Genomic DNA, 56932 nt, shown 5'->3' on the forward strand with positions numbered 1-56932 from the left:
ACAGGCCGACGGTTCCCACCGTGGCGGGCAGGTGCAGCTCCGCGAGCGGTCTGGAGGTCGCCTGGACGAGGGCGCCGCCGGGCTTGAGGCCGGCGAAGATGTCGACCGAGTTGGCCACCGTGGGGTCGACGCAGATGATGCAGTCGGGGGTGTAGATGTTGGTGAGCTGGCGGATCTCGCGATCGCTGCAGCGCATGAAGGATACGACCGGCGCCCCCCGGCGCTCGAAACCGAACGAGGGAATGGATACCGCGTATTTGCCTTCGATCACCAGCGCCGTTGCGAGCAGTTCGGCCGCGAGTACGGCGCCTTGACCGCCACGGCCATGAATCCGGACTTCATACATGGGGACATCTCCTTGGGTGAGCGGTGAAACGCTCCCGATCGCCGGACCGGAAGCGGTCCGGCGGATGACATTGCAGGTCGAACCGGCTCAGTTCCAGCCGGGCTTCACCCCGGGCCGCGGGTGCCCCGGGGTGCGCGCCGGCACACGGGTGAGGGCGAAACCCTGGGTGTAGGCGATGCGGGTGATCAGGGCGAGCTTGAAGTGCCACCCTGTCGCCGCCATCGCCACCCCGGCCAGCGCCATCAAGGCCGTTGCCGCCCCGCCTTGCAGGACCAGCGCCAGTGCGAGCAGGACGGCGGGCAGGTAGTGGCCGAGCGGGACGAACAGCCGGCCTTCGGCGTCGAGCGCGCGGATCGCCTTGAGCGGCGCGGAGTCGGGCGCGGCGAGGCGGGCACGGTAGCGCCGCCATAGCGCCCAGCGCAGGGCGACGAGGATCAGCATCGGCAGGGCGAAGGCGGTTCCCGGGCCCTGCGGCAGCATTGCCGCGACGAGGGCGAACAGGCCCGCGCCTTCGGCCAGCCCGGTGGTGATCACCAGCGGCAGCAGGGCCGCTTCGCGCCACGCCGGAATGCCGCGTGCCGCCTGCAGGATGCGCGCCTGGCAGTACAGGAAGCCGAGGCCGACCAGGGCGGCGAGCCAGGCGGCGGCGAGCGAGCCGGTAACAACGGCGAGTGCGCCGGCGGCGAACAGCGGCATCGCCACGATCGCCTCGCGGGTCATCCACGAAGTGCGGGCGTGGAAGAACACGTTCAGTGCCCGCCAGGGCTTGCCGATTTCCAGCCATACGCAGAACAGGCCGCCGCCGATGCAGGCGAGCGCCAGGAGCAGGGGCGGGAGCAGTGCGGTGCCGTGGGCCGTGGCGGCGAGCACGGTCCACAGCAGCAGACCGGTGCCGGTGCCGCCACCGATGAAGTTGCCGGCGGCGCGGGCATCCCAGAAGGGCTGCAGTTCGGGTTGGACGCCTCTCATTATTTTTTCTCCCACAGGTAGAAAAATCCGGGACCCGTGCCGAGCTCCTCGTGCATGCGGAAATGTTCGTTTTCGCGCAGCAGCCGGGAAGCCTTGCTGTCGGGGTCGTCGATGTCGCCGAAGGTCAGCGCGCTGGCAATGCAGGCGTTGGCGCAGGCGGGGGTGGCATCGGGGTCGACGCCCGGGGTCAGGCCATGGGCGACGCCGTAGTCGATGCGATCGGAGCAGAAGGTGCACTTGGTCGCGACGCCGACGCGGGCGGGGTCGGCGCGCTGCTTTTCGTTCGCCATCGGACGGTCGCCATACGCCGGTTCGGCGAAGCTGACCTTGTAGCGGGCGTTGTAGGGGCAGGCGACCGAGCAGTAGGCGCAGCCGATGCACAGGTCGTAATCGATCGTGACCAGGCCGTCGGCGCGCTTCTTGGTGGCCGTGGTCGGGCACACCGTTTCGCACGGCGGTTCATCGCAGTGCTGGCAGCCGACCGGCACGAAGGTGCGCGACACGTCGGGAAACTCGCCAGCTTCGACATCGAGGACCCAGCGCCACTGGACGCCGGGAGGGGTGGCATTGGTGTGCTTGCAGGCGGCCGTACAGGTCTGGCAGCCGACGCAGCGCCGCAGGTCGGCCACCATGGCATAGCGCGTCATTGTGCACCTCCGACTCTCTTGATTGATACGGGAACGATATCGGCTGCCGAGCCGGTGGCATCGGTCAGGTCCATCAGCATCGGCACCAGGCTGTTCATGCTGGGGACATCGAAGTCCTTGGCGTAGGGCGTGATCCAGTGGTCGAACTGGCCCACCATCAGCAAGGTGTCGGGGCGGATGCCCTGGCGCAGCACCACGCGGCCGCGGGTTTCGCGCAGCGGCGAGCGCACTTCGACGAGGTCGCCGTCCTCGATGCCGAGCTTTGCCGCGGAGGCGGGGTTCATGATCACGCCACGGTGGCCGGCGACGTTGGCGGCGACTTCGCGCACCATCTGCAGGCTGACGTTGCCGCCCCAGGCGTACTGCATGCTGCGCGCGGTCAGCAGCCAGAACGGGAAGTCTTCCTCGCGCCCGCCCAGATTGGAGATCACCGCACTCTTGATCAGGTGCGAGAAATCGTGGAAATCGGGCAGCGGCCGGTACTCGGTGAGCTGGCGGTCCCACCAGTCGATGCCCGATTCGTGCAGGCGGTGGCCGAGCTCGGTGCCGATGCGGAAGATGCGCTCCTGGTAGGGCATCTCGAAGCGCAGGTTGTTGTCCTTCATGTGCGGGTAGAGATACCACTGCAGGCGCGGGTAATCGATGGTGCGGAAGCCGTGTTCGCGCCACCAGTCGAGGCCGTGGTCCTCGCCGCCGCCGGTGAGTTCGGCGCTGGCGGCGCGGCAGCTGGCGTCCCAGATTTCCTCGACGCCGTGGGTCTGCTCGAGATCAAGGGAGAAGTCGTAGTTCGCCCCTTTCAGCGGCACCCCGGCAGCGCCGCGGTTGATCGCCTTGTTGTAGGGCTCCTGTATGCCGGCACGGCGGGCGAGCTCGGACGCGATCCAGGTGAAGTCGCGCGCCTCGCCCTGCGGTGCAACGGCCGGCTGGCGCAGGGCGAAGCCCTGTTTGTCCCAGAACTGCTCGACGTACTTGGTGCCGCCGATGCGGATCAGCTGCAGACCTTCGAGGTCGGTGCAGTCGGGCAGCAGGACGTCGGCGAAGTGGTTGGTCTCGTCGCGGGTGTAGGTGAAGGCGACGACGAAGGGGAACTTCGCGACCACTTCGGCGACCTGCGGCGTATCCCAGAACGAGACGACCGGGTTGGTGCGGTAGAAGAACCAGACGTCGGGTTGGGTCGGCTCGGGGAAATTCTCGAAACCGTGACGCTGCTGCATCCAGGCGAGGTGGGTGGGGCCGAGCGCCGCGCTCCAGGCCGAGTTCGCCACCAGCGGCACCAGGGTGCGGTTGGCGTTGCGGATCTGCGGGCGGGAGACCCAGTTTTCCTTGTCGGTGGGGTTGAACGGGTAGTCCATGAAGCCGTCGGGGCCGGGCTTGGCGCTGCTCTGGCGGTCGCTCGCCGGGCGGTTCAGGCGCACCGTGGTGCCGATCGTGCCGCCGGGGACGTCGAGGGCGCCGACCAGGCAGGCCATCAGGGTGCGCGCCCAGCAGCAGTCGTAGCCGCCCCAGCCGTTGTTGACGGTTTTGCCCAGGGTGATCGCCACCGGGCGGAAGGGCAGGGTGCGGCCTTCGATCTCGATGGTGGCACCGATCTGGGCGTGGTCGAGGTATTCGTTGGCGACGCGGCGGATGGTGTCGGCGGGGACGTCGCAGACCTTCGCCGCCCACTCCGGGGTGAAGGTGCGCTCGTGCTCGGCGAGCTTGCCGAAGGCAGTGAGGACGCGCACCTGAGTGTGGTCGACGGTTTCATTGTCGGGCAGGACTTCGAGGCCGGATGCGGTGAACTCGCCGTCCAGCGCGGGATCGATGTCCGGTGTGTCGAAGGGGACCGCGGCGGCGCGCTTCAGGTCCCACACCAGCGGCTTGCGCGTGTCCGGGTCGCGCAGGTACAGCCCGTTGGGCGCGACCAGGTAGGGCGAAGCGGTCATGTGCTTGAGGAAGTCGATGTCCAGGCGTGTGCGCGCGTTCTCGAACAGCATCACGTGGATCATCGCGTGCATGAACGCGGCGTCGGTCTTGGGCTTGATCGGCACCCACTCGGCCGAGCAGGCGCCGGTGATCGACAGGTGGGGCTCGACCTGGACGCGCTTGATGCCCTGCTCGACGCGTGCCGCGGCGTGGCGCCAGACGCCGCACACGCCGCCGGAGGCCTCGACGTTCATGCCGAAGGAGACGATGTATTTTGTGCGCGGGGTGTCCGGGCAGACGATGAAGGCGCGGTGCCAGAGCTCACCGTAGAGGTGTTCGGAGTGATAGCACTTGACCCCCTGGCCGCTGCCGAAGCTCAGGTCGACCGGCCCCCAGGCGGCGAGGAAGGCGGGGAAGGTGCCCATGTACTGAGTGGGGGTGCCGCCGCCGCCAAAGCTCGCCGCCACGCGCGGGTAGCCGGACGTGTCGAGCAGCCCGTTCGCGCGCACCGTGTTGAGCTTGGCGGCGATCATGTCGAGCGCCTCGTCCCACGAGATCGGCACGAAGCCGGGGTCTTCGTCGCGCCCCTTCTTCGGGTTGGTGCGCTTCATCGGCGTCAGCACGCGGTTCGGGTTGTAGGTCTTCTGCACCAGGCCGAAAGCCTTGACGCAGACCCGGCCGTCGGCCGGGTGCACGCCTTCGGCGTCGAAGTTCGGTTCGATCGCGGTCGCGACCCCGTTCTCGACCTTGACCTTGAGCAGATCGGGGCCGGCCACGCACTGGTAACAGTAGGTGGCGACCTTGCTATCGCCCGTTGGGCAACTGGTGGTCGTCATGGTGAGTCTCCTTCGAAGCTGGTATGGCGACGGAGCAATTGGAGCGGGCGAGCGGTTCGGAAGCGTGTCCGGCAGGCGATCTGCACTAATTGCTTATGGGGCCATAATAGGAGCTATGACTGACCGGTCGGTTGACGAATGTCAAAGGTTGGAGGTGACGTTGACGTAACCGCCGGTTTTCCCGTGCGCAAAGCCGCCGATGCCGCTAAATGCCGCGTCCTGCCGGGGGTTTTCCGATACACTTTGCCGATGGTGGCCCGCTCGGCGTCCGGCCGGGTCATTGCTACGGGTTCCGCGCATGGTCGATCATGGTGTGTGCGGATTTGCTGCTGTCCATTCTGTCAGGAGTGTTTTCATGTTCGTCGAAAGGATCATGACCCGGGATGTCTTGCATGTCGCCCCGGACGCTACTTTTGCGCAGGTCTCCGAGATCATGCGCTTGAAGAAAGTGCGTCATTTGCCCGTGGTGGAAGCCGATGGCCGCCTGGTCGGCATCATTTCGCATCGGGACGTGCAGCGTGCGCAGCCGTCGACGATCACCACGCTCGACGTCGGCGAGGTGAAATACCTGCTGTCCAAGGTGAGCGCTGCAGACATCATGCACAAGAAGGTGATCACTTGCGCGCCCTCGACCCTGATCGAGGAAGCGGCGCGGCTGATGCGCCCGAACAAGCTCGGCTGCCTGCCGGTGGTGGAAAACGACCGCCTGGTGGGCATCGTCACCAGCGTCGATCTGCTCGACTTCTTCCTCGACATCACCGGCTGCTGGGTCGAGGGCTCGACCCGGATCACGGTGAGTCTGCCGGATCAGACCGGACAGCTGGCCGCCTTGCTGGCGACGGTCAGCGCGCACGGCGGTTACATCGTGTCGGTCGTGTCGCCGCGCACGCCGCAGAGCGAAGGCAAGCGCATCGCGATGATCCGCTTCGATGCCGACGATGCCGAGCGTGTGATCACGGGCTTGCGCGAAGCCGGCTACGAACTCAGCGTGGATATCACCGCGAGTGCTAAATAAGCAGGGCAGGGGAAGCTGCGCGGGCATCCCCGCGCGCGGATGCTGTCTGTGCGGGGAGGTCGGGGCTGAAGTGCCGGCCGGGAAACCCGCCTGAAGGCTCGGCCGGAAGGGGTTGAGCGGAAGGGTTGGCCGTCAGGGGCGCAAACGAACAGAGGGCGAGCCATCATGGCTCGCCCTCTGTTCGTCTACCCGGGGCGTGCGGCGACGGCTGCCGCCCCCGGGGGAAGGACTGCTTACTCCTGCGGCAGCGGGGGGTCGGCGTCCTCGCTCCAGCCTTTTGGGGGTGCCTGGAAGCGTCCCAGCCAGCCTTCGAGCAGGGTCACATGCTCACGCTCGGTCTCGCACAGTTCACGCGCGATCTTGCGCACGTCCTCCCGCCCGGCCTGGTCGGCAAGGCGCTCGTAGAACGCCACGCCCTTGCGCTCGGCTTCGAGCGCCATCGCGATCGCGTGGTAGGGATGCATCATGTAGTGCAGGCCATCCGCGCTCGCCGACGGGGCTTCGGGGCTTTCCGGGGTCTGCCAGGCATATTCCCAGGGCGCGATGTGCGGAAGAGTGTGGCCGTCGCTGAGACCATTGACGTTATCCACATGCAGCTTCTCGATCTCGGCGAGTTTGCGGAACAGCGCGGCGACTTCCGGATTGTTGTGGGTTTCCATCTGGTCGGCGAGCATTTCGTAGCGTTCGACCGCTTCGTTCTCCATCGCCAGGGCGTGGGCGAGGAGCTGCTCCACCGATTGGATGCTGTTGTCCTGCGGCTCGGTAGTGCTCATAGCACGAACTCCTTCTCGAGATCTGCAACGGAGTCGACGCTGGCCTTCAGCGCCGGCTGGAAGGGCTGACGGTTGCCACGATACAGCACGCCGATGTTGAAGCCGTCGTCGGTCATCAGGCGGCGGGCGGCGCGCGCCGGATCGTCGGTCGGATCGACCGCGGCCGGGTGCACGGCGTCCTTCCAGTCGCGCTGCTCGGGACGGAAGGTGACGCAGGGGCTGAGCAGCTGGACGAAGGAGAAGCCCGGGTGGCGGATCGCCTCGGTGATCAGCTGGGCGGTGCCGTTGGGGTCGCCGGAGAAGCCGCGGGCGATGAAGTTGGCGCCGGCGGCGAGCGCGATCACCAGCGGGTGGAAGGGGTTGATGCCGGTGCCCTGGGGGGTGAGCTTGCTCTTTTCCCAGTCCGGGGCGGTGGTCGGCGAGGCCTGGCCCTTGGTCATGCCGTAGACCTCGTTGTCCATGACGATGTAGGTCATGTCGACGTTGCGCCGGCAGGCGTGCATGAAGTGGTTGCCGCCGATCGAGAAGCCGTCGCCGTCACCGCCGGAGGCGATCACGGTGAGTTCGGGGCGGGAGACCTTGATCCCGGTGGCGATCGGCAGCGCGCGCCCGTGCACGCCGTGGAAGCCGAACACGTTGGTGTAGGCGGGCAGGCGCGAGGAGCAGCCGATGCCGGAGACGAGGGCGACGTTTTCGGGCGGGATCGACAGCTCGGCCAGGGCCTTGGTGAGCGCGCCGAGCACCGAGTAGTCGCCGCAGCCGGGGCACCAGACGGGCTTGACCTCGGACTTGTAGTCGCGCGCGGCGTAGCTCGGGCAAGTGGATGTAGCGTCCATGATCAGCTCCAGTCGGCCAGTTGGCGGAAGATTTCGTCGGGTCGGATCGGCAGCGGGCCGGGGCGGTGGAAGGCCCGCACGCTGCCGGGAAGGTCGTAGTGGGCGCGCAGGTAGCGGTGGAACTGGGCGCCATGGCTCTGTTCGACGACGAGCACGCGCGAGACGCCCTCAAGGGCGGCGGCGAGCTGCTCGGGGCGCACCGGCGAGAGCAGGCGGATCGACACCATGCGGCCCTGCTTGCCGGCGGCGCGCCAGCGCTCGAGCGCTTCCTGCACCGGTCCGGTGGTCGAGCCCCAGGTGATGACGGCGATGTCGCCCTCGCCCTCGCCGTCGATGTCGGCCCAGTACTTGCCGTAGTCGTGGGCGGTGAGCTTGCGCAGGCGCTTGTCGAGCTGGGTGCTGTGGTCCGAGGCCTGGCTCGAGGGGGTGCCGACTTCGGTGTGCTCGAGGCCGTCGGCGGTGTACTGGTAGCCCTTCATGCCGGGCACGGCCATCGGCGAGACGCCCGATGTGGTGTTGCGGTAGCGGCGGTAGCGCTCGTCGCCCAGCTCGCCTTCGGGGCGCAGGCGGTTGGCGCGCAGTCCGGGGTCGGCCGGCGGGGCGATGGTGGCGCGGCTCTGGCCCAGGGACTGGTCCGAGAGCACGACCGCGGCGGTCTGCAGGGTGTCGGCCAGATGCACCGCCCACTGCGTGGAGAAGGCACAGTCGGCGAGCGAGTTGGGCGCGACCACCAGGTGCGGGGCATCGCCGTGCAGGCCGTAGAGGGCGATGTTGAGGTCGCTCTGCTCGGACTTCACCGGGATGCCGGTGGACGGGCCGCCGCGCATCACGTTGACGATCGTGATCGGGGTCTCGGAGGCGACCGCGAGACCGATCGATTCGGTCATCAGCGCCAGGCCGGGGCCGGAGGTGGCGGTGAGCGAGGTGGTGCCGCCGTAGGAGGCGCCGATGATCTGGTTGACCGAGGCGAGCTCGTCTTCGGCCTGCACCAGCGCACCGCCGAGCTTGGCGAGGTTGGGGGCGAGCCATTCGAGCACTTCAGTGCCCGGGGTGATCGGGTAGGCGGCGACAAAGCGCACCCCGCCGCGCACCGCGCCCAGACCGGCGGCTTCGTTGCCGGTGATGCTCCACAGGCGCTGGCGCTCGCCGCCGGTGGCTGCGGCCAGGCGCTTGCTCGGCGGCAGCGAGGCGGCAAAGGCCGCGCCGGCACGCACCGAGGCTTCGCTGGCGGCGAGCGCGGCGGGGCCTTTCTTCGCCAGCGAGTCCTTGACCACCTTGAGCACCGCCTCTTCGGGCAGGCCGATCAGGGCCGCGACCGCGCCCAGCGCGATCATGTTCGGGCGCCCGCCGTCGATCTCCTTGGCAATCTTCTTGAACGGAATGTCGGCCCGGCGCGTACCCTTGGCGAGGATCTGCTCAGGGAACTCGCCCCCGTCCGGATCGCCCAGCACCAAGCCGTCGGCGGTCATCGGCACTTCGGCCGAGAAGCGGCCAACGTTCTGCCAGTCGATCGCCACCAGCAGGTCGTAGTGGTCGTCGTGCGACTGCACCGGCGCGGTGGACAGGCGCAGCATCGCCGCCGCCTCGCCGCCCCGGATCTGCGCTCCCGACGAGCGCGTCATGTAAGCGTACCAGCCGGCGTGGCCGGCGGCATCGAGCAGCATGCTGCCTGCCGTCATCACCCCGGCTCCGCCGCTGCCGGCGAAGGTTATCGAAACCGATCGGGCTGTCATCCTCATTCTCCAAGTTCAACTGCAGGCCGCTGAGGCCGGTTCGGGATCACCTTGTGTGCGCCCATGCGTATCAAATATGGATACGCACATGCGCGGCGAGTGCGGTGTGGCTGCATCCTTGCCGTCGGGGTGACCGATGTTTCCGAGGGGTTGCCGGGGCCGAGGCTCCCGAGGCGATGCTGCAGCCCTCTGGACGCTTCAAAGTTTACGTTGACGCAAACGTCAATCCGTTGACTTAGGTCAACTGGACGTCCGGGGGCCTCGTTTAAGGTTCGTCCATCACGACATGCAGTCTTCAGCTTCAAGAGGCGATGTGTCAGAATAATGTGACGTTAACGTCAACGTCATGGCGGCGAAGAGTTCAGTCAGTTCATGGAGGAGTGAGATGAGCAGCAATCCGCATCGTTGGATGATGACCTCGCCCGGCGCGCCGATGGTTCGCGCCGAGTTCGAGATCGGCGAGCTTTCTGCTGACCAGGTCGTCGTGGCCGTGGCGGGCTGTGGAGTCTGCCATACCGATCTCGGTTACTACTACGACGGCGTGCGCACCAATCATGCGCTGCCTCTGGCGCTGGGTCACGAGATCAGTGGGCGGGTGGTGCAGGCCGGTGCCAATGCGGCGCAGTGGCTCGGACGTGCCGTGATCGTGCCGGCCGTGATGCCCTGCGGTACCTGTGAGCTGTGCGTGTCCGGCCATGGCACGATTTGCCGTGACCAGGTGATGCCCGGTAACGACATCCAGGGTGGTTTCGCCTCCCATGTGGTGGTGCCGGCGCGTGGTCTGTGCGCGGTCGATGAGGCGCGACTCGCCGCCGCCGGTCTGCAGCTGGCCGACGTCTCGGTGGTTGCCGATGCGGTCACGACGCCTTATCAGGCGGTGCTGCAGGCCGGTGTCGAGCCGGGTGATGTGGCGGTGGTGATCGGTGTCGGCGGTGTCGGCGGCTACGCCGTGCAGATCGCCAGCGCCTTCGGCGCCAGCGTGGTGGCGATCGACGTCGATCCTGCTAAGCTGGAGATGATGTCCAGGCACGGCGCGGCGCTCACGCTCAATGCGCGTGAAATTTCCGGGCGCGATCTGAAGAAGGCGATCGAGGCGCATGCCAAGGCCAATGGCCTGCGACTGACGCGCTGGAAGATCTTCGAGTGTTCGGGTACCGGCGCAGGGCAGACCAGCGCCTATGGCCTGCTCACCCATGGCGCGACGTTGGCGGTGGTCGGCTTCACGATGGACAAGGTCGAGGTTCGCCTTTCCAACCTGATGGCCTTCCATGCCCGCGCGCTGGGCAACTGGGGCTGTCTGCCCGAGTACTACCCGGCAGCACTCGATCTTGTGCTCGACAAGAAGATCGATCTCGCCAGCTTCATCGAGCGTCACCCGCTCGACCAGATCGCTGAGGTGTTCGCCGCCGCACACGCCCACAAGCTCACCCGGCGCGCCATCCTCACGCCCTGAGCGCATCCTTTTTAAGCACGCAACGAAAAAAGACACAGGAGTTCGATGACATGAATCCGACTACGCAAAAACTGGTCGAGCAGAACGCGCCGACGAAATTGGTCGACCACAACCTGGTGCCCGAAACCGTTTGTCCGGGCGTGCTCTACGAGAAGCGTCCGGCGCGCAACCTGAAGGGCGAAGTGGTGCCGGGGCTGTACAACGTCTGGATCTCGCTCGACAACCCGAAGCAGTACAACTCCTACACCACCGACATGGTGAAGGGGCTGATCCTCGCCTTCCGTGCCGCTTCCTGCGCGCGCGACGTCGCCACGGTGGTGTTCACCGCGGTCGGCGACAAGGCCTTCTGCACCGGCGGCAACACCAAGGAATACGCCGAGTACTACGCCGGCAACCCGCAGGAATACCGCCAGTACATGCGCCTGTTCAACGACATGGTGTCGGCGATCCTCGGTTGCGACAAGCCGGTGATCTGCCGTGTCAACGGCATGCGCATCGGTGGCGGTCAGGAGATCGGCATGGCGGCCGACTTCACCGTGGCCCAGGATCTGGCCAACTTCGGCCAGGCCGGTCCGAAGCACGGTTCGGCGGCGATCGGCGGTGCGACCGACTTCCTGCCGATAATGATCGGCTGCGAGCAGGCGATGGTGTCGGGCACGCTGTGCGAGCCGTTCTCGGCGCACAAGGCCAACCGCCTCGGCATCTGCATGCAGATCGTGCCGGCGCTCAAGGTCGACGGCAAGTTCGTCGCCAACCCGCTGGTGATCACCGACCGCTACCTCGACGAGTTCGGCCGCATCATCCACGGCGAATTCAAGACCGGCGACGAGCTGGCGGCGGGCAAGGAGCTGATGAAGCGCGGCGAGATCGATCTGTCGCTGCTCGACGAAGCGGTCGAGAAGCTGTGCGCGAAGCTGATCTCCACCTTCCCCGAGTGCCTGACCAAGAGCTTCGAGGAGCTGCGCAAGCCCAAGCTCGACGCCTGGAACCGCAACAAGGAAAACAGCCGCGCCTGGCTCGCGCTGAACATGATGAACGAAGCGCGCACCGGCTTCCGTGCGTTCAACGAAGGCAACAAGGAAACCGGCCGCGAGATCGAATTCACCGATCTGCGCCAGGCGCTGGCCAAGGGCATGCCCTGGACTCCTGAGCTGATCGAAAGCCTGATGCCGGGTGCCAAGTGATGAGCGAGGCTAGCTCCCCGCTGAAGGTCTGGCTGGAGCGCGACGGCAGCCTGCTGCGTCTGCGCCTGGCCCGGCCCAAGGCCAACATCGTCGATGCCGCGATGATCGCCGCGCTGCGCCAGGCGCTGGGCGAGCACCTCCAGGCCCCGGCGCTGCGTGCGGTGCTGCTCGATGCCGAAGGTCCGCATTTCAGCTTCGGCGCCAGCGTCGATGAGCACATGCCGGACCAGTGTGCGCAGATGCTCAAGAGCCTGCATGGGCTGGTGCGCGAGATGCTCGACAGCCCGGTGCCGATCCTGGTCGCGCTGCGCGGCCAGTGCCTGGGCGGCGGACTGGAAGTGGCGGCGGCGGGCAACCTGCTGTTCGCCGCGCCGGACGCCAAGTTCGGTCAGCCCGAGATCCGTCTCGGGGTGTTCGCGCCCGCTGCGTCCTGCCTGCTGCCGCCGCGCGTGGGCCAGGCCTGCGCCGAAGACCTGTTGTGGTCGGGGCGCAGCATCGACGGTGCCGAAGGGCACCGGATCGGCCTCATCGACGTCCTCGCCGAGGATCCGGAGGCCGCGGCGCTGCAGTGGTTCGACGAACACATTGCGCGTCTGAGCGCGAGCTCGCTGCGTTTCGCGGTCCGTGCCGCACGCTGCGACATCGTGCCGGGCATCAAGCAAAAACTCGATACCGTGGAGGCCCTCTATCTTGAGGAACTGATGGCCAGCCACGATGCGGTGGAAGGGCTGAAAGCCTTTCTTGAGAAGCGTTCTGCAAACTGGGAGAACCGTTGACCATGAGTACGGCAGACATCATCGCGCGCTGTGAAGCGCTTTACGAGGACCTTGATTTCACTGCCGCCAGGCAATGGAAGGAGGCCGATCCCTCTCGCAAGGTTATCGCCTACATGCCGGTATATGTGCCGCGCGAGATCATTCATGCGGCTGGCATGTTGCCCCTGGGCATCATGGGCGGTGGCGATGGGCTGGAGGTGATCCACGGCGACGCCTTCTACCAGAGCTACATCTGCCGCATCCCACGCTCGACCATCGAACTCGGCCTGTCCAAGCGCATGGATTTCGTCGATGGCATGCTGTTCCCCAGCATCTGTGACGTCATCCGCAACCTGTCGGGCATGTGGAAGCTGATGTTCCCGGGCAAGTACGTGCGCTACTTCGACGTGCCGCAGAACTACCGCGACAACGTCGGTGGCAACTACTACACCAACGAGCTGAACGAACTGCGCGAAGGCCTCGAGCACCTGTCGGGCCGCAAGATCACCGACGAAGCGCTGCGTGCCTCGATCGCGGTCTACAACGAAAACCGCAAGCTCGTCCAGGATGTCTATGGCCTGCGTTCGCGCGAGCCCTGGAAGGTGCCGTCGGCCGATGTATACCTGCTGATGCGTGCCGGCCTGGTGCTGCCGGTCGAAGAGCACAACCAGATGCTGAAGGATTACCTGGCGGCCGCGGTCAAGGTCGAGGCGCAAAAACGCGACAACTGTCGCGTGATCATCAACGGCTCGTTCTGCGAACAGCCGCCGCTCAACCTGATCAAGTCGATCGAGCTCTCGGGCTGCTACATTGTCGATGACGACTACATGATCGTGCATCGCTTCCTGCGCAACGAAGTCTCGACCGCCGGCGATCCGATGCAGAACCTGTCGCTCGCCTTCCTGCACGAGTCGATCAGCACCGCGGCGAAGTACGACGACAAGGAAGAGGACAAGGGCAAGTACCTGCTCGAGCAGGTCCGCAGCAACGCCGCCGAAGGCGTGATCTTCGCCGCCCCCAGCTTCTGCGACCCGGCGCTGCTCGAGCGCCCGATGCTGGCCGACCGCTGCTCGGAGCACAAGGTCCCCTACATCTCCTTCAAGTACGCCGAGAACTCGGGCCAGATGCAGCCGATCCGTGAGCAGGCCGGTACCTTTGCCGACTCGATCAAACTCTGGAGCTAATCATGAGTGCAAAAACCAACCCTGAAGTCATCAAAGAATCTTCGATGGTGAAGCAGAAAGGGATGATCGCCGGTAACTACGATCGTCTCACGGGCACCAAGGAGTCGGGCGAGAAAGTCGTGTCGACCTTCGTGCCGGGCAACCTGAACGAGCTGATCATGTGTTTCGACATGGTCAACAACCTGCCCGAGACCAACGCCATCCAGAACGGCATGCGCAAGCAGAGCGGCGGCATGATCATGGATGCCGAGAAGGCCGGCCACTCGGAAGACGTGTGTACCTACGTCAAGGCCGACATCGGCATGATGGGCCGCGGCAACATCGCCCCCAACGGCAAGCCGATGCCCGCTCCGGACATGCTGCTGCTGTCCTACACCGGCTGCTTCACCTTCATGAAGTGGTTCGAGCTGCTGCGCCACGAGTACAAGTGTCCGACCGTGATGCTGCAGATCCCGTATCAGGGCGATGGAAAGATCACCAAGAACATGCGTGATTTCGTCGTCAAGCAGCTCAAGGAAGAAGTCATCCCGATGTTCGAGCAGGTCTCGGGGGTCAAGTTCGACATCGACCGCCTGCGCGAATACCTGAAGAACTCGGCCAAGGCCGAAGACAATCTGGTGTGGGTGCTCGAGAGCGCGAAGAACCGTCCGTCGCCGATCGATGCCTACTTCGGCGGCGTGTATTACATCGGCCCGATGTTCACCGCCTTCCGCGGCACCACCGATGCGGTCGAGTACTACGATCTGGTGCGCGGCGAAATCGAGCAGCGCATCCGCGAAGGCAAGGGGCCGATCACCCCCGAAGGCGACATGAAGGAAGAGAAGTACCGCCTGGTCGTCGAAGGTCCCCCGAACTGGACCAGCTTCCGCGAGTTCTGGAAGCTGTTCTACGACGAAGGCGCGGTGGTGGTGGCGAGCTCCTACACCAAGGTGGGCGGCCTCTACGACCAGGGCTTCCGTCACGACCCGAACGACCCGCTGGGCACGCTGGCCGACTACTGCCTGGGTTGCTACGCCAACAACAACCTGCCGCAGCGCGTCGAACTGCTCGAGAAGTACATGAACGAGTACCAGGCCGACGGCCTGCTGATCAACTCGATCAAGAGCTGCAACAGCTTCTCCGCTGGGCAGCTGCTGATGATGCGCGAAATCGAGAAGCGCACCGGCAAGCCGGCCGCGTTCATCGAAACCGACCTTGTCGATCCGCGCTATTTCTCGCACGCAAACGTCAAGAACCGTCTGGAGAGCTACTTCCAGATGGTCGATCAGAAACGCAGCGGCGCGTCGCTGGCAACCGCGTAAGGAGCGAACCATGGAATGTTTCGTCGGAATTGATCTGGGGTCCACCACGACCAAAGCGGTCGTCATGGACGACAAGGGGCAGGTGCTCGGCCGCGGCATCACCAACTCGCGCTCGAACTACGACACCGCGGCGCGCGTGTCCAAGCTCGAGGCCTTCATCGATGCGCGCCTGAGCCTGATTCGCCGCGAACTCGACAAGGAGCCGGCAGTGGCCGGGCGGGTCGATGAAATCATCGACGGTCTGACCCGCAACTTCCGCCGCGAGCAGTTCATCGAACAGCTCGGCGACCTGGAGCAGACCTGCGTGGCCAACGTCGAGGGCCCGCGCTTCGCCGGCAAGGAAAAGGCGATCGTCGGCGCGCTGACCGAAGTCTTCCGCCGCCTGCGCGAGGAAGAGGCGGACAAGCTTTTCGCACCGGACGCGCAGCGCAAGTCGGACTTCTTCCGCGACCTCGCCGGTTCGCGTTTCATGCAGATCGGTGAGGAAGTGGCCCGCGCCAACGGCGTCGAGTTCGATCACCTGCTGCACATGTACGACAAGTCGATCATCGAGGTCGAGAACCGTCCGCCGTCAGCCGACATGAACCGCAAGTTCCGCAGCGCGATGGAGCGGGTTCGTGGCGAGATGTCCAGTGCCCTCGATACCGCTGCGCTGGGTGCGCCGATCGATGCCGCGCTCGACATCGAGATGAGCGAGCGCTACGTCGTCGGCACCGGCTACGGCCGCGTCCGCCTGCCCTTCCCGAAGGAGCACATCCGTTCCGAGATCCTGTGCCACGGCCTGGGCGCGCACCTGATGTATCCGAAGACCCGCACCGTGCTCGACATCGGCGGCCAGGACACCAAGGGCATCCAGATCGACGACAAGGGCATCGTGGTGAACTTCCAGATGAACGACCGCTGCGCTGCTGGTACCGGCCGTTACCTGGGCTACGTCGCCGACGAGATGAACATGGGCCTGCACGAACTCGGCCCGCTCGCGATGAAGTCGACCAAGTCGATCCGCATCAACTCGACCTGCACCGTGTTCGCCGGCGCCGAACTGCGCGACCGTCTGGCGCTGGGCGACAAGCGCGAGGACATCCTCGCCGGTCTGCACCGCGCGATCATGCTGCGTGCGATGTCCATCATCTCCCGTTCGGGTGGCATCACCGACCAATTCACCTTCACCGGTGGCGTGGCCAAGAACGAGGCAGCGGTCAAGGAACTGCGCCAGCTCGTCAAGGAAAACTACGGCGAAGTGCAGATCAACATCGACCCGGATTCGATTTATACCGGTGCTCTGGGGGCTTCCGAGTTCGCCCGTCGCGCCGTCGTGGAGGCATGAAAATGACGATCACTGCAGGCATCGATATCGGCACTGGCGCGGTCAAGACCGTTCTTTTCCGCGTCGAAGGCGACAAGACCGAATGGCTCGCCAAGCGCAACGACCGCATCCGTCAGCGCGACCCGTTCAAGCTTGCCGAGGAGGCCTACAACGGCCTGCTCGAGGAAGCCGGCCTCAAGGCGTCCGACGTGGATTACGTGGCCACCACCGGCGAAGGTGAAAGCCTGGCCTTCCACACCGGCCACTTCTATTCGATGACCACGCATGCGCGCGGGGCGGTGTATCTGAACCCCGAAGCGCGTGCCGTCCTCGACATCGGCGCGCTGCACGGTCGTGCGATCCGCAACGACGAGCGCGGCAAGGTCGAAACCTACAAGATGACCAGCCAGTGCGCGTCGGGCTCCGGCCAGTTCCTCGAGAACATCGCACGCTACCTGGGCATCGCGCAGGACGAGATCGGCTCGCTGTCGACGCAGGCCGACAACCCGGAAGTGGTGTCGAGCATCTGCGCCGTGCTGGCCGAGACCGACGTCATCAACATGGTGTCGCGTGACATTTCGGCGCCGAACATCCTGAAGGGCATCCACATCTCGATGGCCGGCCGCCTGGCGAAGCTGCTGAAGTCGGTCGGTGCGCGCGAGGGCGTGGTGCTCTGCACCGGTGGCCTGGCGCTCGACGAAGGTCTGCTGAAGACGCTCAACGAGTCGATTCAAGAGCAGAAAATGGCGGTTGTGGCCTACAATCATCCCGACTCGCCCTATGCAGGGGCGATCGGTGCAGCACTGTGGGGCGCCTTCCGTCATGAAAAACTGGCCCGCCTCGGCCAGCAGCAAGTGGCTGAAGCAGCCTGAGCCAAAATTAGCGAGGAGGAAGCAGTATGGCCTTGTACATCAACGACGACTGCACGGCGTGTGACGCCTGTGTGGAAGAGTGCCCGAACGAGGCGATTACCCCGGGCGATCCGATCTACGTGATCGACCCGACCAAGTGTTCCGAGTGTGTGGGCGCTTTCGACGAGCCGCAATGCCGGCTGGTCTGTCCGGCGGATTGCATTCCGGATAATCCGGACTACCGCGAAACGCACGAAGAACTGCAGGAGAAATACGACCGCCTGCACGGTTGATTGACCTGCCGGGGCCACCAATAGGTGGCCCCTTTTCACATTCTTACGGGAGGCATGATGACTGCGAATACCGAAACCAGGCTGCGCCCGCTCGCTGCCGGCGATGTTGACCGTCTTACCCGTCTCGATGCCATGACCAGTGGCGGCGGCAGCCGTACCAGCTTCTTCGAGCGCCGCCTGAAGGCCGAGCAGGCGCGTGCGGAAGGCTTCTTTTCCTGCATCGCCGAACGCGGAGGCGACGTCGTCGGCTTCGCGCTCGGGCATGTGCTCGATGGCGAATTCGGCGTCAAGGGGCGGGTTGCCGTGCTCGACGCGATCGCGGTCGACCCGGGCGCACAGCGCCAGGGGGTGGCGCGTGCGCTGATGGCGGAATTCGATCGTGTCGCGCGCGCGCGCGGGGCCAACGAGATGCGCACGCAGGCGCAGTGGAACCAGCCGGCACTGGTCGAGTTCTTTGCCGCCGCGGGTTTTCGTCTGGCGCCGCGGGTGGTGCTCGAGCGCCCGACCGAGTACGTGAACTTCTGAGTTCCCGCTGCAACGGACCATTGACGGAGATCTACGATGACCAGCCATCCCCATCCCACAACGAAGCAGATGATCGACCAGTTTTCCGGGGAACCCAACTATAGCGACCCCAACCCGGACGATGCCGTAGCGCTGTCGCGCGACCGGATTCCGGTGCGCTCGCTGACGCCGGAAGACTTCGATGCCGTCGTTCGCATCGACCGCCACGACAGTGGCCACGACCGCAGCGCATATTACCGGCGCAAGTTCGAGGAAGCGCTCGGCGGTTCCGGCGTGCGCGTCTCGGTGGTTGCCGAGCAGGACGGTGTCGTCGTCGGCTTTCTGATGGCGCGCGTCGATTTCGGCGAATTCGGCCGTGCCGCCGCCGCCGCGGTGATCGACACGGTAGGCGTCGATCCGGCCATGAAGGGGCGTCATATCGGCAGTGCGCTGGTTTCCCAGCTGCTTGCCAACCTGACCACCCTGCGGGTCGAATCGGTCCGCTCCGAAGTCGAATGGAACCAGTTCGGCCTGCTGCACTTCCTCGACCGCTGCGGCTTCCGCCCAGGGCAGCAACTGGCGTTATCGCGTCCGCTGGACTGAGCGCGGCGCCCTGTCTGTAACCCACAGCCCGGGCACGCTGGTCGTGTCCGGGCTTACTTTTTTCAAGGTAGGAACGAAATGAGTTTTTCTGGCGAATTGTGCGGCCGTGTGGCCATCGTGACCGGTGGCGCACGCGGGATCGGTAGTGCGATCACCGACGCTCTGGTGGCGCGTGGCGCCGAAGTCCATGTCTTCGACCTCACCGACACCAACGAGTCGGCGGGGACGCTGCACCGGGTCAACATCGCCGACGCCGACAGTGTGGCGAAGGCGGTGGCCAGTCTGCCCGCTCCTCCCACGATGCTGGTCAATAATGCCGGCATCACCCGTGATCGCAGCCTGCTGAAAATGAGCGACGACGAGTGGCGCTCGGTGATCGACGTCAACCTGAGCGGTGCTTTCCACATGCTGCGCGCGTGCGCGCCGGGAATGGTCGCCGCCGGTTGTGGCAGCATCGTCAATATCACCTCGATCAACGGCATGCGCGGCAAGTTCGGCCAGGCCAACTACAGCTCGGCGAAGGCAGGAATGATCGGCCTCACCAAGACCGCCGCGCGCGAGCTGGGCCCGAAAGGGGTGACGGTGAACGCCGTCGCGCCGGGCATGGTGATGACCGAAATGGCCCGTGCCCTGCCGGCCGAGGTGCTCGACCGTGCGCTGCAGGAGTCCGCCCTGCGCAAGCTTGCCGCACCCGAGGACATCGCTGCTGCGGTCGTGTTCCTGCTCTCCGACATGGCCCGGATGATCACCGGCGAAGTCATCCGGGTGGACTCTGGCCAGTACATCTGAGCGCCTGCACCGAACGTGCCGGGGATTGCCCGGCCTCCGCTGCTCCGGCCCCGGCGATCAGCGGGCCGGCGCGACCGGTGCCCCCCGGTAGATGATCCCCGCCTGGCAGCTGTGCCCGGCGGGGATTGTTTTTTGCGGGGTATTCCGAGAGGCTGGCTGCGATGCGGGCTGGGCTTCCGCTCTGCATCTAATTAATCAAACAATTGTTTGACCGGGTAGTTTGTTCGGCGATAATGTACCCATTCGGCACATCGCGGCTGAAAGGCTTCCGGCTGTTGCCCACGGTGGGGCCGATGGTGTCTCTGACCGGGCGCCGGCAGGTGGGAGGCGAGGCATCCGACGTGTCGATCGCATGCAACAGAAGCCTGTGCTACGGTAGCAGTCCCGCACTTGGGGAGCGTGCGTACGGTTCTTGGAAAAGTGATTCGCGTCGATGCGGAACAATACATTTTGTTTTGTTCCATGGGGTGCAAATAGCGTCATCTTTGGAGTGTTTCGATTCGTCAGAATCGTCTAACATGTCGTCGGTGGCTGCGGAACGTTCGTTGACGAGCGTCATCGGGTCGCGTTGAAGGCGGCGGCGTGTCCGCAGAGCCGCCGCCGAAAAGCATATAAAGGCATCAAGCCGGAGGAGACACCATGAAATTGAAGAAAACCCTGTTGGTCGCGATGAGCCTCGCCTTTGTCGCAGGCTCGGCCCAGGCCCAGCTCAAGGTCGGTATCAGCGTTTCGGCGACCGGCCCGGCGGCTTCACTCGGGATCCCGGAGCGCCAGACCGTCGATCTGATGCCGAAGACGATCGGCGGCATGTCGGTGAGCTATGTCGTGCTCGACGACGCCTCGGACACCACCAGTGCGGTGAAGAACATCCGCAAGCTCGTTTCCGAAGACAAGGTCGATATCGTGCTCGGCTCGACCACTTCGCCGAACTCGCTGGCGATGATCGACGTCGCCGCAGAAACCAAGACGCCGATGATCTCGTGGGCGGCTTCGAGCCGCATCGTCGAGCCGGTGGACGAGAAGCGGCGCTGGGTGTTCAAGACGCCGCAGAACGACGCCCAGATGGCCACTGCGATCGTCCAGCACATGACCAGCAACAACGTCAAGAAAGTGTCCTTCGTCGGCTTTGCCGACGCCTACGGCGAGGGCTGGTACGAGCAGTTCAAGTCGATCGCCGAAGCGCGCGGGATCGAGATCGTCGCTAACGAACGCTTCAACCGCACCGACACCTCGGTCACCGGCCAGGTGCTGAAGATGATGTCCGCCCGCCCCGATGCGATGTTCATCGCCGGCTCCGGCACTCCCGCCGCACTGCCGCAGAAGACGCTGAAGGAGCGCGGCTGGTCGGGCAAGGTCTACCAGACCCACGGCGTCGCCAACAACGACTTCCTCCGGGTCTGCGGGCGTGACTGCGAAGGCACCTTGCTGCCTGCCGGACCGGTCCTGGTCGCCGAGCAGCTGCCTGCCGACAATCCGGTGAAGGCCAGCGCGGTGAAGTACATCACCGCGTACGAGGCTGCCCACGGCAAGGGCAGCGTGTCGACCTTCGGCGCCCACGCCTGGGATTCGGGCGTGCTGCTCGAAGCCGCCGTGCCGGCCGCGCTCAAGAGCGCCAAGCCGGGGACCGCCGAATTCCGTGCGGCCCTGCGTGACGCCCTCGAGAAAGTCTCTGAAGTGGTCGGCGCCCACGGCATCTTCAACATGAGCCCGACCGACCACCTCGGCCTCGACCAGCGTGCCCGGGTGATGGTGCAGATCCAGAACGGCGCCTGGAAACTCGCCAAGTAAGCAATTCGGTGACGACCGCCGGGCGTTCGATCCGGCGGTCTTTTCAATCAATCAATCCAAAGGATCCCGCTTCCGTTCCATGACGGAGGCGCAGGGGGGCTTGCGGTCATGGATTTTCAGATTGCATTGATCCTCGGGCAGGATGGCATCACCAACGGCGCCATCTACGCGCTGCTCGCGCTCGCGCTGGTACTGGTGTTCGCGGTTACCCGAGTGATCTTCATTCCCCAGGGGGAGTTCGTCGCCTATGGTGCGCTGACCCTGGCGATGATCGACAATGGTTTCTTTCCGGCGACCGCCTGGCTGCTGCTCGGTGCCGGCATCGCCGTCGCGCTGCTCGACGGGCGGGTGGCGTTGCAGTCCGGCCAGGGCCGGCGCCTGGGGTCGATCGCCGCGCTCAATATCGGCTATCCGCTGGTGATGCTGGCGGTGCTCGAGTCCCTGCCGCTGAGCGAGCTCGGGCTCGCCCTGCAGGTGCTGGTCACGCTGCTGGTGGTGGTTCCGCTGGGGCCGATGATGTATCGCATCGTCTATCAGCCGATCGCCGAAGCGCCGGTGCTGGTGCTGCTGATCGTGTCGGTCGCGGCGCACGTGGCAATGGTCGGGCTTGGCCTGCTGTTCTTCGGCGCGGAAGGTTATCGCACGCCGCCGTTCTCCGATGCGCGCTTCGAGCTCGGGCCGTTGACCGTGACCGGGCAGACGATCTGGGTGGTCGCCGCCTCGTTGGTGCTGATCATCGCCCTGGCGCTGTTTTTCGGCCGCACGCTGTACGGCAAGGCCTTGCGCGCCACGGCGATCAACCGCAACGGCGCGCGCCTGATGGGGATCCCGCCGGCCCTGGCAGGGAAGCTGACCTTCCTGCTGGCGACGCTGATCGGGGTGTTGTCCGGCGTCATGATTTCGCCGATCACCACCATCTACTATGACAGCGGATTCCTGATCGGGCTGAAGGGCTTCGTCGCCGCGATCATCGGTGGGCTGGGGAGCTACCCGATCGCAGCCTTCGGTGCGCTGCTGGTCGGCCTGCTCGAATCGTTCAGCTCGTTCTGGGCCAGCGCCTACAAGGAAGTACTGGTGTTCACCCTGATCATCCCGGTGCTGCTGTGGCGTTCGCTGACCAGCCACCACATGGAGGAAGAGGAATGAAATTCGCGCTCTCCCCCCGCGTCGTGCAGGGCGTGTTCGTGGCGTTGCTGCTATTTGCACCGCTGACCTTGTCGGCCTTCTACGTAACCTTGCTCAACTACATCGGCCTGTATGCGATGGTGGCGCTCGGCCTGGTGCTGCTGACCGGGGTCGGCGGCCTGACCAGCTTTGGCCAGGCGGCCTTTGTCGGCCTCGGTGCGTATACCACGGCGGCGATTTCGACCGCGGCCGATCTCCCCGCCTGGCTGGGCTGGGCCTCGGCATCGCCATGGCTGTCGCTGGTGGTGGGACTGGTGCTCACTGCCGTGGTGGCCTATTTCATCGGCAAGCTCACCTTGCGCCTGTCCGGCCACTACCTGCCGCTGGCCACGATCGCCTGGGGTCTGAGCCTGTATTTCCTGTTCGGCACCATGGAGATCCTGGGCGGCCACACCGGGCTGACCGGCATCGAGCCGATCGCCGTGTTCGGCTACGAGCTGCGCCAGGGGCACGAGATCTATTACCTGATCTGGTTCTTCGTCCTTGCCGGCGTATTTACCGCCAGCAATCTGCTCGATTCGCGCGAAGGGCGTGCGATCCGTGCGCTCAAGGGGGGCATGGTGATGGCCGAGGCGATGGGGGTCGATACCACGCGTTCGCGCACCGTGATCTTCGTCATCGCCGCCTTGCTCGCCTGTGCCTCGGGCTGGCTGTACGCCCACATGCAGCGTTTCGTGAACCCGACACCGTTCGGCCTGCACATCGGCATCGAGTACCTGTTCATGGCCGTCGTCGGCGGCGCGGCGCACGTCTGGGGCGCGCTCGTCGGTGCCGGGGTGATCACGGTGCTCAAGCAGTGGCTGCAGGATCTGCTGCCCAAGTTGTTCGGGCAGAGCGGCAACTTCGAAGTGATCTTCTTCGGCGCGCTGATGGTCCTGGTGCTGCACAAGGCACGCGGCGGCCTGTGGCCGATCCTGGTCGCAGGGCTCAAGCGCGTGGTGCCGGTCGCCGCGGTGCGCCGCACGATCGATCGCAATGCGGCGATGCTGCCGCGGCGCGAGCTGCCCGTGGTTGGCACCTTGCTGCTCGAAGCCAAGGGGGTCACCCGCCGTTTCGGCGGCCTGCTGGCGAACAACAACATGAGCCTGGATGTGCACGCCGGCGAGATCCTGGCGCTGATCGGGCCCAACGGCGCGGGCAAGAGCACGATGTTCAACCAGGTCTCGGGCGTCGATACGCCGACCTCGGGCGAAGTGCGTTTTCTCGGTGAATCGGTGGTGGGCAAGGGCTCGCGCACGATCGCGCGGATGGGCATGAGCCGCACCTTCCAGCATGTGCGCATCCTGCCGACGATGAGCGTGCTCGAGAACGTCGCCATCGGCGCCCATCTGCGCGGCAGCAAGGGCGTGCTGGCGGCGGCCTGGCGCCTCGACCGCGGTGAGGAGAAGCGCCTGCTGGCCGAGGCCGCGCGCCAGATCGAGCGTGTCGGCCTGGCCGAGCATATGCACGACGAGGCCGGCAGCCTCGCCCTGGGCCAGCAGCGCATCCTCGAAATCGCCCGTGCGCTGGCTTCCGATCCCTGCCTGCTGCTGCTCGACGAGCCGGCGGCCGGCTTGCGCTACAAGGAAAAGCAGGCCCTCGGCGATCTGCTGAAGAAGCTCAAGGCCGAGGGCATGGGGGTTCTGCTGGTGGAGCACGACATGGATTTCGTGATGGGCCTGGTCGATCGGGTCGTGGTCATGGAGTTCGGTGAAAAGATCGCCGAAGGCCTGCCCGAGGACGTACAGCGCGACCCGGCGGTGCTCGAGGCTTACCTCGGGGGAGGGGAATGATGGCTACGCAGAATCTGACCGGCAACCCGGTGCTCCAGGTGAGCGACCTGTGCGTTTCCTACGGCCTGGTCGAAGCCCTGACCAATGCCAGGCTGACGGTCGGCGAGGGACAGATCGTCACCGTCATCGGCCCCAATGGCGCAGGAAAGACGACCATGCTGTCGGCGATCATGGGGCTGTTGCCTTCGCGTGGCCGGATCGAGTTCGACGGGCTGGCCCTGACTTCGCCGGAAGTCGAGGAAATGGTCGCGCACGGCATGAACCTGGTGCCGGAAAAGCGCGAGCTGTTCGGCGAGATGAGTGTCGAGGACAACCTCGTGCTCGGCGCCTTCCAGCGTTACCGGATGGGGTTCCGCGACCAGGCGCAGACCATGGAAGAGGTCTACGCACTGTTTCCCCGGCTCAAGGAGCGGCGCAGCCAGCTTGCCGGGACCTTGTCGGGCGGCGAGCGCCAGATGCTCGCCGTGGGCCGGGCGCTGATGGCCAAACCCAAGCTGCTGATGCTCGACGAGCCCAGCCTGGGGCTGGCACCGCTGATCGTGCGCGAGATCTTCCGCATCATCACCCAGCTGCGCAGCCGTGGGGTGTCGATCCTGCTCGTCGAGCAGAACGCGCGTGCGGCGCTGCAGGTCGCCGACTACGCCTACGTGCTCGAAACCGGAGAGATCGCGATGGAAGGGCCGGCATCGGAGCTCGCCGACGATCCGCGAGTCATCGAGGCCTATCTCGGGCTAGGCGGCAAGCATCAGGAAATGCTCGCGACCTGAAGCGGCGGAGCCCGCCGGCCGGAGCCGGGTGGGGCGGGAACACGCCTCGCCCGCTGCGTCCGGCGGCGAACTGCGCTACGCTGCGGTCCTTTGCGATCAGGAGAGAGGCGATGTCGGGCTGGATTCGTGCGTGGATCGTGGCGCTACTGTTGTGCTCCGGATCCGGCGGCGCCCTGGCGCAGACCGCCCTGCCTGTGGCCGAGCTCGGGGCGGGGATGTACCGCATCGCGGCGGAGGTCGCGGACACTTTCCAGGCTCGCCAGCGCGGCCTGATGCAGCGCCGCTCGATGCCCCCGAATCACGGTATGGTGTTCGTGTTCCCGGAGGACGCGATCCACTGCATGTGGATGAAAAACACCTACTTGCCGCTGTCGGTCGCCTTCATCGATGGCGACGGCAGGCTGATCAACATCGCCGACATGCAGCCGCAGACCGAGGACAGCCATTGCGCGGCGGCACCGGCACGCTTCGCGCTGGAAATGAACCTCGGCTGGTTCGCCGAGCGCGGCATCGGTCCGGGGGCGCTCCTGCGCGGTTTCGAGCGCCTGCCGCCGGCGCGCTGAGGCAGCAGGGCACGGGGGCCGGGGGAGGCTCGGGTGGCGCTGCCGCCCATCGCCCCGCTTCCCGGCCTCATCGCATCCGTTCCGGCTTCACTCTCGGCGTCAGCGGCGCACCCTTGCGTGCCCGGCGGTGGCGTAGCGGCTCGCGCTGCGCCGGTTTCAGTTCGATGGTCACCGCCTTGCCGCCGCGCCCGGTGCCTTCCACGCTCAGCACCGCGTCATCGGCCGGCACCGCCACCGCGGCGAGCGCCTCGCCTTCGTCGAGCGCCATCACGATGACCCCGCGCCCGCCGCTCTGCGTCTTCATCTCCGGTCGCGGGAAGACCAGCAGGCGACCGTTTTCCGAGGCGGCGGCGATCCAGTTGCCGAAGGCTTTGGCCGGGGCCAGCGCCTTTTCGCCCTTTTCCAGGCTCATGAAAGCCTTGCCCGCGCGCTGGCGGCTGCTGGCGTCGGCGATGCTGCACAGGAAGCCGTAGCCGCCGCTATTGGAGAACAGGTACATCGCCGCCGGCTCGTCGCTGACCACCTGCGCGAGCTTGGCCCCGTCCTGGAACTCGACCAGCGTCGTGATCGGGGTGCCGTCACCGCGTCCGCCGGGCAGGTCGGCCACTTTCACCGTGTACGCGCGGCCGTTGCTGTCGACGACGATCAGCGGCCAGGTGGTGCGTGTCTCGATCACGGCGAAAGCGAAGTCGCCCGCCTTGTAGCCGATCGCCGCGGCATCGATGCCATGGCCCTGGCGGGCGCGCACCCAGCCGTTCTTCGACACGATCACGGTGAGCGGCTCGTCCGCCACGCTGATCTCGGCCGGCGCCACCGCAGCCACCGCTTCGACCAGGGTGCGGCGGTCGTCACCGTACTTTTTCGCGTCGTCGTTGATCTCCTTCAGGATCAGCTTCGTCATCGCCGCGCGGCTGTCGAGCAGGTGCTGCAGGCCGGTGCGCTCGTCGCGCAAATCAGCGAGTTCCTTCTCGATCCTGAAGCCTTCGAGGCGGGCGAGCTGGCGCAAGCGGATCTCGAGGATGTCCTCGGCCTGGATGTCGGAGAGCCCGAAAGCCGCGATCAGCGCCGGCTTGGGTTCGTCCGACTCGCGGATGACGCGGATCACGTCCTCGATGTGGAGGAAGGCGATCATGCGGCCTTCGAGGATGTGGATGCGGCGATCGACCTCGTCGAGGCGGTGGCGGGTGCGGCGCTCGACCGTCACGTAGCGGAAATCGATCCACTCGCGCAGGATCTGCACCAGGTTCTTCTGCTGCGGCCGGCCGTCGCGCCCGATCATGGTCATGTTGACCGAGGCCGAGGTCTCCAGGCTGGTGTGGGCGAGCAGCACCGCCATGAACTCGTCGCGGTTCTGGCGGCTCGACTTGGGCTCAAGCACGATTCGTACCGGCGCCTTGTCGCTGGATTCGTCGCGCACCGTGTCGAGCACGCCGAGCACGAGCTGCTTGAGGTTCTTCTGTTCCTGGCTGATTTCCTTCTTGCCTGCGCGCGGTTGCGGGTTGGTCAGGGTCTCGATCTCGGACAGCACGCCGGCGGCGGAGACGCCGTGCGGCAGTTCTTCCACGATCGCGCGCCACTGGCCGCGGGCGAGCTCCTCGATCTTCCAGCGCGCGCGCAGGCGCAGGCTGCCGCGCCCGCCGGCGTAGGCGTCGCGGATCGCCTCGGGGGCGGAGATGAGCTGGCCGCCGCCGGGGAAGTCCGGCCCGGGGATGATGCCGAGCACGTCCTCGAGGGTGGACTCGGGGTGGCGGATCAGGTAGCAGGTGGCTTCGGCCACCTCGCGCAGGTTGTGCGGTGGAATCTCGGTCGCCATGCCCACCGCGATGCCCGAGGCGCCGTTGAGCAGCACGAAGGGCAGGCGCGCGGGCAGCAGCTGCGGTTCCTCGAAGGCGCCGTCGTAGTTGGGGATGAAGTCCACCGTGCCGCGGTCGATCTCGGCCAGCAGCAGCTCGGCGATCGGGGTCAGGCGGCACTCGGTGTAGCGCATCGCCGCGGCCGAGTCGCCGTCGCGCGAACCGAAGTTGCCCTGGCCGTCGACCAGCGGGTAGCGCAGCGAGAAGTCCTGCGCGACCCGCACCATGGCGTCATAGACGCTGGTGTCGCCGTGCGGGTGGTACTTGCCGATGACGTCGCCGACCACGCGCGCGGACTTCACGTGCTTGGAGGTGGACGACAGCCGCATCTGGTTCATCGCGTACAGGATGCGACGCTGCACCGGCTTCATGCCGTCTTCCACCTGGGGCAGGGCGCGCGACTTGACCACGCTCATCGCATAGGCGAGGTAGGCGCGCTCGGCGTAGCGGTCGAGCGCCAGCGTGGCGTCATCCTCGGGCTCCGGCTCGGGCTCTGCGGGTGGGGCTGGGGGCGGGGGCAGGTCCTCGCCTGCCTGCGTCGGGGTGGTCGGGCTGGCAGTTGTCGCCGTGCCCGCAATGGAGGGGGCGGCCTGAGCGGGCTTGGGCAAGCCCGCGGCGGGTTCGGGCATGTCGAACAGGTCTGGGGTTTCGGTCGTCATTGCACTGCGTAATTGAATCCGGTGGGAAATCTCAGACGTCGGCCTCGACGCTGTCGCCCTTTTCTTCCATCCAGGCGCGGCGGCCGGAGGCCTCGCCCTTGCCCATCAGCAGGGTGAACATCTTCAGCGTGTCGTCCGCCGCGCCGCGCCGCACCTTGACCGGCAGCACGCGGCGGGTGGCGGGGTCCATGGTGGTTTCGCGCAGCTGGTCGGGGTTCATCTCGCCGAGGCCCTTGAAGCGGCCGACCTCGATCGCCTCGGGGCGGAAGCCTTCCTTCTCGAGGCGGTCGCGGATCGCGGTCAGCTCGCCGTCGTCGAGGGCGTAGAGGCGGCGCGGCGGGCGCTTCTTGCCCTGCGCCGGGACGTCGATGCGATACAGCGGCGGCTGCGCGACGTACACGTGGCCGCGTTCGATCAGCTTCGGGAAGTGGCGGAAGAACAGCGTCAGCAGCAGGGTCTGGATGTGGGCGCCGTCGACGTCGGCATCCGACATGATGACGACCTTGCCGTAGCGCAGGCCGGAGAGGTCGGGTTCGCTGTCGGCGCGGTGCGCATCGACGCCCAGGGCGACGGCGATGTCGTGGATCTCGGCGTTGGCGAACAGGCGGTCGGGGTCGATCTCCCAGGCATTCTGGACCTTGCCGCGCAGCGGCAGGATGGCCTGGGTCTCCTTGTCGCGCGCCATCTTCGCCGAGCCGCCGGCGGAGTCGCCTTCGACGAGGAAGAGCTCGTTGTCGGCGAGGTCCTCGGATTCGCAGTCCGACAGCTTGCCCGGCAGCACGGCGACGCCGGAGGTCTTCTTCTTCTCGACCTTCTGCGCGCTCTTCTGTCGCGCCAGCGCCTGCTTGATGGAGAGTTCGGCGATCGCACGGCCGGCGTCGACGTGGTTGTTGAGCCAGATCTCGAAGGGGTCGCGCAGCTGGCTGGAGACGAGCTTCACGGCCTCGCGCGAGTTGAGCTTTTCCTTCACCTGGCCCTGGAACTGCGGGTCGAGCAGGCGCGCCGAGAGGACGAAGCTCATCCGCCCGCAGACGTCTTCCTGCTGCAGCTTGACCCCGCGCGGCAGCAGGGTGTGGTGGTCGATGAAGGACTTCATCGCCTCGAACACGCCGGCGCGTAGCCCCGATTCGTGGGTGCCGCCGTTGACGGTGGGAATCAGGTTGACGTAGGACTCGCTCGGCACCGCGGACTCGAACCAGGCCAGCGCCCAGGCCGCGCCTTCGCCGGGGGCGAAGCTGGGGTCGTCGCGGCCGGCGTATTTCTCGGCGGTGAAGATGGGTGCGACCGGCTCGAGGTCGCCGGCGACTTCCTTCAGGTAGCCGGCGAGCCCCTCGGGGTAGGACCAGGTCTTGGACAGCGCGGGGCCGTTCGCCTGCTCGATGTCGAGGCGCACGGCGACGCCCGACAGCAGCACCGCCTTGCTGCGCAAGAGGCGCTCGAGCTCGTTCATCGGCACGCGCGGCGACTCGAAGTATTTCGCCTCGGGCCACACGCGCACCCGGGTGCCGGTCTGGCGGCCGCAGTCGCCTTCGCTGCGCAGCGGGCCGATGGTCTCGCCGCCGTCGGCGAAGTCGATGCGGTGGATCCTGCCATCGCGCTTCACTTCGACTTCGATGCGGGTGGACAGCGCGTTGGTGACCGACACGCCGACGCCGTGCAGGCCGCCGGAGAAGGCGTAGGCGGAGTTGCCCGCGCGCTTGTCGAACTTGCCCCCGGCATGGAGCCGGGTGTAGGCCAGCACCACCACCGGCACGCCTTCCTCGGGGTGCAGGCCGACCGGGATGCCGCGGCCGTCGTCGGCGACGGTGACCGAGCCGTCCAGGTGCAGGGTGACGTGGATCTTCCTGGCGAAGCCGGCGAGCGCCTCGTCGGCGGCGTTGTCGATGACTTCCTGGATGATGTGCGCCGGGCTGTCGGTGCGGGTGTACATGCCAGGGCGCTCGCGCACCGGCTCCAGCCCCTTCAGGACGCGGAAGGAGGATTCGTCGTACTGCTGCAAAGTGTCTTGCTTGCCTGCCATGCTGTGCGGGCCTGTCCGGTTCGATGCGAAGGGGGCAAGGATAGCAGAGCCCGTTACTGAATGAATAACCAGCTTCGGCTGCGGTGACGGCAGCACAAGCGGATGGCGCCCGGTCACCAGCGTGCGTGGCTATACTGGGGTAGGTTCATTTCCCGTTTCCGCCGATGAGCGAGCCGCCCGAACACGTTGCCCGTGCACTGCACGAGCGCATCGAGATCCAGCCCTACGACCCGGGGTGGCCGGCCGCGTTTGCCGCCGAGGCCGCGCGCTTGCGGGCCTTGCTGGCGCCCGGCCTGATCGGGCGCATCGAACATTTCGGCAGCACCGCGGTGCCCGGCCTGGCGGCGAAGCCGATCGTGGACATGCTGATGGAAGTGCGTTCGCTGGAAGACGTCGCCGTGCATATCGCACCGGCCCTGCAGGGCGAAGGCTACGAGTATTTCTGGCGTGCGCGCGAGCCCGGCCTGCCGGGCATCGCCTATGCCTGGTTCATCCGGCGCGATGCGCGTGGCCGGCGCACGCATCACATCCACTGCCTGGTGGCGGATGCGCCGGAGTGGGAGCGCCTGCTGCTGCGCGACTACCTGAGAGCCCATCCGGAGGTGGCGCGGGCGTATGGCGAGCTCAAGCAGCGCATCGCGCGCGAACACCCGGACGACCGCCTCGCCTACGCCAGGGCGAAGACCGATTTCATCGAGCGGGTGATGCGGGCGGCACGGGAAGCGTGCGTGTGAGCTTTCCGCGCCGTGCGCTGCCGGCTTACATGCCCTGGTAGATCGGCCCTTCGCCGCCCTGGGGCACGACCCAGTTGATGTTCTGGGTCGGATCCTTGATGTCGCAGGTCTTGCAGTGCACACAGTTCTGGGCGTTGATCTGCAGGCGCGGGGCGCCGCCTTCGCCGTCGCGGACGATCTCGTACACGCCGGCCGGACAGTAGCGCTGTTCGGGGGCGTCGTATCGGGCGAGGTTGATCGCGATCGGCACCGAGGCGTCCTTCAGCTGCAGGTGGCAGGGCTGCTCTTCCTCGTGGTTGGTGTTGGACAGGAACACCGAGGACAGGCGGTCGAAGGTGAGCACGCCGTCGGGCTTCGGATAGTCGATTTTCGGGCACTCGGCAGCGGGCTTGAGCTTGTCGTGATCGGCGCTGTTGTGCAGCGTCCACGGCGCCTTGCCCATCAGCAGCTTCTGGTCGATGCCGAACAGCAGCGAGCCGACCCACAGGCCTTTCTTCATGTAGGGCTTGAAGTTGCGCGATTTGTGCAGCTCGGCGTACAGCCAGGAGTCGCGGAAGGCCGAAGGGTAGGCGGTCAGCGCGTCGTGCTGGCGCTCGGCGGCGAGCGCCTCGAACGCGGCCTCGGCGGCGAGCATGCCCGACTTGATCGCGGCGTGGCTACCCTTGATCCGCGCCGCGTTGAGGAAGCCGGCGTCGTCGCCGACCAGTGCGCCGCCCGGGAAGATCAGCCGCGGCAGGCTCTGCAGGCCGCCGGCGGTGATCGCGCGCGCGCCGTAGGCCAGGCGCTTGCCGCCTTCGAGGTATTTGCGGATCTCGGGGTGAGTCTTGTAGCGCTGCATCTCCTCGAACGGCGACAGGTGCGGGTTGGTGTAATTGAGGCCGACGACGTAGCCGATGGCGACCAAGTTGTCTTCGAGGTGATAGACGAAGCCGCCGCCGTAGGTGGCGTTGTCCATCGGCCAGCCGGCGGTGTGCACGACCAGGCCGGGGCGGTGGTTCTCGGGCTTCACCTCCCACAGTTCCTTGATGCCGATGCCGTAGGTCTGGGGATCGGCGCCGTCGCGCAGGTTGAACTTCGCTTCGAGCTGCTTGCCCAGGTGGCCGCGACAGCCTTCGGCGAACAGCGTGTATTTGGCATGGAGCTCCATGCCCGGCTGGTGATGCGGGCCGGGGCTGCCGTCGCGGTTGAGGCCCATGTCGCCGGTGGCCACGCCGCTGACCGCGCCGTGGGCGTCGTACAGCAGTTCGGCGCCGGCAAAGCCCGGGTAGACCTCGACACCGAGGGCTTCGGCCTGTTCGCCGAGCCACTTCACCACGTTGCCCAGGCGCACGATGTAGTTGCCGTGGTTGATGAAACAGTCCGGCAGCAGGCCGTTGGGGGCCCGGCGGGCGCCGCTCTCGGTGAGGAACAGCACCTTGTCCTCGGTGACCGCGGTGTTGAGCGGGGCGCCGCGTTCTTTCCAGTCGGGGAACAGTTCGGTCAGCGCCTTCGGGTCCATCACTGCACCCGACAGGATGTGGGCGCCGATTTCGGCTGCCTTCTCGATCAGGCATACCGAGATTTCCTGGCCTTTCTTCTCGGCCAGCTGTTTGAGGCGGATCGCCGCTGCCAGCCCTGCGGGGCCGCCGCCGACGATCAGCACGTCGAATTCCATCGATTCGCGTTCCATCGTGTTCTCCTGGATTCGTGTGAGGGGCGTGCCCGCCCTGCGACTGCGCAAGTTGTCAAACCCGCGCGAGTTTAAACCTTTGTGCCGTTTCGCGCCGGATCGGGACTCTCCCGCGGATCCAGCGGCTCATGACATACGGGGGCGTATGCTACATTAGCTCGTGACCGGAATGACAGGAGCGAGGGTGATGAAGGACAAGGCCAGGCTGATCCACACCAGCCGGATCGCGGTGCGCTGGGGCGACATGGACGCCTACAACCACGTCAACAACACGGTGTATTTCCGTTACTTCGAACAGGCCCGGATCGAGTGGGCCGAGCGGATGGGCTCGCGGGTCAGCCCCTTCGAGGAGATCGGACCGGTGATCATCAATGCCAGCTGTACCTTTCTGGCGCCGGTGAATTATCCTGCCACGGTGGTCGTCAGGATGTACGCGGGCTCGCCCGGGCGCTCGAGCCTGATGACCTGGTACGAACTGTTCGTCGAAGGCGAGGACCGGTTGTATGCCGAAGGCGCGGCCAAGACGGTGTGGATGGACATGCGCAGCGGAAAATCGGTGCCGATCCCGCAGGCGGTGCGCGCCTTGTTCGATGATTCCGCCGCCTGACTCCGGGCGGCACGGGCAGCCGGTGGCCGGCCCGGATCCACGATCCAGGGAGCTTCGATGATGCTGATGAATCGGGACAAGTCGGTGCTGCTGATCATCGACGTGCAGACGCGGCTCGCTCCGCACATCCACGACCACCGGCAGGTGCTCGCCAACTGCATCTGGCTGGCGCAGGTGGCTGAACGCGCCGGGGTGCCGGTGGTGGTCACCGAGCATTTCCCGGAGAAACTCGGTGCGACGGTGGACGAGGTGCGCGCGGTCACTGCCAGCGCCCGCTACGTAGGCAAGCGGTGTTTCTCGGCGCAGGCCGAAGGCGGCCTCGCTGATACCGCCGTCGAGGCCCGTCGGCAGGTGATCGTGTGCGGCACCGAAGCCCATGTCTGCGTGCTGCAGACCGCGCTCGAGCTGCGCTGGGCGGGGAAGGAGGTGTTCGTCGCCGCCGAGGCTTCGGGGTCGCGCGATCCCGCTGCCCGGGACCTGGCCTTCACCCGCATGCGCGGCCACGGGATCGAGATCGTGTCGCGCGAAATGGTCGCATTCGAGTGGCTGCAACGCGGCGGCACCGAATTGTTCCGCCAGATCAACCGCGACTTCATCCGCTGAGCGGAACCGGCTTCGTTAGGGAAAACGTGGGTATCGCACACCCGGACGTTCTCTTAGCCTGATCCCTTTGTTTCGCGGCGAGGCGCGCCGCGGCTCGCATCCAGCGCTCGTCCGAGCCCGCCGCCGTCTCGCCATGTCCTGACACGCAAGCGGGGAGATTCGGATGAATACGCGGGAAGCAAGTCGGCTGGTGGCACAGATCGATGCGGTGGTCGAACAAATCGCGGTACGCCTGCCGGCGGCGCAGGCGGCTGCGGTGAGCGCCTTTGCCGCGCGCTTCTTTGCCCAGGTCGATCCGGAGGACCTCGAGGTGCTGCCGGTTGCCGACCTCTACGGCGCCGTGCTCAGCCAGTGGCACTTCATCGCCCGGCGCCGCTCGGGCAGCCGGGTGCGGGCGTTCAACCCCCGGCTCGACGAACACGGCTGGGAGTGTCCGCACACGGTGATCGAGATCGTCGGCGACGACATGCCCTTTCTGGTCGATTCGATCGCAATGGAGATCGCCCGCCAGGGCTCGGCCCTGCACCTGATCATCCACCCGGTGATGGGCGTGGTGCGCGACGACGAGGGGCGCTTCGTGCGCCTCGCCGAGCAGGATGAAGTGCAGGCCGCGGCGGGGGACGAAGGGCCGGGCGGGGCGCGTCTCGAATCGATCATGCATCTCGAGGTCGATCGTCGCAGCGATCCGGCCGACCTCGCCGCCTTGCAGCAGGGGATCGAGCACGTGCTTGCCGACGTCCGTGCGGCAGTGGGCGACTGGACGGCGATGCGCGCGCGCATGAACGAGATCATCGCCGGGCTGGGGGGCAGCACGCCGCCGGTCGACGCGGGTGAGCTGGCCGAGGTGCGCGCCTTTCTCGAGTGGCTCGCGGCCGACAACTTCGTCCTCCTGGGGGGGCGCGACTACGAGCTGGTCAATACCGGCGAAGGCAACGAGCTGCGCATCGTCGGTGGCTCCGGGCTGGGTTTGCTGCGTGGCGATGGCGAGGACGGGCAGTCGCGCTCGTTTGCCGCGCTGCCGCCGCAGCTGCGCGCCCAGGCCCATCTGCCTCATCTGCTCACGGTGACGAAATCGAATTCGCGCTCCACCGTGCACCGGCCGGGCTACCTCGACTTCATCGGCGTCAAGCGTTTCGACGCTGACGGCCGGGTGGTCGGTGAGCGCCGCATCATCGGCCTGCTGGCATCCACCGCCTACAGCGCCAGCCCGAAGCAGATCCCGCTGCTGCGGCGCAAGGTCGATGCCGTGTTCGAGCGTGCCGGGCTGTTGCCCGGCGGCCATGCGGCGAAGGCACTGCTGACCCTGCTCGAGCGCTACCCGCGCGACGAGCTGTTCCAGATTTCGCCCGACGAGCTCTACACCCACGCGATGGGCATCCTGCGTCTGGGCGAGCGCCTGCGCACGCGCCTGTTCGTGCGCTGCGATCCCTTCGCCCGCTTCGTTTCCTGCCTGATCTACGTTCCCCGCGAGCACTACAACACCGACCAGCGCAAGCGCATGCAGGCAGTGCTGATGGACGCCTTCAACGGCGCTGCGTCCGAGTTCGACGTGCAGTTCTCGGACTCTGCGCTGGCGCGCATCCTGATCACCGTGCGCACCCACGATTCGGTGATTCCGCCCTTCGATACCCGCGAACTCGAGCAGCGCTTGATCCGCGCCTCGCGGCGCTGGGAGGACGAGCTGCTGCAGGCGCTGGTCGAGCAGTGCGGCGAAGAGCGCGGCCTGGTGCTGGCCCGGCGCTACGGCAGCGGTTTTCCGGCGGGTTACCGCGAGGACCATTCGGCGCGGATGGCGGTGTTCGACATCGAGCAGATGGAAGCGCTCGCCGACGGCGAGGCCCTCGGGCTGAATCTGTACGTGCCGCTGGAGGCGCCCGTGGGCGGGCTGAACCTGCGCCTGTATCACCTCGACGCGCCGGTGCCGCTGTCCTCGAGCCTGCCGATGCTCGAGAAAATGGGCGTGAAAGTGATCGAAGAGCGGCCGTACGCCGTTTCGCGCCAGGACGGGCGCACGGTGTGGCTGCACGATTTCGGCCTGAGCTATGCCGAAGCCGAGAGCCTCAACATCCACGAAGTGCGGCCGCTGTTCCAGGACGCCTTTTTGCACGCCTGGCACGGCGAAGTCGAGAACGACGACTTCAATCGCCTGGTGCTGCGCGCCGGCCTGTCCTGGCGCGAGGTCGCGGTGCTGCGCGCGTACGCGAAATACCTGCGCCAGGCCGCGTTCACCTTCAGTCAGGCCTACATGGAGCAGACCCTGGCGGCCTATCCGCAGCTCGCGCGCGCGCTGTTCGAGCTGTTCCGGGTGCGCTTCGAGCCCGCCCTCGACCAGGGACGCGAGGCCGCCTGCAACGGCATCGTCGCGGCCATCGAGCAGGGCCTCAACGCGGTGGCGAATCTCGACGAGGACCGCATCCTGCGCCAGTTCCTCGCCCTGATCCTGGCGACGCTGCGCACCAACTGGTTCCAGCGTGGCAAGGACGGTGCGCCCAAGGCCTACACCTCGTTCAAGTTCGCGCCGGCGAAGATTCCCAACCTGCCCCAGCCGCTGCCGATGTTCGAGATCTTCGTCTACTCGCCGCGCCTGGAAGGCGTGCACCTGCGTGGCGGCAAGGTCGCGCGCGGCGGCTTGCGCTGGTCGGACCGGATGGAAGATTTCCGCACCGAGGTCCTCGGCCTGGTGAAGGCGCAGATCGTCAAGAACGCGGTGATCGTGCCGGTCGGCTCGAAAGGCGGCTTCGTCGTCAAGTGCCCGCCCGCGGAGGGGGGACGCGAGGCGCTGCTCGCCGAAGGCATGGCCTGCTACCGCAACTTCCTGCGCGGCCTGCTCGATCTGACCGACAACCTGGTGCAGGGCAGGATCGTTCCGCCTGCCGAGGTGGTGCGCCACGACGAGGACGACCCCTACCTGGTCGTGGCGGCCGACAAGGGCACGGCGACCTTCTCCGACCATGCCAACGAAGTCGCCGCCGAGTACGGCTTCTGGCTCGGCGACGCCTTCGCCTCGGGCGGCTCGGCCGGTTACGACCACAAGAAGATGGGGATCACCGCGCGCGGTGCATGGGAGGCGGTGAAGCGCCATTTCCGCGAGATCGGGCGCAACATCCAGGAAGCGCCGTTTACCGTCGCCGGCATCGGCGACATGTCGGGCGACGTGTTCGGCAACGGCATGCTGCTGTCCACGCAGATCCGCCTGGTGGCCGCCTTCGACCATCGCCACATCTTCATCGACCCCGATCCCGACCCCGGGACGAGCTGGCAGGAACGCGCCCGCCTGTTCGCCCTGCCGCGTTCGAGCTGGGACGACTACGACAAGACGCTGATTTCAGAGGGCGGCGGGGTGTGGCCGCGCAGCGCGAAATCGATCCGCCTCTCGCCGCAGCTGCGCGCGGTGCTCGACATCGACGCCGACAGCCTGGCGCCAGCCGAACTGATCCGCGCCATCCTCACCGCCCCGGTCGATCTGCTCTACAACGGCGGCATCGGCACCTACATCAAGGCTTCAGCCGAGGCCGACGCCGCGGTGGGCGACCGCGCCAACGATGCGGTGCGGGTCAACGGCGCCGAGCTGCGCTGCAAGGTGCTGGGCGAGGGCGGCAACCTCGGCGCCACCCAGCTCGGGCGCATCGAGTTCGCACTCAAGGGCGGGCGGGTCAATACCGACGCCATCGACAATTCGGCGGGAGTCGATTGCTCGGACCACGAGGTCAACATCAAGATCCTGCTCGACAGCGTGATCGCCGAGGGCGAGCTGACGCTGAAGCAGCGCAACCAGCTGCTCGCCGACATGACCGACGAGGTCGCCGCGCTGGTGCTGCGTGACAACTACGCCCAGACCCAGATCCTGTCGGTGACGCGCGCCCGCGGGGTGGATCTGCTCGACGAGCAGGCGGAGTTCATGCGCCGCCTGAGCCATGCCGGGCGGCTCAACCGCAAGCTCGAGTTCCTGCCGATGGACGAGGATCTGGTCGAGCGCAAGGCGGCGCACATCGGCCTGCTCACCCCCGAGCTGGCCGTGCTGCTGGCCTATTCCAAGATCGAGCTCTACGACGAGGTGCTGGCGTCCGATGTGCCGGAAGATCCCTACATCCGCAGCGCGCTCGAGCGCTACTTCCCGGTGCCGCTGCGCGAGCGCTTCGCCGGTCATATCCAGCGCCACCCGTTGCGGCGTGAGATCGTTTCCACCCATGTCGTCAACAGCATGGTCAATCGCGTCGGTCCGACCTTCGTCAGCCGCCTCAGGGCGGAGACGGGAGCGTCTCCGTCCGACGTCGTGCGCGCCTACATGGCGACCCGCGAGGTCTTCGGCCTGGTGCCGGTGTGGAACGGGATCGAGGCGCTCGACAACTGCATCGACGACGCGCTCCAGGTCGAACTGATCCGCGAGGCCGACCGCCTGGTGCAGCGCGGTACGCTGTGGTTCCTGCGCCATCGTCCGTGGCTGGCCGACCTGCAGGCCACGCTGGCGCATTTCTCGCCGGGCGTGGGGGTGCTCGCCGACGGTCTGGTGGACTACGTGGTGCCGGCCTACAAGGTCGAACTCGAGGAAACAGTCGCGCGCCGGGTCGAGCAGGGGGTGCCCCGGGACCTGGCGCAGCGCATCGCCGTGCTCGACGAGCTGTATTCGGCGCTGGACCTGGTTGAGGCGGCGGTCGACAGCGGGCGGGACGAGGCGATGGTGGCACGGGTCTATTTCGCCCTCGGCGGCGATCTCGATCTGCACTGGCTGGGGCGCCAGATCTCGCTGCTGCCCACCGAAACCCGCTGGCAGACGCTCGCGCGCAGCGCCCTGCGCGGCGATCTGTCCGCAGTGGCGCGAGCGCTGGTGAACGATGCCCTGAAGCTTGTCCCCGGCGCCGGGGAAGTGGCCCAGGTGCGAGCCGCCTGGCAGGAGAAGTACGCGCACCAGCTGGAGCGTTACCGCCACCTGCTGACCGAGGTCCATGCCGCGCCGAGCATCGACCTGGCGATGCTGTCGGTGGTCTTGCGCGAGCTGCGCGGGTTGGGCTGAATCCTGCCGGGGGCGTTCCGCGGCGGCCCCCCGGTGGACGGCGCGGACGATGGCCGGACTGCTGACGCGCGTCCGGCTCATCGGTTATCATCGCGCTTTCCCGCAGCACATCTCCCATGACCAAATACGTCTTCGTTACCGGCGGTGTCGTGTCCTCCCTGGGCAAAGGCATCGCGGCCGCCTCTTTAGGGGCGATTCTCGAGTCCCGTGGCATCAAGGTCACGCACCTCAAGCTGGACCCCTACATCAACGTCGATCCGGGCACCATGAGCCCGTTCCAGCACGGCGAGGTCTTCGTCACCGAAGACGGCGCCGAGACCGACCTCGATCTCGGTCACTACGAGCGCTTCACCAGCGCCAAGATGAGCCGGCGCAACAACTTCACCACCGGCCAGATCTACGAGGCGGTGATCAAGAAGGAGCGCCGCGGCGAATACCTTGGCAAGACGGTGCAGGTGATCCCGCACATCACCGACGAGATCAAGCAGTACGTCAAGCGCGGCGCCGAAGGCGCCGACGTGGCGATCGTCGAGGTCGGCGGCACGGTGGGCGACATCGAGTCGCTGCCCTTTCTGGAGGCGATCCGCCAGATGGGGATCGAGGAAGGGCGCAGCAGCACCTGCTTCATCCACCTCACCCTGCTGCCCTACATCCCGACCGCGGGCGAACTGAAGACCAAGCCGACCCAGCATTCGGTGAAGGAGCTGCGCGAGATCGGCATCCAGCCCGACATCCTGCTGTGCCGCGCCGACCGCTCGATCCCGGCCGATGAGCGGCGCAAGATCGCGCTGTTCTGCAACGTGATGCCCGAGGCCGTGATCGAGTGCCTCGACGCCGACTCGATCTACAAGATTCCCGGCCAGCTCCACGACCAGATGCTCGACCAGATCGTCTGCCACAAGCTCGACATCCTCGCCCGCGCGGCCGACCTGTCGGTGTGGGAAAAGCTGATCCACGCGCTCGAGCACCCGAAGCAGACGGTCAATGTCGGCTTTGTCGGCAAGTACGTCGACCTCACCGAGTCCTACAAGTCGCTGATCGAGGCGCTCAACCACGCCGGCATGCACACCGAATCGAAGGTGAACATCCACTACATCGACTCCGAGGACATCGAGCGCGACGGCTGCGGCGTGCTCCAGTCCATGGACGCGATCCTGGTGCCGGGCGGCTTCGGCAAGCGCGGCACCGAAGGCAAGATCGCCGCGATCCGTTTCGCACGCGAGAACAAGGTGCCGTATCTGGGGATCTGCCTCGGCATGCAGCTCGCGGTGGTGGAGTTCGCGCGCGACGTCGCCGGCATGGACGGTGCGCACTCGACCGAGTTCGAGCGCGACACCCGCTTCCCGGTGATCGGCCTGATCACCGAATGGAAGGATCGCAGCGGCAGGCTGGAAAAGCGCACCGAGGATTCCGACCTCGGCGGCACGATGCGTCTCGGCGGCCAGCTCTGTCAGCTCGCCGAAGGGACGCTGGCGCGCGAAGTCTACGGCGCGGCCGAGATCATGGAGCGCCACCGCCATCGTTACGAGGTGAACAACTCGCTGCTGGCGAAGCTCGAGGACAAGGGGCTGGTCGTCTCCGGCCGCGCACCGGTCACCGACCTGTGCGAGATGGTCGAGCTGCCCGTCGATGTCCACCCCTGGTTCGTCGGTTGCCAGTTCCACCCCGAGTTCACCTCCAACCCGCGCAAGGGCCATCCGCTGTTCACCGCCTACGTGAAGGCGGCGATCGCGCGCCAGCAGGCCGCGGCCTGAAGGAGCGAGCGTGAAACTGTGTGAGTTCGAAGTCGGCCTCGAGCGGCCGCTGTTCCTGATCGCCGGGCCCTGCGTCGCCGAGTCCGCGCAGATGTGCCTCGACATCGCCGGGCAGATGAAGGAAATCTGCGCGGGGTTGGGCATCCCCTACATCTTCAAGGCGTCCTACGATAAGGCCAACCGCAGCTCGGGCAGGAGCTTCCGCGGCCATGGCATGGATGCCGGGCTGAAGATGCTCGAGGCGGTGAAGACGCAGCTCGGCCTGCCGGTGCTGACCGACGTGCACACGGTCGAGGAGATCCCGGCGGTCGCCTCCGTGGTGGACGTGCTGCAGACCCCGGCCTTCCTGTGCCGCCAGACCGACTTCATCCACGCCGTGGCGGCTGCCGGCAAGCCGGTCAATATCAAGAAAGGCCAGTTCCTCGCTCCGGGCGATATGAAAAACGTCGTCGACAAGGCGAAGGAAGCCAACGGCGGTGCCGACACCCTCATGGTGTGCGAGCGCGGCGCCTCCTTCGGCTACAACAACCTCGTCTCCGACATGCGTTCGCTGGCGATCATGCGCGACACCGGCTGCCCGGTGGTATTCGACGCCACCCACTCGGTGCAGCTGCCGGGCGGCCAGGGCACGGCCTCGGGCGGTCAGCGCGAGTTCGTCCCGGTGCTGGCGCGCGCCGCGGTCGCGGTCGGCGTCGCGGGCCTCTTCATGGAGACTCACCCCGATCCCGCGAAGGCGCTGTCGGACGGCCCCAATGCCTGGCCGCTGTCAAAGATGAAGGCGCTGCTGACCACCCTCAAGGAGATCGATGCGCTGGTCAAGCGCCAGGGCTTCCTCGAAACCACGCTTTGAGTTTCGAACCTCCCGTCGTTTCGAATGATCCGTAACTGCAACAGGACAAGACATGAGTGCAATCGTTGATGTGATCGCCCGCGAGATTCTCGACTCCCGCGGCAACCCCACCGTCGAAGCCGACGTGCTGCTCGAATCCGGCGTGATGGGCCGCGCCGCGGTGCCCTCGGGCGCCTCCACCGGCTCGCGCGAGGCGATCGAGCTGCGCGACGGCGACAAGTCGCGCTTCCTCGGCAAGGGCGTGCTGCGCGCGGTCGAGAACGTGAACACCGAGATCGCCGAGGCCATCATCGGCCTCGACGCCGAGGAGCAGGCCTTCATCGACCGCACCCTGATCGAACTCGACGGCACCGAGAACAAGTCGCGCCTGGGCGCCAACGCCATGCTCGCCGTCTCCATGGCGGTGGCCAAGGCCGCGGCCGAGGAGGCCGGCCTGCCGCTGTACCGCTACTTCGGCGGCGCCAGCCCGATGGTGATGCCGGTGCCGATGATGAACGTCATCAACGGCGGCGAGCACGCCAACAACAGCCTCGACATCCAGGAATGCATGATCATGCCGGTGAGCATGGGCAGCTTCCGCGAGGCCCTGCGCTGCGGCGCCGAGATCTTCCACCACCTGAAGAAGATCGTCGACGCCAAGGGCTACCCGACCACGGTCGGCGACGAGGGCGGCTTCGCCCCCAACGTGGCGGGCACCGAAGAGGCGCTGAACCTGATCCAGGAAGCGATCGTCGCCGCCGGCTACGTGCCCGGCGAGGACGTGCTGCTCGCGCTCGACTGCGCTGCCAGCGAGTTCTACAAGGACGGCCGCTACGAACTGAAGGGCGAAGGCCTGTCGCTGACCGCCGAGGGCTTCACCGACTACCTCGAGACCCTCGCCGACAAGTTCCCGATCGTCTCGATCGAGGACGCCATGGCCGAGGGCGACTGGGACGGCTGGAAGATCCTCACCGAGCGCCTGGGCAAGCGCGTGCAACTGGTGGGCGACGACCTCTTCGTCACCAACACCCAGATCCTCGCGCAGGGCATCGAGCAGGGCGTGGCCAATTCGATCCTGATCAAGATCAACCAGATCGGCACCCTGACCGAGACCTTCGCCGCGGTCGAGATGGCCAAGCTCGCCGGCTACACCGCGGTGATCTCGCACCGCTCGGGCGAGACCGACGACTCGACCATCGCCGACATCGCCGTGGGCCTGCGCGCGATGCAGATCAAGACCGGCTCGCTGAGCCGCTCGGACCGGATCTCCAAGTACAACCAGTTGCTGCGCATCGAGGAAGACCTCGGCGACACCGCCTTCTACCCGGGCAAGCGCGCGTTCTACAATCTGCGCTGACCCCCTGTCGCGGTGAGCGCATGACTGGAAAAGGCCGGCGGTGATCCCGTCGGCCTTTTTGCACCCGGGCCTGCTGCGGACGGGCCTGCGCTTGCAGTCATCCGATCCGCGACGTGCCAATCCACAACACGTCAATCGTGGGAACCCACTTCATACCATGCGCTGGCCGATCCTGATCCTGACCGCACTCGTCGTCCTCCTCCAGTACCCGCTCTGGCTGGGGAAGGGAGGTTGGCTGCAGGTCTGGGAAACCGGTCGCCAGCTGCAGGCGCAGCGCGCGGAGAACCTGCGCCTCGAGCAGCGCAACGCCGGGCTGGAGGCGGAAGTGAATGACCTCAAGTCGGGCAACGAGGCGATCGAGGAACGCGCCCGCTTCGAGCTCGGCCTGACCCGGCCGGGCGAGATCTACGTCCAGACCCCCGGACGTTGAGCGCGGGGGGCTGCCGCGACGGATTTCAGTTGCGGGCCACCAGGGTGCGCGCGCCGTCGATGCGCTGCGCGAAGTAGCGGTTGTCGAGCCGTTCCACCCTGACTGCGCCGCGGCTCGAGGGTGCGTGGATGAAGCGTCCGTCGCCGATGTAGATCCCCATGTGCGAGTGGCGGCGCTGCAAGGTGTTGAAAAATACCAGGTCGCCCGGGCGGAGCGCCTGCAGCGCGATCGGCCGGGTGTGCTCGGCGATCTGCGCCGCGTTGTGCGGCAGGCGCTGTCCGCTGATGTTCTCGACGATGTAGGCGACCATGCCGCTGCAGTCGAGGCCGGCTTCCGGATTGCGCCCGCCGAAGCGGTAGCCGGTGTCGAGCAGGCCGAGCGCGAACAGCACCATCTCGCCCGCCTGATCTTCGCCTGCGAGGGCGAAGTAGGTTCCGCCTCCAGCCGGGGCGGTAGCGTTCGTGCCAGGGCGTGGGGCGACGGGGGTCGAACTGCAGCCGGCGAGGAGCGCAAACCCGATTGCGGCGGCGAGGACGACCGGGAGACGAAGCGTCCGGAGAGACAGGAGCGAGCTCATGGCGGCAACGATAAGCCGGACTGCGGTACCCGGTCTACTGCGGCGGTGGGGTCTCATGCAGCCGGTTTCGGGGATGTCGGTCGCGCCCGGGCGCAAGGTCTGGCGCTTGCGCGCTGGCGTCAGTCGATGAGTTCGATGCGCCCGCTGACGTGCACCGAGATCTGGCTTTCGCCGCCTTCGAGCGGCGCCGGGGCAGCCTCGGCGGCGAGCGCTGCAACCCGCATGCGGGGCAGGACCGGAGGCGGCAGGTCGCTGTCGCCGACGCTGAGGTGGGCGATGCGGTAGCGCCTGCCGAGCGTTCCGGCGATCAGTTCGGCACGCTGCTCGAATGCGCGCAGGGCCGCGACGGTTGCGGCGTCGGCCGCGGCACGGCGGGTTTCGGGGCTCGGCTGGAGGATGATCTGCGACAGCGCGAGGCTGTTCTGCAGCGTGCCCACGAGCTCGGACATCGCCGCCAGCTTGCGGCTTTCGAGGCGGATTTCGGAGCGCATGCGCCAGGCCTCGATCCGCCCTTCGCCATCCTTGGCATACACCGGCCAGGTCGAGGTGTTGCCCGAGCGGGTGCTGACGTCGGCATGGGATGCGGCGAGCTGCAGCGCTGCGGCCACGCGGCGGTTGAGTTCGCTTGCCACCGCTGCCGGGGTGGGTGCGTTGTGTTCGGCGTAGAGGATGGCGATGGCGAGGTCGTTGGCCGCGCTCCGCTCGGCGGTCACCGAGAGGTCGACGGTCGGTGCAGCGGGCTTCGCTTGCATTGCCTGCGCGGGCTGTGCAATCGCCGGCGAGGCGGACCAGGACTGCAGCGCGATCGCCGCCAGCAGCGCGGCGGCGCGCAGTTGGGTACGGGCGGCGCCGGTGCGCGGGAGGGCGGGGGCGGCCATCGCCTCAGTCCGCGGGGCGCCGGATCACGCTCGTCGGTTCGAGCGCGCGCAACCCGCTCGCGTACTGGCGGGCATTGTCGACGTAATTGTGCGCATTGTGGATCGAGTGGGCGACGTCCTCGTCACTGAGGGTGCGAATGATGCGCCCGGGCGAGCCGACGACCAGCGAGCGGTCGGGAATCACCCGGCCTTCCGGGATCAGGGTGTTCGCGCCGACGATGCAGTTCTTGCCGATGACCGCATTGTTGAGCAGCACCGCGTTGATCCCGATCAGGCTGCCGTCGCCGACCGTGCACCCGTGCAGCATGGCCATGTGGCCGACGGTGACGTTGTTGCCGATGGTGAGCGGCACGCCGTCGTCGGTGTGCAGCACCGAGCCGTCCTGGATGTTGGTGTTGTCGCCGATCCGGATCGGGTCGTTGTCGCCGCGGATGACCACGTTGTACCAGACGCTGACGTTGCGCCCCGCCTCGACTTCGCCGATTACCGTCGCGTTGTGGGCGATCCAGCTTCCGTCGCCGAAGCTCGGCGTACGTTCGCCCAAGGCATAGATGCTCATGTTCGTTCTCGCTATCTGTCTCTCGCTGCACGGTCTTCGCAGCCGGGGGCGCATCATAACAAGGGTGCGATCCGGTGCAAACCCAGCGGCAGGGCGATGTCGCTGATCTGTCTGGAGATTTCCCGGGGCAGCGTGGCGGTGCTAGGATGCGGGCCGCACAGGGAAAGCCTTCATGCTCAGCTATCGTCACGCCTTTCATGCCGGCAACCACGCCGACGTCCTCAAGCATGTGGTTCTGCTCGAACTGCTCGCCTATTTCAACCGCAAGGACAAGCCCTGGTATTACATCGACACCCATGGCGGCGGCGGCTGTTACGCGCTCATGAGCGCGCAGGCGGAAAAAAACGCCGAATTCACCGACGGCATCGGCCGCCTGTGGGCGCGCGAAGACCTGCCCGAGCCGGTCGCGGCTTATGTCGCGGCGGTGCGCCAGTTCAACCCCCAGGGGCGCCTGCTGTTCTACCCGGGCTCGCCGGCACTGGCGATGACGGCCGCGCGCAGCCAGGACCGCCTGCGCCTGTTCGAGCTCCATCCGGCCGATTTCGAGTCTTTGCAGCGCACTTTCGCCGCCGAGAGCATGCGCGTGCAGGTGAGCCGGAGCGACGGCTTCGCCGCCCTTAAAAGCCTGCTGCCGCCGCCCTCGCGCCGCGCGCTGGCGCTGATCGACCCGCCTTACGAGCTGAAGGAAGACTACCGGCGCGCGGTCGAGGTGCTGCGCGATGCGATGCGCCGTTTTCCGACCGGGACCTATGCGCTGTGGTATCCGATGCTGAGCCGCGGCGAGGCCCGCGCCCTCCCGGGCCGGCTGGCCGAACTGGGTGCGCAGAGCTGGCTGGATGTGCGGCTGGCGGTCCGCAGCCCGCCGCGCGACGGGTTCGGCATGTTCGGCAGCGGACTCTACATCGTCAATCCGCCCTGGGTGCTGCCCGCGAGGCTGGAGGCGATGATGCCCTGGCTGGTCGAGCGTCTGGCGCTCGACGAGGGCGCGGGCTTCGATCTCGAGCACCACATCGAGTGAGCGCCGGGGGGAATTTTCACGTTGCGGCGCACGATCGGATTGGGCAGGCGCAATTTTTCTGAAACAATACGCGCTTTCGTATCGACCGGAATCCCATTGTGGACCTGCAGCAAATCAGCGAACTCGAGCGCGCCGCCCGAACGGGGCGGGGTGAATTACTGAGGCTCGGGATCGGCGTCCTCTTCATCGTCGGGGTGATGTTCTATGCCGGTATGCGAGGCAACGGCGAAACCAGTCTGATCCTGGTGATGGCGGCGATGATCGGCGGCTATATGGCGATGAACATCGGCGCCAACGACGTCGCCAACAACGTCGGCCCGGCGGTCGGCTCGCGGGCGTTGAGCCTGGCCGGCGCCCTGGTGATCGCCGCCGTGTTCGAGGCCGCCGGCGCGCTGATCGCCGGTGGCGAAGTGGTCGGCACCATCCGCAACGGCATCATCGACCCCGATCTCATCCCCGACGCCGACACTTTCGTCTGGATCATGCTCGCCGCGCTGCTCGCCGGCGCGCTGTGGCTGAACATCGCCACCGCGGTGGGAGCGCCGGTGTCGACGACGCACTCGATCGTCGGTGCCGTGCTCGGCTCGGGCATGGCGGCGGCCGGTCCTGCCATCGTCGACTGGGCGACGATGGGCAATATCGCGGCGAGCTGGGTGGTTTCGCCGCTGCTCGGCGGCCTGTTCGCCGCCGGCTTCCTGTACCTGGTCAAGCGCAGCATCACCTACCAGCCCGACATGGCCGAAGCCGCGCGCCGGATGGTGCCGCTGCTGGTCGGGCTGATGGCGTGGACGTTCGCCACCTACCTGATCCTGAAAGGCCTCAACAAGGTGTGGAAGGTGGGCTTCGTCGCCGCGCTCGGCTATGGCTTCGTCGTCGGCATCGGCGTCACCCTGCTGGTGAGGAAGCTGGTGTCGGGGCGAAGCGGCATCGTCGCCAATACCAAACAGAGCGTGAACCGGCTGTTCACCGTGCCGCTGATCTTCGCCGCGGCGCTGCTCAGCTTCGCCCACGGCTCGAACGACGTCGCCAACGCGGTCGGGCCGCTGGCGGCGATCGTCGATGTCGTTACCCACGAGGGCGTCATCAGCAAGGCGGCGGCGATCCCCACCTGGGTGATGATGGTCGGTGCGGTCGGGATTGCGCTCGGGCTGGCGCTGTTCGGCCCCAAGGTGATCCGCACGGTGGGCTCGGAGATCACCGAGCTCGACCAGATGCGGGCCTATTGCATCGCAATGGCAGCGACGATCACGGTGATCGTCGCCAGCCAGTTCGGCCTGCCGGTCAGCTCGACCCACATCGCGGTGGGCGGGGTGTTCGGGGTGGGCTTTCTGCGCGAGTACCTCAAGAGCAATTACGACCGGATGCTGTCCGAGATCAAGGCGCACCACCCCGAAGGCGATCAGGTGGCGATCGAAGGCTTCATCGCGCGCTTCGAAAAAGCCTCAGTGGAAGAAAAAGGGGTGATGCTGCGCGATCTCAAGGAGCGTTCGAAGAACGCCGAGGACCCCGCGCATTTTTCCAAGGGCGAGCGCAAGAACCTGAAGAAGGTCTACCGCCGCGAGCTGGTCAAGCGTTCGCAGCTGCTGCGCATCGCCGCCGCCTGGGTGATCACCGTGCCGGCCTCGGCGCTGATGGCGGCGATCCTCTTCTTCACCATCCGCGGCATGATGGTGTCTTGAGCCCGGCGGCCGGGCGGGGGCAGGTGTTGCGCGCATGAACCTGGCTGAAATCGCCGCGCTGCTGGCGCTGGGCGGGGTGGCGTGGTTCTGGCTCGACAGCCTCAAGGCGCGCGAGGCCGGGGTGCTGGCAGCACGGCGCGCCTGCGCGCGCGAAGGGGTGCAGTTCCTCGACGAAACCGTCGTCGGCCGCGGCCTCCGTCTGGCGCGCGACGAGCGTGGCCACATGGTGCTGCGGCGCGCCTATGAGTTCGAATACTCGCTCACCGGCAATGACCGCCATCACGGCAGCGTGGTGCTCGAAGGGCGGGAGGTGACGCTGGTCGATGTGAGCGCCCATCGACCGCCGGCGTCGGCGGTCGTCGTCGATCTGCGCTGAAGCTGCCCGCTCAGCTGCGGCGATGTTCGATGGCGCGCAGGAATTCGGCGCGCGACTGGGGCGAGCGTTCGAATTCGCCGCAGAAGGCCTGGGTGATCACGCGCTCGTCGCCGCGCCGGTCCTCGCCGAGAAGCAGGCACAGCTGTTCGGCTTCGATCACGCACGCCGCACCGGCGGCCTTGCCGTGCGTCATCAGGGCTTCGGCGATGTCGCGCGTCATCCATTCCTGGTAAGTGAAGCGGTGCCCGATCGCATCGACGAGGCGGGCGATGCGGCCGAAGCCGTGAAGCCGTCCTCCCGGCAGGTAGGCGACGTGGGCAAGGCCGCGGAAAGGCACGAGGTGGTGTGGACAGACGCCATGCACGGCGATGCCGCGCACCACCACCATGTCCCGGCGCGGGTCCTCGAAGCCGTCGCCGAGCACTTCGGCCGGATCGAGGTCGTAGCCGCCGAGCAGGCGGTGCTGCCACAGCTCGCGCACGCGCTGGGCGGTGCGCCCGGTGTGCGAAGTGTCGGGCGCGACGCCGCAGGCGCGCAGCAGATCGAGCACGGCCTGCTCGAACGCGGCGGGGTCGAAGTCGCCGCTGCGGGCGATCCCTATTGTCCGTGGCCGGGGAGTGGCCGGGGGTTCGTGTGTGTCCATGGCTGCATGTCTGGCGGCACCTGTGCGCCGGGAGTTCCGATGATACGCGCCCCCGCTGCCGATGCCGACCGCTTCGCGGATTGCCTCTGCGCCAGCGGGTGGGCACAATGGGCGCCTTTTCACGGTGCCCCTCATGACTCCTTCCGACTCCGTCCTGCCCGCCGACCCGCTCGCCGCGCAGGTCGACGACGCCGCCCAGCGTCAGGCCGCGCGGCTGGCGCAGGATGCGTTTGCACGCGTGTTCCGCCTCAGCGTGTCGGAAAGCGATGCGGCCCGTCGCAAGGGGGTGGCCGAACTGCACGCGGAGCTGCGCGACTGGGCCGTTGCCGGAGCGGGCGAGGAAGCGCGCGCGTTGCGCCTGGCCCTGCTGCTGTCCGGGATGGACCAGTGGGGGCTGGCGTGGAGCCAGGCCTTCGGGTTGGTGGCGATCCCCGGCCTGAGCGAACTGGTCGGCGCCTTGCGTACCGGGCTCGATGCGCAGGCCGAGGCACGCTTTCTGCGACAGTTCGAGGCGCTCGCTACGGCCGAGGAGCGCGCCATCGATTTCAAGGTGGAGCTGCGCCGGGGCCTTCACCTGGCCTTGTGGCACGCTGCGATCGCCGCCGAAGACCGCGACCAGGCGCTGCGCCTGGCCGGCCAGCTCGGCAGCCAGCTGCTGGCCCTGGTGCGCGACATGCCGCAGGCCGGCTGGCGCCTGGTCGCCGACGCCCTCGCCTTCATCCAGATCCGTTGCCTGGCCGATGGCCTTGCCGCCGAAGGGGTGGCCCAGGAGGCGACCCAGGCCTTGTTCGCCGCGCTCGCGCGCGAATTGCCGAAAGCGCTCGGCGAGCGCGTGATGGCCCACGCCGCGCGTGCGGTGATCGCCTGGCAGCAGGCCGAACACGCCGCCGGGCAGGTGCACTGATGGCGCTCAAGGCCACGATCTTCAAGGCCGAGATCCAGGTCGCCGACATCGACCGCGGCCACTATGCCGACTATGCGCTGACCCTGGCGCGCCACCCGTCGGAAACCGACGAGCGGATGATGGTGCGCCTGCTCGCGTTTGCGCTGTTCGCCGACCCTATGCTCGGTTTCGGCAAGGGCTTGTGCGTCGATGATGAACCCGACCTGTGGCAGAAGGATCTGACCGGTGCCATCGAGCGCTGGATCGACGTCGGCCAGCCCGACGAGAAGTGGGTGCGCAAGGCCTGCGGGCGGGCCCGAGAAGTGGTCGTCGTCGCCTACGGGCGCGCGCTCGAGGTGTGGTGGAACGGTGTCCGGGGGCGGCTCGAGCGCCAGCCCGGGCTGCAGCTGATCGCGCTCGACCGCGACGCCAGCGCCGAGCTGGCGAAGCTCGCCGAGCGCACGATGCGCCTGCAGTTCAGCATCCAGGACGGCCAGGTGTGGGTCACCAACGGGCGCGCCACGGCGAGCATCGAGCCGCGCTGGCTGGTAGGCGAGCGGCGGCGGGTCGAAGGCTCAGGCGACTGAGGGTTCGAGCCGGGGGCTGTCGCGATCGGCGTGCCATGACAGCCAGCCGGCGATGTGCTCGGCTGGCATCGGCCGCGCGATACCATAGCCCTGGCCGAGGCGGCAGCCGAGTGCGCGCAGCGCGGCAGCGTGCTCGGGCGTTTCCACCCCTTCGGCGATGACCTCGCGGCCGAAGGCCTCGGCGAGCTGGATCACGCTCTGCACGATGGCGCGGTCGTCAGCGTCCTCGAGCATGTCGAGCACGAAGCTGCGGTCGATCTTCAGGCGGTCGACCGGGAGCTGGCGGAAATATTTCAATGATGCGTAACCGGTGCCGAAGTCGTCCAGCGCCAGGCGCACGCCCAGGGCGTGGCAGGTGCGCAGGGCCTCGAGCGCGGTGTCCATGTCGTCGATCGCGGTGGATTCGAGGATTTCGAGCTCGAGCTGGTGCGGTCGCACTTCGGGGTGGCGGGCAAGAAGCTGCTTGAGTCGTTCGGGAAAATCCGGCTGCAGCAGATGGTTGGCGCCGATGTTGACGCTGGCCGACAGCGGATGTCCGGCGTGCGCCCAGGCTTCGATCTGGCTCAGTGCGGTGTCGATCACCCACTCTCCGAGGGCGGTTTCGAGCGCCGTGCCTTCGATATAGGACAGGAAGCTGGCGGGCGGCAGCAGGCCTTCTTCGGGGTGCAGCCAGCGGATCAGCGCCTCGGTGCCGATGATTTCGCCGGTGACCATGTTCACCTGGGGTTGGTAATAAAGGATGAACTCGCGCGCCTGCAATGCCTGCTCGAGCCGGGTGTAGCGCTGCCTGCGGTTGATCAGTTCCACTTCGATCCCCGGATCGAACATCTGGATGCAGTTGCGCCCGTGCTGCTTGGCCCGGTACATCGCCTGGTCGGCGTGGCGCAGCAAGGTGTCGGGGTCGGCGTCGTCCTCCGGGAACAGCGTCGCGCCGATGCTGACCGATACGGCGATGGTCTCGGTGCCGATCCGGATGGGGGCGCTGACCGCATCCAGTACGCGTTCGAGCACCTTGGTGTTGACCACTTCCTCGAGCAGCAGGACGAACTCATCGCCGCCGAGCCGGGCCACGGTGTCGCTGCCGCGCAGCATGGTCGTCAGCCGCTGGACGGTGGTCACCAGCACGCGGTCGCCGATTTCGTGCCCGTAGCTGTCGTTGATCGGCTTGAATTCGTCGAGGTCGAGTACGCACACGGCGAGCGGCCTGCCGCTGCGCCGGGCACGGCTGATGGCCTGGCGCAGGCGCTCGTCGAGCAGGCGGCGGTTGGGCGCGCCGGTGAGCGGGTCGAAGTGGGCGATGCGCTTGAGTTCCTCTTCGTGGCGCTTGAGGCGGCTGATATCCACGAACACCGCCACGTGGTGGCTCAGCAGCCCGTTGTCGTCCTTGACCCTGCTGATGGAGAGGATTTCGGCATATTCCTCGCCGTTTTTGCGCCGGTTCCAGATTTCACCCTGCCAGTGGTCGGTCTCGTTCAGCGCCGCCCACATCCTGCGGTAGAACTCGGTGTCGTGCCGCCCGGAGCGCAGGATGGAGGGCGTTGTGCCGAGGGCTTCCTCGCGGGTATACCCGGTGATGCGGGTGAAGGCGGGGTTGACGTCGATGATCCGGTTGTCGGCGTCGGTGATGACGATCGCCTCGTAGCTGCTGGAGAACACGTTGGCCGCCAGGCGCAGCCTTTCTTCGTTGCGCTTGCGCCCCGAGATGTCGATCTGGGCACCGACCACCAGCTGCGGGCGGCCGGCGTCGTTGTGTCGCAACACCAGCGCGCGGTCGTGCACCCAGACCCAGTGCCCGGCCTGGTGGCGCAGGCGCAGGTCCTGTTCGTAGTATGAGGTTTCGCCGTTCAGGTGGCCGACCAGGGCGGTTTCGACCCGGGCCAGATCGTCGGGATGGACGAGGGTACGCCATCGGTCAAGGTTGAGCGTGAGGCGCTCTTCGCCGCCCAGGCCGAGCATCTCCGCCCAGCGCCGGTCGACCCGGCGCTCACCGCTGCCGACGTCCCATTCCCAGCTGCCGGCACGGGTGGCTTCGACGATGTTGCCCAGGTGCCGGTGTTCGAATTCCAGTTCGGCGGCGAGGGTCTTCATCCGGATATGCGCCCACAGCAGGCGCAACAGCAGCAGGACGAGGGCGGCTGTGGCCAGCGCGACGGCGAGCAGCTTGAAGCGGTAGCGCGTCCACACGTCGTCCCAGGTGAACACGGGGGCGGCCTCGAACGGCGGCAGGCGCAGTTCGCGCAGGAGGGTTTCGACGTCCGAGTAGTCGGCCGCCACGGTGAAACCCTGGATCGCGGCGGCTTGTGCGGCGGGGTGTTCGGCGGGCAGCAGCAGCGCGAGGGCGCCGATCTTGCGGACCATGCTTTCGTCGGCGTGGGGTAGGGCGACGAGCGGCCACTCCGGGTAGAGGCGGGTGGAGGCGACGTAGGGGTAGTTGGGCGGGGACTGGCGGTTGATGACCTGGAGGGCGGAGACTTCGGGGTGTCCTTCGCGGATCAGCTGCTCGAGGAGCCCGGTGCGGATGAAGGCGGCATCGGCTTCGCCGGCGATCACGGCGAACACGGCGCTGTCCTGTTCCTGGTCGAGGGGCTTGAGGCGCAAGGTTTCCGGACCGACGCCGGCGGCCTTGAGCTCGAGCGCCTGGGCGGCAAAGGTGGCGAGGAAATTGGCGCTGGAAGTGGCGATGACCTTGCCCTTGAGGTCTTCGAGGCGGCGGATCGCCGGGTTGTCCGAACGGGCGACGATGACCCCGCCGTAGGTCGAGACCGGGCGGCCGTAGTCCAGGTTGACCTGGGTTGCGATCGCGCCGGAGAGCTCGTTTTCTGCCCGCAGGGCGATGAAATGCGCCGGGTTGGTGAGGACCAGATCGAGCTCGTGACCTTGCAGCGCGGCCTGCATTTCGGCCTGGTCGAGAACGCGCAGGCGGACCTCTCGACCCCCTAGTCCGTCGCTGAGATAGTCCGCGAAAGGGCGCCAGGCGGCCTCGATGATGGGTTTCGGGCGGAGGGCGAAGACGCCCAGTGTGAGCGGCGCTGCGTCCGCGGCGGCGGCCATCCCGGCGCAAAGGGCAAGCACGAGCGCGCTGAAGTATCGGAGCAAACGCGTCATCGCCCGTCGTGGCCTCCTGCCGCAGTGGCGGGAGCGGTGACGGGCATGTGGGCTGGCAGCAGGCGCATTTCGACACTCTTGTCATTCGGGCGGCGCGATGATAACGCATGGCGCCGCCGCGGTTCGTGACCGAACGCACGAATTGCTGTCATTCGGATGGGCTAAGGGCTTAGCCGCGGCGGGGAGGCTTGGGGGAACTCCGGGGCGTGCCCGGGGCCCGGGGTTTGTTGCCGGTGTGCGCTCCGCCAGGTGCCGCGTCGCGGGGCTCGAAACCGCCTTTCCCGCGTGGACGGCCTTCGCCGCCGGCCGGCGTGGCGTCGCGCGGCCGCGGCCGGCGCTCGGGCATGGAGGCTGCTTCGGCATCGCTCAGCGCGCGGATGTTGAGAGGCATCTGGCGGACGCGGGTGCGCTTCAGGGTAGCGAGCAGGTCTTCGGGCAGGCGGGCGGGCAGTTCGACCGTGGAGAAATCGTCGAACAGGTGGATCTGGCCGATGAACTTGCCCTCGATGCCGCCTTCGTTGGCGATGGCGCCGACGATCTCCTTCGGGCTCGCGCCCTGGTTGCGGCCGACCTCGATGCGGTAGCGCGCCAGGGCGCCGTCGCTGAAGGCGCGGCGGCGGGCGAGGATTTCGTCGCGGTTGGGGCGCTGTGCGCGCTCGCGCGCGGCGCCGGTGGTGAAATGTTCGGCGCGCGGTGGCCGGCCGCCTTCTGCGGAGGGGGTGGTGGCGATCTCCCAGCCGCGGCCGGATTCCTCGATCTGCAGGGGGCGGTCGCGTTGCGCCAGCAGGGCGAGGGCGGCGGCCACTTCGTGGACGTCGAGTTCGTTCTCGTCGATGAGCTCGTTGACCACGTTCATGAAAAATCCCAGCTCGCCGCCGCCCAGGGTGTCGACCACCTGGCGCTTGAACTGGGCGACGCGCAGGTTGGTGACTTCCTCGCTGCTGGGCAGCGCGATCGGGGTGATCGGCTGGCGGGTGGCGCGCTCGATCATCTTCAGCATGCGCGTCTCGCGCGGGGCGACGAACAGGATCGCCGCGCCTTCGCGGCCGGCGCGGCCGGTACGGCCGATGCGGTGCACGTAGGCTTCGGTATCGTAGGGGATGTCGTAGTTGATGACGTGGGACACGCGCGGCACGTCGATGCCGCGCGCGGCGACGTCGGTGGCGATGACGATGTCCAGCGCCCCGTTCTTCAGTTGCTCGATCACGCGCTCACGCAGACCCTGGGTCATGTCGCCGTTGAGCGCGGCGGCGGCGTAGCCGCGGGCGCTGAGCTTGTCGGCGAGCTCTTCGGTGGCGATCTTGGTGCGCACGAAGACAAGCGCGGCGTCGAAGCTCTCTTCGGCATCGAGGATGCGGGTGAGGGCGTCGAGCTTGTCCACGCCGCGCACCAGCCAGTAGCGCTGGCTGATCTTGGCCACCGTGGCGGTGGCGGAGCGGATCTTGATTTCTTCCGGTTCGTGCAGGTGGCGGCGGGCGACTTCGCGGATCACGTTCGGCATCGTTGCCGAGAACAGTGCGGTCTGGCGTTCGGCCGGGGTGTGCTCGAGGATCCATTCGACATCCTCGATGAAGCCCATGCGCAGCATCTCGTCGGCTTCGTCGAGGACGAGTGCGCGCAGGCTGTCGAGCTGAAGGCTGCCGCGTTCGAGGTGGTCCATGACCCGTCCCGGGGTGCCGACGATGATCTGGGCGCCGCGCGACAGCTGGCGCAGTTGCACGACCATGCTCTGGCCGCCGTAGATCGGCAGGACGTGGAAGTTCTTCAGGTGATGGGCGTACTTGGCGAAGGCCTCGGCGACCTGGATCGCCAACTCGCGGGTGGGAGTGAGCACCAGCACCTGCGGCCGGTTGTCGGCGAGATCGAGCCGGGCCAGCATCGGCAGGGCGAAGGCGGCGGTTTTGCCGGTGCCGGTCTGGGCTTCGCCGAGGATGTCGCGGCCGGCGAGCAGCAGTGGAATGCATGCAGCCTGGATCGGGGAGGGTGTTTCGTAGCCGACTTCGGTCAGCGCGGAGAGCAGGGGGGCGGGCAGTTCGAGGTCGGCAAAGCGCAAGGCGGCGCCGGAGGAGGGCGAGGTGGAGAGGGTAGAGTCGGTCATGGCAGGCGGGCCGTAGAAGTGGCAAAGGGCAGCAGCGCTGCGAAGCCGCGATTATCGGCGATTCGGCGCGGCAAATGAAAAAAGCGGCTCATGGCCGCAGGGCTGCGCGCCTGCATGCTTGCGGCGCCACAAAAGCAAAAACGCGGCCTCTGGCCGCGTTTCCGGATAACCGAAGCGAGTCGATTACAGCGGGCGGATGTTGGCCGCCTGCAGACCCTTCGGGCCGGTCTTGACTTCGAATTCCACACGCTGGTTTTCAGCCAGGCTCTTGAAGCCCTTGCTCTGGATTTCGGAGAAGTGGGCGAAGAGGTCGTCGCCACCGCCTTCCGGAGTGATGAAGCCGAAGCCCTTGGCGTCGTTGAACCACTTGACGGTACCGGTTTGAGTGCTCATTTGCGTTCCATATAAAAAATTGCGGGCTCGCGCCCTGAGAATGCAGGAACGATCAAGAAACGTAATCAGGAGGCATCAGACCGGCACGCGTTCTCTTGGAACACGCTGGGTAACCACCAGAACAACCACTGCTTGAATCGACTGCGAACGGCACGATACACGGTTTTCACCGCTTGGGTGAATTTATTTGCTGCGCCCGGGGAAAAATTTCTTTGACCGGGGTGGGATAATCGCAGGCTCGACAGTTCTGTGGATTTCCCCATGCCCATCCAGTGGTTTCCAGGCCATATGGCCTCGGCGCGCAAGAAAGCGGCCGAAGCCATGGCCGCGATCGACGTCGTCATCGAAGTCACCGACGCCCGTCTGCCCGAGGCCAGCAGCAACCCCATGATCGTCGAGTTGCGCCGGTTTCGTAATCGCCCTTGTCTGAAGCTGCTGAACAAGTCCGATCTGGCCGATCCGGTAGCGACCAGCGCGTGGATGGACTTCTACAACCGTCAGCCGGGGGTCAGGGCGGTGGCGATCTCGGCCAAGAATGCGGCCGAGGTTGCCCGCGTCCCGGCGCTGTGCCGGCAGCTTGCACCACACCGCGACGACGGCACCAAGCCGCTGCGGATGATGATCATGGGCATTCCCAATGTCGGCAAATCGACGCTGATGAATGCCCTGCTCAAGCGCAAGGTGGCGAAGGTCGGCGACGAGCCGGCGGTGACCAAGCACCAGCAGACGCTCGACCTGGGGCCGGGAATGACGCTGACCGACACTCCCGGCATGATGTGGCCGAAAATCGACTACGACGCCGACGGCTACATGCTTGCCGCCAGCCATGCGATCGGGCGCAATGCAGTGATCGACGAGGAAGTGGCGGCCTTTCTGGGCGAAATCCTGATTGCGCGCTACCTGCCCCTGCTCGCTGCGCGCTACCGGCTCGAACCGGCAATGCTGGCCGGTTTCGACGGTCCGGCTCTGGTAGAGGCAGTCGGCCGCCGCCGCGGCTGCCTGGTGAAGGGCGGCGGGCTGGACCTGGAAAAGGCGGCGCAGATCCTGCTCCAGGATTACCGCGACGGCGTGCTGGGCCGGATCAGCCTGGAAACGCCACAGACACGCGCGCAGATGATCGCTGCTGCCGATGCGGCGCGGGCCGCGGCCCGGGGCCCGGATGGCGCCGCGCCGGATGCCGGCAGCGTTGCCGGCTGAAGGCAGCCGGCGCGGCAATGGCGGAGCTCGTCGCGGCAGCGGCCTCGCTGGTGGG

The 56932-nt window shown here is 66.8% G+C and carries 48 protein-coding genes (1 of these 48 cut by a window edge); 31 read left to right on the forward strand and 17 right to left on the reverse strand.

Translation table 11 applies throughout. The features are described 5' to 3' along the window. The 4 genes from padE to Tchl_RS10730 all read right to left on the reverse strand — a co-directional run. Positions 1-346: the 5' portion of an NADH-dependent phenylglyoxylate dehydrogenase subunit gamma gene (padE, locus tag Tchl_RS10715; protein ID WP_075148399.1), read on the reverse strand. 227 nt of this gene lie to the left of the window's left edge; only the first 346 of its 573 coding nucleotides appear in the window; it begins with the start codon at positions 344-346; its stop codon lies off the left edge, out of view. Between the two features lie 87 nt (positions 347-433). After that, a complete protein-coding gene (locus Tchl_RS10720; protein ID WP_075148400.1) occupies positions 434-1315 on the reverse strand; it encodes a dimethyl sulfoxide reductase anchor subunit in 882 nt (293 codons plus the stop codon). Beyond that, positions 1315-1962, reverse strand: a complete 648-nt coding sequence (locus Tchl_RS10725) for a 4Fe-4S dicluster domain-containing protein (RefSeq protein WP_075148401.1) — start codon at positions 1960-1962, stop codon at positions 1315-1317. Before Tchl_RS10725 ends, Tchl_RS10720 begins: the two co-directional genes overlap by 1 nt. Then, on the reverse strand, positions 1959-4703 hold the full coding sequence (locus tag Tchl_RS10730; protein ID WP_075148402.1) for a molybdopterin-dependent oxidoreductase: 2745 nt from the start codon (positions 4701-4703) through the stop codon (positions 1959-1961). The genes Tchl_RS10725 and Tchl_RS10730 overlap by 4 nt, the downstream gene beginning before the upstream one ends. Before the next feature lie 355 nt (positions 4704-5058). Here Tchl_RS10730 and Tchl_RS10735 point away from each other — a divergent pair, with 355 nt between their 5' ends. Then, on the forward strand, positions 5059-5718 hold the full coding sequence (locus Tchl_RS10735) for a CBS and ACT domain-containing protein (RefSeq protein WP_075148403.1): 660 nt from the start codon (positions 5059-5061) through the stop codon (positions 5716-5718). Between the two features lie 233 nt (positions 5719-5951). Here the strand turns inward: Tchl_RS10735 and Tchl_RS10740 are convergent, their stop codons facing one another. From Tchl_RS10740 to Tchl_RS10750, 3 genes are read right to left on the reverse strand one after another with little or no spacing between them, the layout of a single operon-like run. Beyond that, positions 5952-6491, reverse strand: a complete 540-nt coding sequence (locus tag Tchl_RS10740) for a ferritin-like domain-containing protein (RefSeq protein ID WP_075148404.1) — start codon at positions 6489-6491, stop codon at positions 5952-5954. After that, entirely contained in the window at positions 6488-7327 is an 840-nt protein-coding gene (locus Tchl_RS10745) for a 2-oxoacid:ferredoxin oxidoreductase subunit beta (protein ID WP_075148405.1), read from the reverse strand. Before Tchl_RS10745 ends, Tchl_RS10740 begins: the two co-directional genes overlap by 4 nt. A 2-nt stretch (positions 7328-7329) precedes the next feature. Then, complete coding sequence (locus Tchl_RS10750; protein ID WP_332307119.1) at positions 7330-9066, reverse strand: 2-oxoacid:acceptor oxidoreductase subunit alpha; 1737 nt, start codon at positions 9064-9066, stop codon at positions 7330-7332. A gap of 379 nt (positions 9067-9445) precedes the next feature. Between Tchl_RS10750 and had the strand changes: the two genes are divergently transcribed. The 16 genes from had to Tchl_RS10830 all read left to right on the forward strand — a co-directional run bounded on the left by had (position 9446) and on the right by Tchl_RS10830 (position 25358). Continuing rightward, positions 9446-10513 (forward strand): 6-hydroxycyclohex-1-ene-1-carbonyl-CoA dehydrogenase, encoded by a 1068-nt coding sequence (gene had / locus Tchl_RS10755; RefSeq protein WP_075148407.1) that lies wholly within the window; start codon positions 9446-9448, stop codon positions 10511-10513. Positions 10514-10563: 50 nt separating this feature from the next. Beyond that, complete coding sequence (gene oah / locus Tchl_RS10760; protein ID WP_075148408.1) at positions 10564-11697, forward strand: 6-oxocyclohex-1-ene-1-carbonyl-CoA hydratase; 1134 nt, start codon at positions 10564-10566, stop codon at positions 11695-11697. Further along, entirely contained in the window at positions 11697-12473 is a 777-nt protein-coding gene (locus tag Tchl_RS10765) for a cyclohexa-1,5-dienecarbonyl-CoA hydratase (RefSeq protein ID WP_075148409.1), read from the forward strand. Before oah ends, Tchl_RS10765 begins: the two co-directional genes overlap by 1 nt. Positions 12474-12475: 2 nt before the next feature. Then, complete coding sequence (bcrC, locus tag Tchl_RS10770) at positions 12476-13636, forward strand: benzoyl-CoA reductase subunit C (RefSeq protein ID WP_075148410.1); 1161 nt, start codon at positions 12476-12478, stop codon at positions 13634-13636. A 2-nt stretch (positions 13637-13638) separates the two neighbouring features. Further along, positions 13639-14937, forward strand: a complete 1299-nt coding sequence (bcrB, locus tag Tchl_RS10775) for a benzoyl-CoA reductase subunit B (RefSeq protein ID WP_075148411.1) — start codon at positions 13639-13641, stop codon at positions 14935-14937. Between the two features lie 10 nt (positions 14938-14947). Next, positions 14948-16264, forward strand: coding sequence for a benzoyl-CoA reductase subunit A (gene bcrA, locus Tchl_RS10780; protein WP_075148412.1), 1317 nt, complete (start codon positions 14948-14950; stop codon positions 16262-16264). A 2-nt stretch (positions 16265-16266) separates the two neighbouring features. Then, positions 16267-17115 carry a benzoyl-CoA reductase subunit D gene (gene bcrD / locus Tchl_RS10785; protein ID WP_083945217.1) on the forward strand — a complete coding sequence of 283 codons (849 nt, stop codon included), beginning with the start codon at positions 16267-16269 and terminating at the stop codon, positions 17113-17115. 26 nt (positions 17116-17141) lie between these two features. Next, positions 17142-17387 carry a YfhL family 4Fe-4S dicluster ferredoxin gene (locus Tchl_RS10790; protein WP_075148414.1) on the forward strand — a complete coding sequence of 82 codons (246 nt, stop codon included), beginning with the start codon at positions 17142-17144 and terminating at the stop codon, positions 17385-17387. Between the two features lie 54 nt (positions 17388-17441). Beyond that, the gene (locus Tchl_RS10795) at positions 17442-17912 is read left to right on the forward strand and encodes a GNAT family N-acetyltransferase (protein WP_232311562.1); all 471 of its coding nucleotides are present in this window, start codon (positions 17442-17444) and stop codon (positions 17910-17912) included. Positions 17913-17948: 36 nt separating this feature from the next. After that, positions 17949-18494 carry a GNAT family N-acetyltransferase gene (locus tag Tchl_RS10800; RefSeq protein WP_075148415.1) on the forward strand — a complete coding sequence of 182 codons (546 nt, stop codon included), beginning with the start codon at positions 17949-17951 and terminating at the stop codon, positions 18492-18494. 78 nt (positions 18495-18572) lie between these two features. After that, positions 18573-19283, forward strand: coding sequence for a 3-oxoacyl-ACP reductase FabG (fabG, locus tag Tchl_RS10805; RefSeq protein ID WP_075148416.1), 711 nt, complete (start codon positions 18573-18575; stop codon positions 19281-19283). Between the two features lie 639 nt (positions 19284-19922). Beyond that, positions 19923-21071: an ABC transporter substrate-binding protein gene (locus tag Tchl_RS10810; protein ID WP_075148417.1), complete on the forward strand. Its 1149-nt coding sequence runs from the start codon at positions 19923-19925 to the stop codon at positions 21069-21071. A gap of 108 nt (positions 21072-21179) precedes the next feature. After that, entirely contained in the window at positions 21180-22217 is a 1038-nt protein-coding gene (locus Tchl_RS10815; protein WP_075148418.1) for a branched-chain amino acid ABC transporter permease, read from the forward strand. After that, positions 22214-24028, forward strand: coding sequence for a branched-chain amino acid ABC transporter ATP-binding protein/permease (locus Tchl_RS10820; RefSeq protein WP_075148419.1), 1815 nt, complete (start codon positions 22214-22216; stop codon positions 24026-24028). Before Tchl_RS10815 ends, Tchl_RS10820 begins: the two co-directional genes overlap by 4 nt. Continuing rightward, positions 24028-24795 (forward strand): ABC transporter ATP-binding protein, encoded by a 768-nt coding sequence (locus tag Tchl_RS10825; protein WP_075148420.1) that lies wholly within the window; start codon positions 24028-24030, stop codon positions 24793-24795. The genes Tchl_RS10820 and Tchl_RS10825 overlap by 1 nt, the downstream gene beginning before the upstream one ends. 110 nt (positions 24796-24905) lie before the next feature. After that, positions 24906-25358 (forward strand): DUF192 domain-containing protein, encoded by a 453-nt coding sequence (locus tag Tchl_RS10830; protein ID WP_075148421.1) that lies wholly within the window; start codon positions 24906-24908, stop codon positions 25356-25358. 67 nt (positions 25359-25425) lie between these two features. On the opposite strand, the gene parC is transcribed toward Tchl_RS10830, so the two are convergent. Both parC and Tchl_RS10840 read right to left on the reverse strand, forming a co-directional pair. Further along, positions 25426-27870: a DNA topoisomerase IV subunit A gene (parC, locus tag Tchl_RS10835; RefSeq protein ID WP_075148422.1), complete on the reverse strand. Its 2445-nt coding sequence runs from the start codon at positions 27868-27870 to the stop codon at positions 25426-25428. 31 nt (positions 27871-27901) lie between these two features. Next, positions 27902-29890: a DNA topoisomerase IV subunit B gene (locus tag Tchl_RS10840; protein WP_075148423.1), complete on the reverse strand. Its 1989-nt coding sequence runs from the start codon at positions 29888-29890 to the stop codon at positions 27902-27904. Positions 29891-30054: 164 nt separating this feature from the next. On the opposite strand from Tchl_RS10840, the gene Tchl_RS10845 reads away from it, so the two are divergent. Then, positions 30055-30624, forward strand: a complete 570-nt coding sequence (locus Tchl_RS10845) for a GrpB family protein (RefSeq protein ID WP_075148424.1) — start codon at positions 30055-30057, stop codon at positions 30622-30624. A gap of 25 nt (positions 30625-30649) precedes the next feature. On the opposite strand, the gene Tchl_RS10850 is transcribed toward Tchl_RS10845, so the two are convergent. Further along, positions 30650-32293: an electron transfer flavoprotein-ubiquinone oxidoreductase gene (locus Tchl_RS10850; RefSeq protein WP_075148425.1), complete on the reverse strand. Its 1644-nt coding sequence runs from the start codon at positions 32291-32293 to the stop codon at positions 30650-30652. A gap of 187 nt (positions 32294-32480) precedes the next feature. Between Tchl_RS10850 and Tchl_RS10855 the strand changes: the two genes are divergently transcribed. From Tchl_RS10855 to ftsB, 7 genes are all read left to right on the forward strand, one after another. Then, positions 32481-32900, forward strand: coding sequence for an acyl-CoA thioesterase (locus Tchl_RS10855; RefSeq protein ID WP_075148426.1), 420 nt, complete (start codon positions 32481-32483; stop codon positions 32898-32900). 60 nt (positions 32901-32960) lie between these two features. Continuing rightward, positions 32961-33503, forward strand: coding sequence for a hydrolase (locus tag Tchl_RS10860; protein WP_075149692.1), 543 nt, complete (start codon positions 32961-32963; stop codon positions 33501-33503). A 163-nt stretch (positions 33504-33666) separates the two neighbouring features. Beyond that, positions 33667-38514, forward strand: coding sequence for an NAD-glutamate dehydrogenase (locus Tchl_RS10865; RefSeq protein ID WP_075148427.1), 4848 nt, complete (start codon positions 33667-33669; stop codon positions 38512-38514). Positions 38515-38630: 116 nt separating this feature from the next. Beyond that, positions 38631-40268, forward strand: coding sequence for a CTP synthase (locus tag Tchl_RS10870; protein ID WP_075148428.1), 1638 nt, complete (start codon positions 38631-38633; stop codon positions 40266-40268). Between the two features lie 10 nt (positions 40269-40278). Beyond that, entirely contained in the window at positions 40279-41118 is an 840-nt protein-coding gene (kdsA, locus tag Tchl_RS10875) for a 3-deoxy-8-phosphooctulonate synthase (RefSeq protein WP_075148429.1), read from the forward strand. Between the two features lie 52 nt (positions 41119-41170). Then, the gene (gene eno, locus Tchl_RS10880; RefSeq protein WP_075148430.1) at positions 41171-42454 is read left to right on the forward strand and encodes a phosphopyruvate hydratase; all 1284 of its coding nucleotides are present in this window, start codon (positions 41171-41173) and stop codon (positions 42452-42454) included. Positions 42455-42611: 157 nt separating this feature from the next. Further along, positions 42612-42884 (forward strand): cell division protein FtsB, encoded by a 273-nt coding sequence (ftsB, locus tag Tchl_RS10885; RefSeq protein WP_075148431.1) that lies wholly within the window; start codon positions 42612-42614, stop codon positions 42882-42884. 25 nt (positions 42885-42909) lie between these two features. Here the strand turns inward: ftsB and Tchl_RS10890 are convergent, their stop codons facing one another. From Tchl_RS10890 to Tchl_RS10900, 3 genes are all read right to left on the reverse strand, one after another. Further along, positions 42910-43461 (reverse strand): C40 family peptidase, encoded by a 552-nt coding sequence (locus Tchl_RS10890; RefSeq protein WP_075148432.1) that lies wholly within the window; start codon positions 43459-43461, stop codon positions 42910-42912. A 119-nt stretch (positions 43462-43580) separates the two neighbouring features. Beyond that, positions 43581-44339: an SIMPL domain-containing protein gene (locus tag Tchl_RS10895; RefSeq protein WP_075148433.1), complete on the reverse strand. Its 759-nt coding sequence runs from the start codon at positions 44337-44339 to the stop codon at positions 43581-43583. Between the two features lie 4 nt (positions 44340-44343). Next, positions 44344-44898: a gamma carbonic anhydrase family protein gene (locus tag Tchl_RS10900; protein WP_075148434.1), complete on the reverse strand. Its 555-nt coding sequence runs from the start codon at positions 44896-44898 to the stop codon at positions 44344-44346. A 172-nt stretch (positions 44899-45070) separates the two neighbouring features. Here Tchl_RS10900 and Tchl_RS10905 point away from each other — a divergent pair, with 172 nt between their 5' ends. The 3 genes from Tchl_RS10905 (at position 45071) to Tchl_RS10915 (ending at position 47971) form a co-directional block, all read left to right on the forward strand. Beyond that, positions 45071-45916 carry a 23S rRNA (adenine(2030)-N(6))-methyltransferase RlmJ gene (locus tag Tchl_RS10905; RefSeq protein WP_075148435.1) on the forward strand — a complete coding sequence of 282 codons (846 nt, stop codon included), beginning with the start codon at positions 45071-45073 and terminating at the stop codon, positions 45914-45916. Positions 45917-46014: 98 nt separating this feature from the next. Further along, positions 46015-47595 carry an inorganic phosphate transporter gene (locus tag Tchl_RS10910; RefSeq protein ID WP_075148436.1) on the forward strand — a complete coding sequence of 527 codons (1581 nt, stop codon included), beginning with the start codon at positions 46015-46017 and terminating at the stop codon, positions 47593-47595. A gap of 34 nt (positions 47596-47629) precedes the next feature. After that, positions 47630-47971, forward strand: a complete 342-nt coding sequence (locus Tchl_RS10915) for a DUF3301 domain-containing protein (protein WP_075148437.1) — start codon at positions 47630-47632, stop codon at positions 47969-47971. A 10-nt stretch (positions 47972-47981) separates the two neighbouring features. Here Tchl_RS10915 and folE read toward each other — a convergent pair whose 3' ends face one another. Next, on the reverse strand, positions 47982-48614 hold the full coding sequence (folE, locus tag Tchl_RS10920; RefSeq protein ID WP_075148438.1) for a GTP cyclohydrolase I FolE: 633 nt from the start codon (positions 48612-48614) through the stop codon (positions 47982-47984). A gap of 133 nt (positions 48615-48747) precedes the next feature. Here folE and Tchl_RS10925 point away from each other — a divergent pair, with 133 nt between their 5' ends. Beyond that, positions 48748-49518 (forward strand): hypothetical protein, encoded by a 771-nt coding sequence (locus Tchl_RS10925; RefSeq protein ID WP_075148439.1) that lies wholly within the window; start codon positions 48748-48750, stop codon positions 49516-49518. Continuing rightward, positions 49518-50084: a YaeQ family protein gene (locus Tchl_RS10930; RefSeq protein ID WP_075148440.1), complete on the forward strand. Its 567-nt coding sequence runs from the start codon at positions 49518-49520 to the stop codon at positions 50082-50084. The genes Tchl_RS10925 and Tchl_RS10930 overlap by 1 nt, the downstream gene beginning before the upstream one ends. Here Tchl_RS10930 and Tchl_RS10935 read toward each other — a convergent pair. The 3 genes from Tchl_RS10935 to cspE all read right to left on the reverse strand — a co-directional run bounded on the left by Tchl_RS10935 (position 50073) and on the right by cspE (position 55680). Further along, positions 50073-53189: an EAL domain-containing protein gene (locus tag Tchl_RS10935; protein ID WP_075148441.1), complete on the reverse strand. Its 3117-nt coding sequence runs from the start codon at positions 53187-53189 to the stop codon at positions 50073-50075. The two genes, Tchl_RS10930 and Tchl_RS10935, sit on opposite strands and share 12 nt — an antisense overlap. A gap of 169 nt (positions 53190-53358) precedes the next feature. Further along, the gene (locus Tchl_RS10940) at positions 53359-55287 is read right to left on the reverse strand and encodes a DEAD/DEAH box helicase (protein ID WP_075148442.1); all 1929 of its coding nucleotides are present in this window, start codon (positions 55285-55287) and stop codon (positions 53359-53361) included. A 183-nt stretch (positions 55288-55470) separates the two neighbouring features. Further along, positions 55471-55680, reverse strand: a complete 210-nt coding sequence (gene cspE, locus Tchl_RS10945; RefSeq protein ID WP_002926583.1) for a transcription antiterminator/RNA stability regulator CspE — start codon at positions 55678-55680, stop codon at positions 55471-55473. A 261-nt stretch (positions 55681-55941) separates the two neighbouring features. Here cspE and ylqF point away from each other — a divergent pair, with 261 nt between their 5' ends. After that, complete coding sequence (gene ylqF / locus Tchl_RS10950; RefSeq protein ID WP_075148443.1) at positions 55942-56877, forward strand: ribosome biogenesis GTPase YlqF; 936 nt, start codon at positions 55942-55944, stop codon at positions 56875-56877. The last annotated feature ends 55 nt before the right edge of the window (positions 56878-56932 follow it).

Source organism: Thauera chlorobenzoica, assembly GCF_001922305.1.
GTDB lineage: Bacteria > Pseudomonadota > Gammaproteobacteria > Burkholderiales > Rhodocyclaceae > Thauera > Thauera chlorobenzoica.

Excerpts from the sequence above, each read along its gene's own strand:
- Tchl_RS10720 (WP_075148400.1), bottom strand. The coding sequence starts at position 1,315 with ATGAGAGGCGTCCAACCCGAACTGCAGCCCTTCTGGGATGCCCGCGCC.
- Tchl_RS10725 (WP_075148401.1), bottom strand. The coding sequence starts at position 1,962 with ATGACGCGCTATGCCATGGTGGCCGACCTGCGGCGCTGCGTCGGCTGC.
- Tchl_RS10730 (WP_075148402.1), bottom strand. The coding sequence starts at position 4,703 with ATGACGACCACCAGTTGCCCAACGGGCGATAGCAAGGTCGCCACCTAC.
- Tchl_RS10735 (WP_075148403.1), top strand. The coding sequence starts at position 5,059 with ATGTTCGTCGAAAGGATCATGACCCGGGATGTCTTGCATGTCGCCCCG.
- Tchl_RS10740 (WP_075148404.1), bottom strand. The coding sequence starts at position 6,491 with ATGAGCACTACCGAGCCGCAGGACAACAGCATCCAATCGGTGGAGCAG.
- Tchl_RS10745 (WP_075148405.1), bottom strand. The coding sequence starts at position 7,327 with ATGGACGCTACATCCACTTGCCCGAGCTACGCCGCGCGCGACTACAAG.
- Tchl_RS10750 (WP_332307119.1), bottom strand. The coding sequence starts at position 9,066 with ATGAGGATGACAGCCCGATCGGTTTCGATAACCTTCGCCGGCAGCGGC.
- had (WP_075148407.1), top strand. The coding sequence starts at position 9,446 with ATGAGCAGCAATCCGCATCGTTGGATGATGACCTCGCCCGGCGCGCCG.
- oah (WP_075148408.1), top strand. The coding sequence starts at position 10,564 with ATGAATCCGACTACGCAAAAACTGGTCGAGCAGAACGCGCCGACGAAA.
- Tchl_RS10765 (WP_075148409.1), top strand. The coding sequence starts at position 11,697 with ATGAGCGAGGCTAGCTCCCCGCTGAAGGTCTGGCTGGAGCGCGACGGC.
- bcrC (WP_075148410.1), top strand. The coding sequence starts at position 12,476 with ATGAGTACGGCAGACATCATCGCGCGCTGTGAAGCGCTTTACGAGGAC.
- bcrB (WP_075148411.1), top strand. The coding sequence starts at position 13,639 with ATGAGTGCAAAAACCAACCCTGAAGTCATCAAAGAATCTTCGATGGTG.
- bcrA (WP_075148412.1), top strand. The coding sequence starts at position 14,948 with ATGGAATGTTTCGTCGGAATTGATCTGGGGTCCACCACGACCAAAGCG.
- bcrD (WP_083945217.1), top strand. The coding sequence starts at position 16,267 with ATGACGATCACTGCAGGCATCGATATCGGCACTGGCGCGGTCAAGACC.
- Tchl_RS10790 (WP_075148414.1), top strand. The coding sequence starts at position 17,142 with ATGGCCTTGTACATCAACGACGACTGCACGGCGTGTGACGCCTGTGTG.
- Tchl_RS10795 (WP_232311562.1), top strand. The coding sequence starts at position 17,442 with ATGATGACTGCGAATACCGAAACCAGGCTGCGCCCGCTCGCTGCCGGC.
- Tchl_RS10800 (WP_075148415.1), top strand. The coding sequence starts at position 17,949 with ATGACCAGCCATCCCCATCCCACAACGAAGCAGATGATCGACCAGTTT.
- fabG (WP_075148416.1), top strand. The coding sequence starts at position 18,573 with ATGAGTTTTTCTGGCGAATTGTGCGGCCGTGTGGCCATCGTGACCGGT.
- Tchl_RS10810 (WP_075148417.1), top strand. The coding sequence starts at position 19,923 with ATGAAATTGAAGAAAACCCTGTTGGTCGCGATGAGCCTCGCCTTTGTC.
- Tchl_RS10815 (WP_075148418.1), top strand. The coding sequence starts at position 21,180 with ATGGATTTTCAGATTGCATTGATCCTCGGGCAGGATGGCATCACCAAC.
- Tchl_RS10820 (WP_075148419.1), top strand. The coding sequence starts at position 22,214 with ATGAAATTCGCGCTCTCCCCCCGCGTCGTGCAGGGCGTGTTCGTGGCG.
- Tchl_RS10825 (WP_075148420.1), top strand. The coding sequence starts at position 24,028 with ATGGCTACGCAGAATCTGACCGGCAACCCGGTGCTCCAGGTGAGCGAC.
- Tchl_RS10830 (WP_075148421.1), top strand. The coding sequence starts at position 24,906 with ATGTCGGGCTGGATTCGTGCGTGGATCGTGGCGCTACTGTTGTGCTCC.
- parC (WP_075148422.1), bottom strand. The coding sequence starts at position 27,870 with ATGACGACCGAAACCCCAGACCTGTTCGACATGCCCGAACCCGCCGCG.
- Tchl_RS10840 (WP_075148423.1), bottom strand. The coding sequence starts at position 29,890 with ATGGCAGGCAAGCAAGACACTTTGCAGCAGTACGACGAATCCTCCTTC.
- Tchl_RS10845 (WP_075148424.1), top strand. The coding sequence starts at position 30,055 with ATGAGCGAGCCGCCCGAACACGTTGCCCGTGCACTGCACGAGCGCATC.
- Tchl_RS10850 (WP_075148425.1), bottom strand. The coding sequence starts at position 32,293 with ATGGAACGCGAATCGATGGAATTCGACGTGCTGATCGTCGGCGGCGGC.
- Tchl_RS10855 (WP_075148426.1), top strand. The coding sequence starts at position 32,481 with ATGAAGGACAAGGCCAGGCTGATCCACACCAGCCGGATCGCGGTGCGC.
- Tchl_RS10860 (WP_075149692.1), top strand. The coding sequence starts at position 32,961 with ATGCTGATGAATCGGGACAAGTCGGTGCTGCTGATCATCGACGTGCAG.
- Tchl_RS10865 (WP_075148427.1), top strand. The coding sequence starts at position 33,667 with ATGAATACGCGGGAAGCAAGTCGGCTGGTGGCACAGATCGATGCGGTG.
- Tchl_RS10870 (WP_075148428.1), top strand. The coding sequence starts at position 38,631 with ATGACCAAATACGTCTTCGTTACCGGCGGTGTCGTGTCCTCCCTGGGC.
- eno (WP_075148430.1), top strand. The coding sequence starts at position 41,171 with ATGAGTGCAATCGTTGATGTGATCGCCCGCGAGATTCTCGACTCCCGC.
- ftsB (WP_075148431.1), top strand. The coding sequence starts at position 42,612 with ATGCGCTGGCCGATCCTGATCCTGACCGCACTCGTCGTCCTCCTCCAG.
- Tchl_RS10890 (WP_075148432.1), bottom strand. The coding sequence starts at position 43,461 with ATGAGCTCGCTCCTGTCTCTCCGGACGCTTCGTCTCCCGGTCGTCCTC.
- Tchl_RS10895 (WP_075148433.1), bottom strand. The coding sequence starts at position 44,339 with ATGGCCGCCCCCGCCCTCCCGCGCACCGGCGCCGCCCGTACCCAACTG.
- Tchl_RS10900 (WP_075148434.1), bottom strand. The coding sequence starts at position 44,898 with ATGAGCATCTATGCCTTGGGCGAACGTACGCCGAGCTTCGGCGACGGA.
- Tchl_RS10905 (WP_075148435.1), top strand. The coding sequence starts at position 45,071 with ATGCTCAGCTATCGTCACGCCTTTCATGCCGGCAACCACGCCGACGTC.
- Tchl_RS10915 (WP_075148437.1), top strand. The coding sequence starts at position 47,630 with ATGAACCTGGCTGAAATCGCCGCGCTGCTGGCGCTGGGCGGGGTGGCG.
- folE (WP_075148438.1), bottom strand. The coding sequence starts at position 48,614 with ATGGACACACACGAACCCCCGGCCACTCCCCGGCCACGGACAATAGGG.
- Tchl_RS10925 (WP_075148439.1), top strand. The coding sequence starts at position 48,748 with ATGACTCCTTCCGACTCCGTCCTGCCCGCCGACCCGCTCGCCGCGCAG.
- Tchl_RS10930 (WP_075148440.1), top strand. The coding sequence starts at position 49,518 with ATGGCGCTCAAGGCCACGATCTTCAAGGCCGAGATCCAGGTCGCCGAC.
- Tchl_RS10935 (WP_075148441.1), bottom strand. The coding sequence starts at position 53,189 with ATGACGCGTTTGCTCCGATACTTCAGCGCGCTCGTGCTTGCCCTTTGC.
- Tchl_RS10940 (WP_075148442.1), bottom strand. The coding sequence starts at position 55,287 with ATGACCGACTCTACCCTCTCCACCTCGCCCTCCTCCGGCGCCGCCTTG.
- cspE (WP_002926583.1), bottom strand. The coding sequence starts at position 55,680 with ATGAGCACTCAAACCGGTACCGTCAAGTGGTTCAACGACGCCAAGGGC.
- ylqF (WP_075148443.1), top strand. The coding sequence starts at position 55,942 with ATGCCCATCCAGTGGTTTCCAGGCCATATGGCCTCGGCGCGCAAGAAA.